This window comes from Diaphorobacter sp. ED-3 (assembly GCF_027625375.1).
Lineage (GTDB): Bacteria > Pseudomonadota > Gammaproteobacteria > Burkholderiales > Burkholderiaceae_C > Diaphorobacter > Diaphorobacter nitroreducens.
On sequence record NZ_CP115182.1, the window covers coordinates 2,064,138 to 2,121,149 of the forward strand.

Consider the following 57,012-nt stretch of genomic DNA (forward strand, 5'->3'; position numbering starts at 1 on the left):
ATTTCCACAGGGTTCGACGCATACGAAAACCCACCCCCGGCCCGGTCCAGCGGTGGGTTTTTTCTCATCACCAGATACTGTTTTTGAACCATGAGCAAGCAATTTGACGTCATCGTGATCGGCGCAGGCCCTGGCGGCTATATCGCCGCCATCCGCGCCGCCCAGTTGGGCATGAATGTGGCCTGTATCGACGAGTGGAAGAACGCCGCTGGCGGCGCTGCACCCGGCGGTACCTGCACCAACGTGGGCTGCATTCCCTCCAAGGCGCTGCTGCAGTCGTCCGAGCATTTCGAACATGCCAACCTGCACTTTGCCGACCACGGAATCACCACCACGGGCGTGAAGATGGACGTGGCCAAGATGATTGCCCGTAAGGACAACGTCGTGAAGCAGAACAACGACGGCATCCTGTACCTGTTCAAGAAGAACAAGGTGACCTTCTTCCACGGCCGCGGCTCCTTCGTGAAGGCGGTGGACGGCGGCTATGAAATCAAGGTCACCGGCAAGGCCGAAGAAACGCTGACCGCCAAGCAGGTCATCGTGGCCACCGGATCCAACGCACGTGCGCTGCCCGGTGCGGCCTTCGACGAAGAGCAGATCCTGTCCAACGACGGCGCGCTCGCCATCGGCAGCGTGCCGAAGAAGCTGGGCGTGATCGGCTCCGGCGTGATCGGCCTGGAAATGGGCAGCGTGTGGCGCCGCCTGGGTGCCGACGTGACCATTCTGGAAGGCCTGCCCACGTTCCTGGGCGCGGTGGACGAGCAGATCGCCAAGGAGGCCAAAAAGGCCTTCGACAAGCAAGGCCTGAAGATCGAGCTGGGCGTGAAGATTGGCGAAGTCAAGGCTGGCAAGAAGGGCGTGAGCATCGCCTACACCAACGCCAAGGGCGAGGCCCAGGCGTTGGAAGTGGACAAGCTGATCGTCTCCATCGGCCGCGTGCCCAACACCACCGGCCTGAACGCCGAAGGGGTGGGCCTGAAGCTGGATGAGCGCGGCGCCGTGGTGGTCGACGGCGACTGCAAGACCAACCTGCCCGGCGTGTGGGCGGTGGGCGACGTGGTGCGCGGCCCCATGCTGGCGCACAAGGCCGAGGAAGAGGGCGTGGCCGTGGCCGAGCGCATGGCTGGCCAGCATGGCCATGTCAACTTCAACACCATCCCCTGGGTCATCTACACCAGCCCCGAGATCGCCTGGGTCGGACGCACCGAGCAGCAGCTCAAGGCCGACGGCGTGAAGTACAAGGCGGGCACCTTCCCGTTCCTGGCCAATGGCCGCGCGCGCGCGCTGGGCGACACCACCGGCATGGTGAAGTTCCTGGCCGACGCCGCCACGGACGAAATCCTGGGCGTGCACATCGTCGGTCCGATGGCTTCCGAACTGATCGCCGAAGCCGTCGTCGCCATGGAGTTCAAGGCATCGAGCGAAGACATTGCGCGCATCTGCCATGCCCACCCCTCGCTGTCCGAAGCCACCAAGGAAGCGGCGCTGGCCGTGGACAAGCGCACCCTCAATTTTTGATAATTTGAGGCAAAAATAGCTGCCAGCGCTTGTGTGGCAAGCGCTGGCAGCTATTGTTTTTGAAGCATAGGGATAACATGCGGGTGAACGTCAGGCAGGCGTACGCGGCCGAGCTGGCCGCCAAGGGCTTCAAGAGCGATCCGGCCCAGTTGCGGGCCGTGGATGCGTTGGAGCGTTGTGCCCAGGAATGGGGAGCGTACAAGCAGCGCCGCTCCAACACGCTGAAGAAGCTCATCAACCGGCCCCAGGTGCCGCGGGGCGTGTACATGTACGGCGGTGTGGGGCGGGGTAAGAGCTTCCTCATGGACTGCTTCTTCAACGCCGTACCCATCAAGCGCAAGGTGCGTCTGCACTTTCACGAATTCATGCGCGAAGTGCACCGTGAGTTGGCTGGCCTGCAGGGGACGCAGAACCCCCTGGATGTGCTGGGTGCGCGCATCGCCAAGCGCTATAAGCTGATCTGTTTTGACGAGTTCCACGTCGCGGACATCACCGACGCGATGATCCTGCACCGCCTGCTGGCGGCGCTGTTCGACAACGACGTGGGCTTTGTCACCACTTCCAACTTCAAGCCCGACGAACTGTACCCCGGCGGCCTGCACCGCGACCGCATCCTGCCCGCCATCGACCTGCTCAACGACCGCATGGAGGTGGTGAACGTGGACAACGGCACGGACTATCGGCGCCGTGCGCTGGAGCTGGTCGAGCTCTACCACACGCCTCTGGGCCCCGCGGCGGACGCGGCCATGCAGCACGCCTTCGAGCAGCTGGCCGAGGTGCGTGGCGAAGACCCGGTGCTGCACATCGAGGCGCGCGAGATCAAGGCCATCCGCCGTGCGGGCGGCGTGGTGTGGTTCGACTTCCGCGAGCTGTGCATGGGCCCGCGGTCGCAGAACGACTATCTGGAAATCGCCTCGCAGTTCCACACGGTGCTGCTGTCCAACGTGCCCTACATGCCTGTCAGCATGGCGTCGCCCGCGCGCCGGTTTACCTGGCTGGTGGACGTGCTCTACGATAGGCGCGTGAAACTCGTCGTCTCCGCCGCCGTGCCGCCCGAGCAGCTCTATACGGAAGGCCCCCTGGCGCATGAATTTCCACGCACCATTTCGCGCCTCAACGAGATGCAATCCAAGGAATTCCTGGCGCTTGAGCGGCGCGTCGTCGATACCGGACTGACCTGATGCCTGCACTGCCTTTCCGCTTTCTTGCCGCAGCCCTCCTGTGCATGGGGGGGGCAGCGCTGCCTCCCCTGGCGGCGTGGGCTGCCGACGCTCCTGTGACCGATGCAGCGCAGGCGCAGCGGCAGCGCCAGACCCAGCGTGAGCACATCCAGGCGCAGCGCCGGGAGATCGAGGCGCAGCGTGAGCGCGGCGAGGCGGCTTGCTACCAGCAATTTGCCGTGGAGGATTGCCTGCGTAGGGTGCGTGTACAGGCACGTGAGGCCGACAACGTGCTGCACCGCCAGGAAGTGCAGATCAACGATGCGGAGCGCCGGGAGAAGGCGGGGCAACGCCTGCAAGCAATCGAGGAGCGCAAGCAGGAGCAACGCCAGAAACTGGAAGCCGGGGAGCGTCCCGCCCCGATGCGGGTGGCGCCCCGCAACGCGCCGCAGAAGCCCCGCGAGCAGGAGGCGCGCGACCGTGCGCAGCAGCAGAGCCGCCGCGCGGCCGAGCATGCGGCCGATGTGCAACGCCGTGAGCAAACGCAGCCCCAGCGCATCCAGGATTCCCGCGCCCGCTACGAGGCCAAGCAGCAGAAAGCGCGTGAGCGCCGCGAACGCCTTGAGCGCCAGCAAGCCGAGGCGGCCGGCCGCAAGCCGTCGCCGGCATTGCCGCCGCCGGCCCCGGCCGCGAGCAGCGACCGTTGAGTGCCCTTTAGGGCCCGGTGGACGCCACGGCCCATGCGGGGCCGTCTTCCACGCGCGTTTTAGGTGGCGGGTGTGAGTTGCGCCAAGCGTGGAGGCTTCTTTTCCTCTACCAGAGTTTCGATCTTCACGATGGCGAGCGACAGGTTGTCGCCGCCTCCGCGTGCGCGCGAGCGCGCCTTGTCGATGAGGAACTCGGTGGCCTCGCGCGGCGTCAGCGAATCCAGGACCGATGCCAGTTCCGCAGGTGAGAAGTAGTGCCACACGCCGTCGCTGCAAGCCAACAGCACGTCGCCCGGCTGCATCTGCGGAATCAGGTGGGTGGTGATGGGAGGGTCGCTCTCGGTGCCCAGACAGCCGACGAGGATGTTGGAGTGGGGGTGGGTGTTGGCCTCGGCTTCCGTGATCTCGCCACGGTCCACGAGCGCCTGCACATAGGAGTGGTCGCTGGTGCGGAACACCAGCCGCCCCCCTTGGAAGTGGTAGATGCGCGAGTCCCCTGCGTGGGCCCAGTGGCAATCGCCGCGTGGGTTGATCACGAATGCCGCGATGGTGCTGTGTGGCTCCTGTTCCGCGGAAATCGCGGTGAGGCGGATCACGATGTGCGCCTCCTCCACGATGTGCTTGAGCAGGGCGGCGGCGTCGTCCGTTTCTGGCGAATAGCGTTCAAACAACTGGCGCGCGGTGAGCATCACCTGGTCGGACGCCTTGCGCCCTCCGCTGCGGCCACCCATGCCATCGGCCACCACGCCCAGTACGCATCCATTGAAACGCGGGTGCGACAGCAGGGCGACCTGGTCTTGCTGGTACTCGCGGTCACCCTTGTGGATGCCGGTCGACGCAATGAGGCGGAACGCTTTGGTCATGGGATTGGAGCGGAGGACGAAAGGCCGCCTCGCGGTCGCGAAAGCGGGGGAGCCGCCTATTATGATCAACTCCCGGGCCTTGTCATCGCTGGTGCGTCTGCTTGTGTTTTTAGAGCATCACGGCTGGTGCATGGCCATTCCTTTCTGACACTTCTTTTGGCCCGCGGCGCATGTCCTTGAGCGATCTCGTCCTCCCGGTGTTTGCGCCCGACGGACCCCTGGCGCGTGTGCGGCCTGATCTGCGTTCCCGCCCGGGGCAGGCGGCCATGGCCCTCGCTGTGGCGCAGGCCATCAACGCCCGGGAGTCACTGGTGGTGGAAGCGGGAACGGGGATTGGCAAGACCTTTGCCTATCTGGTTCCCGCACTGCTGAGCGGCGAGCGTGTGCTCATTTCCACGGCCACCAAGACGCTGCAGGACCAACTGTTGACGCGCGACCTGCCGCTGCTGCAGCAGGCGCTGGCGCTCCCGCTACGCGTAGCGGCCCTCAAAGGCCGGGCCAATTACCTTTGCCTTTACCGACTGGAGCAGGCGCGTCGCAACGGGGAGGGGCATGACGAAGCAGTCGCCCACGATCTGGCGTGTGTCGAGCGATGGGCCCAGTCCACGCGCAGCGGAGACCTGGCGGAGGTCCCCGGTCTGGATGAATACTCAGCCGCCTGGAGGCAGGTCACTTCGACGGTGGACAACTGCCTGGGTTCCGGATGCCCGCGGTTGCGCCAATGCCATGTCTACCGCGCACGGCACGACGCGCAGGCGGCAGATGTGCTCATCATCAACCACCACCTGTTCTTTGCGGACCTCGGTGCGCAGGGGGCGGGGGCCGCGCAACTGCTACCGGACACCCGGGTCGTGGTGTTCGATGAAGCCCACCGGTTGGCCGAGACCGCGGCCCAGTTCCTGGGCACACATGTCAGCACCAGCCAGCTGCTGCAACTTGGGCAGGATGTGGTGGCGGCTGGGGCGCGGCATGCGCGCGGCGCTGCGGATTGGCAGGGGTTGCTCCAGCACCTGCGCCAGTGCGCGCACGCGCTGCGCCTGGCGGTCGCTCCGGGCGAAGATGCCGATGCAGCCGGCTCCCGCATCGCCTGGACGGGCCTCACACCCGAGGCCTTGGATCCGTCTGCCTGGGACGGTGCGCTGGAGGGGGCGGTGGCGGCACTCCGCGCGGTGCTGGCCGCACTGGACGGCGTGGCGCAGCACGCTCCCGATCTGGCCCACCTGCACAGCCGGACGGTCGCGTTGCTGGAGCGTGTACTGCATTTCTGTTCCGAGGCGGACGCTGGCACGGTGCGCTGGATTGAATCTGCAGGCGCGTTGCGCATGGTGGAAACACCCCTGGATGTGGCCGGCGCCCTGCGCACGCTGTGGAAGGGAAAGCCCCCCACGCAGGGCGCCTGGGACGAGAGCGACGAACCGCCTGCCGCGTCCGCACCGCGTTCGTGGATCTATACCTCCGCCACGCTGGGTGATGGCAAGGACCTGCGCTGGTTCACCGATGCCTGTGGATTGGAGGGCGCTCGTACCCTGCAGGTGCCTAGCCCCTTCGACTACGCGCGGCAGGCGGCGCTGTATGTGCCGCCCGCACTCCCGCTGCCTTCCGACGCGGGGCACAGCGTTCAGCTTGCGCGCTGGGTGGGTGATGCCGTAGCAAGGCTTGGCGGGCATACGCTAGTGTTGACCACCAGTCTGCGGGCGCTTGCGGTGATTGCGGATGAGCTATGCCGCCGTTTCGCGCCCGGCGGCGGCATCGAGGTGCTGGCGCAGGGACATGCCTCACGGTCGCGCATGGTGGAGCGCTTTCGTGCCCAGCTTGACGCGAGCGGCCGGCCGGCGGGCCATGTGCTCGTGGGGGCGGCGTCGTTCTGGGAGGGGATCGACGTCCCGGGCGAGGCCCTGCAGATGGTGGTGATCGACAAGCTGCCATTCCCCGCTCCGAGTGACCCGTGGGAGCAGGCGCAGGCACGGCGGCTGGCGGACCAGGGTGGCAACGTGTTCCGCAGACACGCCCTGCCATCGGCGGCAGTGGCGCTCAAGCAGGGGGCCGGCCGGATGATCCGCAACGAGAACGACCACGGCATACTGGTCATCGCCGACACACGCCTGCTGCACAAGGGCTATGGCAAGCCTCTGCTGCGGGCATTGCCCCCCATGCGGAGGCTGCATACGCAGGAAGAGTTCGGCGCGGCGCTGGATGCCCTTACCAGAACTTCCACCAGGGGTTCGCCTTCGCCTTGAATCCCGTCTGCGGCAGGCTGCTCTGAGGATAGGTCGCATCCATCACGCGGCGGGTGTCGTCACGCAGTTGCGTGAGCCCCAGCGCGTCGTACGACCGAACCAGGATGTACAGAGCCTCTTCCGTCGCTGGAACGTCCTTGTAGTCGGCAATGGCACTCTGCGCGCGACTCACGGCGGCCACGTATGCGCCGCGTTCATAGTAGTAGCGCGCCACGTGTACTTCGTACTGCGCCAGCGAGTTGACGATGTAGGTCATGCGCTGGCGCGCGTCGGGCGTGTAGCGCGACTCGGGGAAGCGGGTCACCAGTTCGCGGAAGGACTCGAACGAGTCCTTGGCGGCCTTCTGGTCGCGCTCCGACAGGTCCTGGCGCGAGAGCCACGAGAACAGGCCCAGGTTGTCGTTGAAGTTCACCAAGCCTTTGAGGTACAGCGCATAGTCGTACGCTGGGCTGGCGGGGTGCAGTTTCATGAAGCGGTCCAGCGTGGCAATAGCCTGCGCCTTCTCGCCGCCCTTGTATTGCGCGTAGGCCTTTTCCAACTGGGCCTGTTGTGCCAACGGCGTGCCGGCGGCGCGTCCTTCCAGCTTTTCCAGCAGCGGCACGGCTTTGTCGTAAGAGCCGCCATTGAGCTCGTCGCGTGCTTCCGAATAAATCTTGTCGGTACTCCAGCCAGCGGTCTTGTCTTCAGGCGTGCTGGAGCAGGCAGCCAGCAGGCCGGCGGCGAGCAGGGCAGAAATCAAAGGCAGGGGAAAACGCGGCATGGCGGCAGCTCTTGTACTAAGGGTGTGCGACGGCGGCGGCACCTCCATGGAACTGCCGCATGGCGCCATTGTAAGGATGCTGCGCGCGGGGCCCTGAGCAAGCATGGGACATGCCCGCGTTCCTACAATGCCGCATGTTTGTCCACTTGCGCTTGCACACTGAATTTTCCGTCGTGGACGGAACCACCCGTATCGATGAGGTCGTCAAGGCGGCGGCGAAAGACGGCCAGCCCGCCCTGGCGATCACGGACCTGAACAACCTGTTCGGCGCGATCAAGTTCTACAAGGAAGGCCGGGGCAAGGGCGTCAAGCCCATCCTGGGCGCCGAAATCTACCTGGAGGGCGAAGCGGCAGGCGCACCCTCGCGCATGGTGCTGCTGGTGCAGAACCGCACCGGGTATCTGAACCTCTCCGAACTGCTGGCCCGCGCGTGGACGCGCAACATCGTCAGGAACCAGGCGCTGTGCACCTGGGAGTGGCTGCAGGAATTGGGCGACGGCCTGATTGCGCTCGCTGGAGCGCAGGCCGGTCCCGTGGGGCAGGCGCTCATGAAGGGCGATGACGCCGGAGCTGCGCAGCTGGCGCTGCGTCTGGCGGGCATCTTCCCGCACCGCTTCTACCTGGAGGTTCAGCGCGCCGGACGCCCTGACGACGAAGCCCATGTCACCGCCGCGGTGCAGCTTGCCGCGCGCCTGGCCCTGCCGGTGGTAGCCACCCACCCGGTGCAGTTCGCAACGCCGGACGATTACGAGGCGCACGAGGCGCGTGTGTGCATCGCCGAGGGCGAGATCTTGGCGAATCCGCGGCGCGTGCGCCGTTTCACGCGCGAGCAGTATTTCAAGAGCAGTGCCGAGATGGAAGCGCTGTTCGCCGACGTACCCAGCGCCCTCGCCAACACCGTTGAGGTGGCCAAGCGCTGTAATGTGTCGCTGGTGCTGGGCAAGCCGCAACTGCCGAACTTCCCCATTCCGGGCGGCATGACGATGGAGCAGTACTTCCGCCACGCGTCCCATGAGGGCCTGGAGGAGCGGCTGCTGCACCTGTACCCGGACACCGCCGAGCGCGACCGCCAGCGCCCCCGCTACCAGGAGCGGCTGGAGTTCGAACTGGGCACGATCCTGAAGATGGGCTTTCCCGGCTACTTCCTCATCGTGGGTGACTTCATCCAGTGGGCCAAGAAGAACGGCTGCCCGGTGGGCCCCGGGCGCGGCTCGGGTGCGGGCTCGCTCGTGGCCTACGCGCTCAAGATCACGGATCTGGATCCGCTGCAATACAACCTGCTGTTCGAGCGCTTCCTGAACCCCGAACGGGTGTCCATGCCCGACTTCGACATCGATTTTTGCCAGGCCAACCGCGACCGGGTGATCGACTATGTGAAGGACAAGTACGGCAAGGAGGCCGTGAGCCAGATCGCCACCTTCGGCACGATGGCGGCCAAGGCTGCCATCCGCGACGTGGGGCGGGTGATGGACATGAGCTACACGTTCTGTGACGGTATCTCGAAGCTGGTGCCCGGCAAACCCGGCCAGACCTATACGCTGGCCTACCCGCCAGAGCCCAAGAAGGAGGGGGACAAGAACAACTACGCCCTGGAGTTGGAACCCATCCTGTACGAGCGCGTGCGCAAGGAGGAAGACGTGCGCACCATCATCGAGATGGCGCAAAAACTCGAAGGGATGACGCGCAATATTGGCATGCACGCCGGCGGCGTGCTGATCGCGCCGGGCAAGCTGACCGATTTCTGCCCGCTGTACCAGCAGCCAGGCAGCGAATCGGCGGTGAGCCAGTACGACAAGGACGACGTGGAGGCCATCGGCCTGGTGAAATTCGACTTCCTGGGCTTGGCGACGCTGACCATCCTGGAAATCGCGCGTGAGTTCATCATGCAGCGCCACAAAGGGCAGGAAAACTTCGCGTTCGAGAACATTCCCCTGGACGATGCTGCGACCTACAAACTGTTCTCGGACGGCAAGACAGAAGCCGTGTTCCAGTTTGAAAGCCGGGGCATGCAAGGCATGCTCAAGGAAGCGCGCCCAAGCAGGCTGGAAGACCTGATCGCCTTGAATGCCCTGTACCGGCCCGGCCCCATGGACCTGATTCCCAGCTTCGTGAACCGCAAGCACGGCAAGGAGGTGGTGGAGTACCCGCATCCGCTGGTGGAGCCCGTGCTGGCCGAGACCTACGGCATCATGGTCTACCAGGAGCAGGTGATGCAGACGGCGCAGGTGCTGGGTGGTTACTCGCTCGGCGGCGCCGACATGCTGCGCCGCGCCATGGGCAAGAAAAAGGCCGAGGAAATGGCCGAGCACCGTGCCATTTTCCGCAAGGGTGCAGCCGAAAAGGGTATCAGTCAGGACAAGGCCGACGAGGTCTTCGACCTGATGGAAAAGTTTGCGGGTTACGGCTTCAACAAGTCGCACGCCGCCGCCTATTCGCTGCTGGCCTACCACACCGGGTGGCTCAAGGTGCACTACACGGCGGAGTTTTACTGCGCCAATATGACCGTGGAAATGGACGACACCGACAAGCTCAAGGTGCTCTATGAAGACGCGGTCAAACATTTCGGCATGACCTTCGAGCCGCCGGACATCAACCGCGGCAATTACCGCTTCGAGCCGGTGACGGACAAGGTCATCCGCTATGGCCTGGGCGCCGTCAAGGGCACGGGACAGCAGGCGATCGAGGCCATCATCGCCGCCCGCGAAGGGCAGGGCGTGGGCCCACAGGGCGCAACCCGGGGGCCTTTCAAGAGCTTGTTTGACTTTTGCGTACGCGTGGACCGCACGCGCGTCAACAAGCGCACGGTGGAGGCGCTCATCAAGGCGGGCGCCTTCGATGCCCTGCAGCTCAACCGTGCCGCGCTCGTGGCATCCCTCGACCGGGCGTTCGAGTTTGCCAATGCGCAGATCGCCAACGCCAACCAAGGCGGGCTGTTCGACATGATGGGCGATGACGCCATCGGCTCCAGCACGCAGGAGCCTGATTTGGTGGATGTGATGCCCTGGGGCATCAAGGAACGGCTGATGCAGGAGAAGACCGCGGTGGGCTTCTACCTCTCGGGCCACTTGTTCGACGAAGTGCACCAGGAAGTGCGCCGCTTCGTGCGCACCGCTATCGACGAACTGGTAGACAGCCGCGAGACGCAGGTGGTCGCCGGCATCGTGAGCGACTACCGCGTCATCAACGGGCAGCGAGGCAGGCTGGCGTTGTTCAAGCTGGACGACAAGTCTGGCGTCATCGAGGCTTCCGCCGACGAAGGGCTGATCAATGCGAACGCCGGCCTGCTCAAGGACGATGAATTCGTAGTGGTGAGTGGTCGGCTGCAGTTGGACCACTTCAGCGGAGGCCTGCGCATGAAGGTGCAGCAGGTCTGGGATTTGGCGGGTGCGCGGGCACGCTATGGGCGCTATCTGCAGGTGTGCCTGGGGCAGCAGTTGCCAGACATCGGGGCGCTGGTGCGTGACTATCCTCCGCAACGGGAGGAGACCGAACACGGCGAGGTGCTTGCCCATGGCCTGCGCGTGCGCATGCAGTTGCGCTGCACAGCGGCGGCTGGCGCGGCCACGGCCGAGGTGCAGTTGGGAGAGGCCAGCCGGTTCTTTCCCAGCGATGCCGCGCTGGCCGCGTGGAGCGCTCAGGTGGGCAGCGGTGCTGTGAACGTGGTCTATGAGTAGGGCTGTGATCAGCGCTTGAAAAAAGCCCGCGCGGCACCATGTGAGGTCTGCTCAGGTGCCGCATCGGCCTCGCTAGAATGAAATTCATGGCAACCACCCCCCCAATCCCCGCGCCGGTGCCGGCTCCCACCCCTCCGTCCTGGGACGAGGGTGGTTCGGTCGTGCTGGAGCGGCGTACGCAGAAGACCCAGCCGCCCCAGATGTACCAGGTGGTCATGCTCAACGACGACTACACCCCCATGGAATTCGTCGTCGTCGTGTTGCAGGAGTTTTTCAACAAGGACCGCGAGGCCGCCACGCAGATCATGCTGAAGATCCATCTGGACGGCAAAGGCGTGTGCGGTGTGTACACGCGCGATGTCGCCGCTACCAAGGTGGACCAGGTGCTGGAAGCGGCGCACAAGGCAGGCCACCCCCTGCAATGTTTGAGTGAGCCCGTTGAATAAGGGGGCATTGCTCCCAATCTACAGTCATCCCTAACACGCAAGCACAAAGGAGTTCTCACATGATTGCCCAGGAACTGGAAGTCAGCTTGCACATGGCCTTTGTCGAGGCACGCCAGCAACGCCACGAGTTCATCACCGTGGAACACCTGCTGCTGGCACTGCTCGATAACCCCAGCGCGGCCGAGGTGCTGCGTTCATGCGCTGCCAACATCGACGATCTGCGCGCATCGCTGACCAACTTCATCAAGGACAACACCCCGCAGGTCGCCGGTACCGACGAGGTGGACACACAACCCACGCTGGGCTTCCAGCGGGTGATTCAACGCGCCATCATGCACGTGCAGTCCACGGGCAACGGCAAGAAGGAGGTCACGGGCGCCAACGTGCTTGTGGCCATCTTCGGCGAAAAGGACTCCCATGCCGTGTACTACCTGCACCAGCAGGGCGTGACGCGCCTGGACGTGGTGAACTACATCGCCCACGGCATCAAGAAGGGCGAGCCGCCGGAGCCCGCCAAGGCCGAGGGCCAGGCCGACGGGGAAGAGGGCGCGCAAGGCGAGCGCAGTGAAAAGGCGTCGCCCCTGGAGCAATACACCCAGAACCTGAACCAGGCGGCCAAGGACGGCAAGATCGACCCCCTGATCGGCCGCAACTACGAGGTCGAGCGCACCATCCAGGTCCTGTGCCGCCGCCGCAAAAACAACCCGCTGCTGGTGGGTGAGGCCGGCGTGGGCAAGACCGCGATTGCCGAGGGCCTGGCCTGGCGCATCACGCAGAACGACGTGCCCGAGATCCTGGCCGAGGCCACGGTGTATTCGCTGGACATGGGCGCGCTGCTGGCGGGCACCAAATACCGCGGCGACTTCGAGCAGCGCCTCAAGGGCGTCTTGAAGAGCCTGAAAGACAAGCCCAACGCCATCCTGTTCATCGACGAGATCCACACGCTGATCGGTGCGGGCGCGGCGTCGGGCGGGACACTGGATGCGTCCAACCTGCTGAAGCCTGCGCTGTCCAGCGGGCAGCTCAAGTGCATCGGTGCGACTACCTTCACCGAATACCGCGGCATCTTCGAAAAGGACGCGGCGCTGTCGCGGCGCTTCCAGAAGGTGGACGTGGTCGAGCCAACGGTACAGGAGACCATCGACATCCTCAAGGGACTCAAGAGCCGCTTCGAGGAGCACCACAGCGTGAAGTACGCCGCCGGCGCCTTGCAGGCTGCGGCCGAGCTGAGTGCCAAGTACATCAATGACCGCCACCTGCCCGACAAGGCCATCGACGTGATCGACGAGGCTGGCGCCGCGCAGCGCATCCTGACGCCGTCCAAGCGCAAAAAGACCATCGGCAAGGCCGAGATCGAGGAGATCGTGGCAAAGATCGCCCGCATCCCGCCTGCCAACGTGTCCAATGACGACCGCGGCAAGCTGCAGACGCTTGAGCGCGACCTCAAGAGCGTGGTTTTCGGCCAGGACAAAGCGCTGGAGGTGCTCGCCGCCGCCGTCAAGATGGCACGCTCGGGACTGGGTAAGGCGGACAAGCCGATCGGCTCCTTCCTGTTCTCGGGCCCCACAGGCGTGGGCAAAACCGAGGCCGCCAAGCAGCTCGCCTACATCATGGGCGTGGACCTGATCCGCTTCGACATGTCGGAGTACATGGAGCGCCACGCCGTGAGCCGTCTCATCGGTGCGCCTCCGGGCTACGTGGGCTTCGACCAGGGTGGTTTGCTGACCGAGGCCATCACCAAGAAGCCGCACGCCGTGCTGCTGCTCGACGAAATCGAGAAGGCACACCCGGACATCTTCAACGTGCTGCTGCAGGTCATGGACCACGGCACGTTGACGGACAACAACGGGCGCAAGGCCGACTTCCGCAACGTCATCATCATCATGACGACGAACGCGGGCGCCGAGACCATGAACAAGGCCGCTATCGGCTTCACGAATCCGCGCCAGGCGGGCGACGAGATGGGCGACATCAAGCGCCTGTTCACGCCCGAGTTCCGCAACCGCCTGGATGCCATCGTGAGCTTCAAGCCGCTGGATGAGCAGATCATCCTGCGCGTGGTGGACAAGTTCCTGCTGCAGCTCGAGCAGCAGCTCGCCGAGAAGAAGGTGGAAGTTACCTTTACCGACGCGCTGCGCAAGCACTTGGCCAAGAAGGGCTTTGATCCGCTCATGGGCGCGCGCCCCATGCAGCGCTTGATCCAAGACACCATCCGCAAGGCGCTGGCCGACGAGTTGCTTTTCGGTCGCCTGACCGAAGGCGGGCGTCTGACGGTGGACATCGAGGTCAAGACGGACGACAAGGGCGTGGAGACTTCCGAGGTGCTGCTGGACATCCAGCCGGTGCCCAAGAAGGAGCGCGGAGCCAAGTCCGAACCGGCCGAACCCGAAGAAGCCACCGCCGACTGATTCCGGCACCGCCGCGTTTCAACAAACCCGCAGCCCGCGCTGCGGGTTTTTTTATGGGTGCTCGCCATGCTTATGAGCAAAAGCGGCTCTGACGCCCATCCACCAAGCGAGAGCAGCTATCGATAAGAGAGCGAATTGCAGGGGGTGGTCGTGCGAATGAGAACCCGGGATGCTCCAGAAGGGCATTCGTGCCTTGCGCACAGTGTGTTTGTCGATAAGATAGTAATAAGTTACTTTCTTTAGGTGGCTGCATGAGTGAACTGCCCAAGTACCTGCCCGCCGACGAACGGCGCATCGCCACGGTGGAGGCCGTGGTCGATCTGGCGGCCCAGCAGAACCCCAGCGACATCACCACCACCGCCATTGCCCAGCATATGGGCGTGACGCAGGGGGCACTGTTTCGGCATTTCGCGTCCAAGGACGCCATCCTGCAAGCGGTGATGTCGTGGGTGGCACAGCGTCTCATGGCGCGCGTGGACGCGGCCGCGGATGGGGCGGCCTCTCCCCTGGCGGCGCTGGAGGCGGTGTTCATGGCGCACATCCATTTCGTGTGCGAGCGGCCCGGTGGGCCACGCCTCATCTTTGGGGAGCTCCAACGCCCCGGCCAAACCCTGCCCAAGCAGATGGTGCAGACCCTGATCACGGCCTACGGCGAGCGCCTGCGCGGGCTGCTGGAGGCCGGCAAAGCCGCGGGAGAGCTGGACCCGCAACTGGATGCGCAGGCCGCTGCCGTGCTGTTCATCGGCACCGTGCAGGGGCTGGTGATGCAGTCGCTGCTCGCGGGTGACGTGCAGCGCATGCGCCGCGATGCGCAGGGCGTGTTTGCCATTTACCGCCGCGGCATCGGAAGAGCGTTATGAAGTTTCCCCGTCTGCGGCGCCGCACGCTGGCGATGATCGCCGTCATTGCGCCGCTGGTGGCGCTGTTCGTCTATGTCGCTCTGCGTTCGGGGCCGCTGGCGCCCGTGGCGGTCACGCTGGGCAGCGTGCAGTCGCGTGCCATTGCCCCGGCACTCTCAGGCATTGGCACGGTGCAGGCGCGTTATCTGTACAAGATCGGTCCCACCTTCGCCGGGCGCGTGCAGCGCCTGGACGTTCAGGTGGGCGACAGGGTGGAGGCCGGGCAGGTGCTGGGCGAAATGGACCCGGTGGACCTGGACGACCGCCTGCGCGCACAGCAGGCGGCCATCAAGAGCGCCGAAGCCGCGCTGCGCCAGGCAGAGGCTAGGCAGAGCTATGCGCAGACCCAGCACCAGCGCTACAGGCAACTGGTGGCGGTGCGCGGCACCAGCGAGGAAAGCTACGCCACCAAGCAGCAGGAACTGGCCGTGGCAGACGCCGCGCTCGCCGCTGCCCGCGAGGATGCGAGCCGTCAGCGCGCTGACTTGCAGGCATTGCGCGCGCAGCGTGGCAACCTGCGGCTGGTGGCGCCCGTGGCAGGCATGGTGGCTGCGCGCGATGCCGACCCTGGCACGACCGTGGTGGCGGGGCAGGCCGTGGTGAAGCTCATCGACCCGGCCAGCCTGTGGATCGACACGCGCTTTGACCAGATCACCGCCCAAGGATTGGCGGCCCCGGCTGCCGGCCGAGGTGGTGCTGCGCTCGCGCCGCGGGGACAACCTGGTCGGCAGCGTGCTGCGCGTCGAGCCCCTGGCGGACGCGGTGACAGAGGAGACGCTGGCCAAGATCGTCTTCGATGCACCGGTTACACCGCTGCCCCCCGTCGGTGAACTGGCCGAGGTCACCGTGCGCCTGCCGGCACTGCCCGAAGCGCCCACCATCTCCAATGCGGCCATCCGCTTCGTGGACGGGCAGCGCGGCGTGTGGAAGCTGGTCGGTGGCAAGCCGCAGTTTGCGCAGGTACGCCTGGGCCGTGCGGACCTCGACGGCCATGTGCAGGTGCTGGACGGGCTGGCCGTGGGCGACTCCATCGTGGTGTACAGCGAGAGGGCGCTCACGGCGCGCAGCCGCGTGCACGTGGTCGAGCGCATTGCCGGGGTGGCGCCTTGATCAGCCTGGCAGGGCGCGACATTCTGCATGCCTGGGGAAAGTTCGTCTTCACAGGCATCGGCCTGGGCCTGCTGATCGGCGTGACGCTGACCATGGCGGGCGTCTACCGCGGCATGGTGGACGACGGCAAGGTGCTGCTGGACAACAGCGGCGCCGACCTGTGGGTGGTGCAGAAAGACACGCTGGGCCCCTACGCGGAATCCTCCAGCGTGCCCGACGACCTGTGGCGCGGCATCCGCGCCATGCCGGGCGTGGCGCAGGCCGCGAACATCACCTACCTGACCATGCAAGTGGGCCATGGCGACAAGGATGTGCGCTCCATGGTGGTGGGCATCACCGCGAGCGGCCCAGGCGCGCCCGGCTGGCCGCCGCAGTTGGTGGCGGGGCGCCAGATCACGCGCGGCCATTACGAGGCCGTCGCCGACGTGGCGGCCGGCGTGCGTCTGGGCGATGTGCTGAAGATTCGGCGCAACCACTACACGGTGGTGGGCCTCACGCGGCGCATGGTCTCGTCCAGCGGCGACCCGATGGTGTTCATACCGTTGAAAGATGCGCAGGAGGCGCAGTTTCTCAAGGACAACGACGCCATCCTCATGCAGCGCCGCCGCACCGAGGCCAACCCGGCCTTCAACCGCCCCGGCGTTCCCGACCTGTTGGATGCGGTGGTGGCCTCGCAAACCAGCAACAGCTATGTGAATGCCGTGCTGGTGCGCATGCAGCCGGGCTTCACATCCCAGGAGGTGGCCGAGCCCATCCGCCGCTGGAAGCGGCTCACGGTGTACGACCGGGCGCAGATGGAAGGCATCCTCGTGGGCAAGCTCATCGCCACATCGGCCAAGCAGATCGGCATGTTCCTGGTGATCCTGGCGCTGGTCAGTGCGGCCATCGTGGCTTTTCTCATCTACACGCTGACGATGGACAAGATCCGCGAGATTGCCGTGCTCAAGCTCATCGGCACGCGCAACCGCACCATCGCCTGGATGATCCTGCAGCAGGCGCTGGTGCTCGGCGTGATCGGCTTCGTCGTCGGCAAGATCACGGCCACCTTTGCCGCGCCGCTGTTTCCCAAATATGTGCTGCTGGTGCCGTTCGATACGGTGGCGGGGTTCATCGCGGTGCTGGCGATCTGCGTGCTCTCCAGCGTGGTGGCCATCCGCATGGCGCTGCGGGTCGATCCGGCCGAGGCGATAGGGTGAGGACGCAGCAATGAGCAGGAAAGGGATCCACATCGAGCGCCTGACCAAGCGCTACGGCTCCGGCGACACGGCGTTCCTCGCCCTCAAGGACGTGAACATGCACGTGGCACCGGGTGAGGTGGTGGGCCTGATCGGCCCGTCCGGCTCGGGCAAGAGCACGCTGCTCAAGTGCCTGGGCGCGGTGATCGACCCCACGTCGGGCCGCATGACGCTGGGCGATACGGTGATCTATGACGACGGCTGGCAAGTACCCGACCTGCGCGCGCTGCGCCGCGACCAGATCGGCTTCGTGTTCCAGGCGCCGTACCTGATCCAGTTTCTGGATGCCACCGACAACGTGGCGCTGCTGCCCATGCTGGCAGGCGTGCCCAACGACGAGGCGCGCCGCCGCGCACTGGAGTTGCTCACGGCCCTGGACGTGCAGCACCGCGCCACGGCCATGCCATCGCAACTGTCGGGCGGGGAGCAGCAGCGTGTGGCCATCGCCCGCGGCTTGGTCAACCGCCCGCCGGTGATCCTGGCCGACGAGCCCACGGCGCCGCTGGATTCGCAACGTGCCATGGCGGTGATCCGCATCCTGAACGACATGGCGCGGCGCCTGGAGACGGCCATCATCGTCGTCACGCACGACGAGAAGATCATCCCCACCTTCAAGCGCATCTACCACATACGCGACGGCGTGACCCACGAGGAGGCGGGCGAGGGTCGCGGCTTCGAGTGAAGCGGCGATCTTGATGAAATCAGGCTCTAGTGCCCATGCAGCAAGCGCTAGTAGCTATCAAAAAAGGAGTAAAACAACGCGGTGACGCCGGCTCAGGGCGTCAGCAGTCGCTGCAATAGTTCGCGCGTGGCATAGCCATCGGCGGGCAAGCCCACACTTTGCTGGTAGCGGCGCACCCCGGCGCGCGTGGCGGGCCCTGCCACGCCGTCGGGCGTGCCGGTGTCCAGGCCGCGCGCGTTCAGCGCCTCCTGCAGCGCGCGTACTTCGCTGCGCGACAGAGGCTGCAGTTCGCGCGGCCAGGCGGATGCCAGGCCCGCGCCGCCGTCGATCTGCCGTGCCAGCAGGCCCACGGCCAGGGCGTAGTTCACCGAGTTGTTGTAGCGCAGCAGCGCGCGGAAGTTGGGCCCGACCAGGATGGCGGGACCACGCGCGCCTGCCGGGGTAAGGACGGAGGCGTCCTGCAGCGGCGGCAGTTCTGCGCCATCCACCCCGCGCACCCCTTCAGCGGCCCAGTCGCTGCTGGCCTGGCGCACGCTCAGTTCGGCGCGTGCGTAGTCGAAGCCGGGCGGCAGCAGCACTTCGGCGCCCCACGGCTCACCGCTCTTCCAGCCCGAACGGGACAGGAAGTTGGCCGTGGACGCCACCACGTCGGGCACGCTGCCCCAGATGTCGCGCCGCCCGTCCCCGTCGGCATCCACCGCATGGGCAAGGAACACCGAGGGCAGAAACTGCGTGTGCCCCATGGCCCCGGCCCAGGAGCCGATGAGCGCGTCGGCCGCGATGTCGCCCTGGTCCACGATGCGCAACGCGGCCAGCAGCTCGCGCTGGGCCCATGCGCTGCGGCGCCCGTCGTAGGCGAGGGTGGCCAGCGCATCCACGGTGCGGAAGCTGCCGAAGTTGCGGCCATAGTTGCTCTCCATGCCCCAGATGGCCGTGACCACGCTGGCGGGCACGCCGTAGCGCTGCGCTGCCGCGTCCAGCGCGTCGGCGTACTGGCGGCGCTGCTCGCGTCCCTGCGCAATACGCTGGGGTGACACGGCGCTGTCCAGGTAGGCCCAGGGCGGGCGGGTGAATTCGGGCTGGGCGCGGTCCAGTTCCACCACGCGCGGTTGCCACTGCACCTGGCCCAGGGTGGCGGCCACGGTCTGCGGGCGGATGCCGGCGGCCAGCGCCTCGCGTGCAAAGGCGCTCACCCAGGCGTGGAAGCCGGCCAGCGTGGTTGCGGTGGTGTCGGGCGCCGCCGGCGCGACCGGCGTGCTCGCCGGTTCCACGGTGGATGCTGCCGGGGCAGGCGCCGGGGTGGTGGGCGCTGCGGGCGAGGGCAGTTGGGGGATAACCGGCGCGGGCGCAGGGGCGCTGGGTGCAGCGGATGGAGCCGCTACGGCGGGGGTCGCTGGCGGAGCGGAGGCGCACCCCGCCAGTGCTGCCAGGCCCAGTGCGGAGGCGGCGGCGCGGCGCCGGGTGAGGGTGTCGGGCATGAAGAGAAAACGCATGCGGCCATTGTGCCGGCCTGCCATGCATACTTCGCCCTGGCACTGTTTCCGGCTGCAACTTCTTCCTCATGCACACTTTTCTCTGGCACGACTACGAAACCTTTGGCGCCAACACGCGCCGCGACCGCCCCGCACAGTTTGCCGCCGTCCGCACCGATGCCGAGCTCAACGAGATCGGCGAGCCGCTGATGATCTATTGCCGCCCGGCCAACGACTATCTGCCGGATCCGCAGTCGTGCCTGATCACCGGCATCACGCCCCAGCTGTGCCTGGAAAAGGGTTTGCCCGAGCGCGAATTCGCCGCCCGCATCGAGGCCGAGATGGCGCTGCCCGGCACCATTGGCGTGGGCTACAACACCATCCGTTTCGACGACGAGATCACGCGCTTCATGTTCTGGCGCAATCTCATGGACCCGTATGCGCGCGAGTGGCAGAACCAGTGCGGCCGCTGGGACCTGCTGGATGTGGTGCGCCTGACCTACGCGCTGCGCCCCGAGGGCATCGCGTGGCCCGAGGTGGACGGCAAGCCCAGCTTCCGCCTGGAGCATCTGTCCAAGGCCAACGGCCTGGCGCACGAGGCCGCGCACGACGCGCTGTCGGACGTGCGCGCGACCATCGCACTGGCGCGGCTCATCCGTTCACACAACCCCCGGCTGTTCGACTTCGCGCTGTCCCTGCACAAGAAGGACCGCGTGGCGGCTGAGCTGCGCCTGCCCACCACGGCGCAGGAGGCACGGCCGTTCCTGCACGTCTCGGGCATGTTCCCTGCCGAACGCGGCTGCCTGGCCGTGATGTGGCCGCTGGCCAGCCACCCGACCAACAAGAATGAGCTGCTGGCCTGGGATCTGGCGCAAGACCCTTCCGAGCTGGCCCGGCTGTCCGCTGACGAGATCCGCACGCGCCTGTTCACGCGCGCGGCCGACCTGCCCGAAGGCGTGACGCGCCTGCCGCTCAAGAGCGTGCATCTGAACAAGTCGCCGATGGTGGTGGGTAACCTCAATACACTCACGCCGGCCATGGCGCAGCGCTGGGGCATCGACCTGCCACAGGCCGCGCTGCATGCCGCCGCGGCGCGCGCGTTGCCCGACCTGACAGCCGTGTGGGCCCAGGTGTTCCAGCGCCCTGCGGAGGGGCCGCTGGATGTGGACCAGGACCTGTACGGGGGCTTCGTGGGCAATGAGGACCGCCGCCGCCTGAACCGTCTGCGCGCATTGCCCGGCGAAGAGCTGGCGCACGAGCGCCTGGGTTTTGACGACGCGCGCCTGGCCGAGCTGGTCTGGCGCTACCGTGCGCGCAACTTCCCGCACACGCTCTCGCCCGAGGAGCAGGAGCGCTGGGAGGCGCACCGCGTCGCGATGCTGGTGGAGGGCGAGGGCGGCGGGCTGACGTTCGACGCGCTGTTCGAGCGCCTGGACACGCTGGGTGCCGAGGCCGATGACGAACGCACCGAGGCCATCCTCGGCGCGGTGTACGACTACGCCGAGAGCATCGCGCCCGGCATGGACTGAGGGGCTGTGATGCAAGCTGCCGCCAACGTTGATGCGCTGCTTGACTTCGTGCGCCGCCATCCGCGCCTGTTCGTCATCACGGGCGCGGGCTGCAGTACGGAGGTGGGCATTCCCGACTACCGCGACCACAACGGTGAATGGAAGCGCCCCCAGCCCGTCACCTTCCAGGCCTTCATGGGCGATGAAGCCACGCGCCGGCGCTACTGGGCGCGCAGCCTGCTGGGCTGGCGGGTGATGGGCCGCGCCCAGCCCGGTTCTGCGCACCGTGCGCTGGCTGCGCTGGAAGCGGCGGGCCGTATCGAACTGCTGTTGACCCAGAACGTGGACGGCCTGCACAGCGCAGCGGGCAGCCAGCGCACGCTGGACCTGCACGGGCGCATCGACACCGTGCTGTGCATGGACTGCGGCATGCGTGCGCCGCGTGCGGCGTTGCAACACGAACTGGAGCGGCGCAACCCTGGATGGGTGGCGCTGCAGGCCGGCGCCGCGCCCGATGGGGACGCCGATCTGGAGGGGCTTGATTTCGGCGGCTTCGATGTGCCTTCCTGCGCACATTGCGGCAACGGCCTGCTCAAGCCCGACGTGGTGTTCTTTGGCGAGAGCGTGCCGCGCGAGCGTGTGGAGGCCGCGCGCGCGGCGCTGGCACGCTCGCACGCGGTGCTCGTCGTGGGCTCGTCGCTCATGGTGTATTCGGGCTTTCGGTTCGTGCAGGCGGCGGTCGATGCCGGCCTGCCCGTGGCAGCGGTCAACCAGGGGCGTACACGGGCCGACGGGCTGCTGGCGCTCAAGCTGGAGCAGGACGCAGGCACTGCCCTGCAGGCGTTGGCCCACGCGTGGGCGCAGCCCCATGCCAGCGTGCCCGCCGCGGTTGCTGGGCTCGTCAGCGGCCGTTGATGCTATCGTGCGGTCCCAAAGCGCCGCCTGGCCGCGTGCCGTGCAGCGCATAGCTTGCATAGGAGACACCATGCACCGCACCGCAACGCCCGGCGCGCATCCTTCCGCGGGTGCCGCGCTGGCGCTGACCACGGCAGGCGTCGTCGCCCAGGCCCACGCCCGCTCGCAGTCGTTCGGGCTGCAGCCCCATGAGCAGGCCGACCTGCACCTGCTGGACCGCCAGACCCTGGCCTGGACCGTGGCACGCAACGAGGCCCTGTGCGCCCATGCGCGCCCCGTCATGGAAACCCTGGCGCAGCAGCTGCGCGGCACGCAGAGCATGGTGATGCTGACCGACGCGCAGGGGGTGATCCTGCATGCCGAGGGCGATGATGCCTTCCTGGATCGCGCCAGCCGCGTGGCCCTGCAGCCCGGTGCGGGCTGGTCGGAGCGCAGCAAGGGCACCAACGCCATTGGTACGGCGTTGGCCCTGGGCGATGCGGTGCAGATCAACGGGCGCCAGCATTACCTGGAAGCCAACCAGTTCCTCACCTGTTCATGCGCTCCCATCCTGGATCCGCAGGGGCAGATCCTCGGCGCGCTGGACGTGAGCGGCGACCGCCGCGGCCACAGCGCCCACACGCTGGCGCTGGTGCGCATGTCCGCCGCGATGGTGGAGAACCACCTCTTCGGCAAGGTGTACGAGGATGCCGTGCGCCTGCGCTTTCATGCGCGCGCCGAGTTCCTGGGCACGCTCATGGAAGGGCTGGCGGCGTTCACCCCGCAGGGGCGCTTTCTGGCGGCCAACCGCAGCGCGCAGTTCCAGCTGGGGTTGTCGGGACCGGCGCTGGCGGCACACACCTTCACCTCGCTGTTCGGCCTGTCGATGGGCGCGCTGCTGGAGCATGCGCGCCGCTCGGTGCCCACGCTGCTGGCGCTGCAACTGCCGGCAGGCGTGTCGGTGCACGCACAGGTGGAGTTTGCGCCACGCGGCGGCGTCACGCTGCCGGTGTGCCCGGACGTCCCGGCCGCGGCTCCGCCGCCGCGCGCGCGGCCTGCTGCGGCCCCGGGCCTGTCCAGCCTGCGCTACCTGGACACGGGCGATGCCCAGCTGGCGCAGGTGATCGAACGCGTCACGCGGCTGCTGGGGCGTGGCGTGCCCACGATGATCCTGGGTGAGACGGGCACCGGCAAGGAGTTGCTGGCGCGTGCCATCCATAACGACGGCCCGCGCGCGCGGGGGCCCTTCGTGGCGGTGAACTGCGCGTCCATTCCCGAGTCGCTGATCGAGGCCGAGCTGTTCGGCTACGAAGAGGGCGCCTTCACCGGCGCGCGGCGCAAGGGCAGCGTGGGCAAGATCGTGCAGGCGCACGGCGGCACGCTGTTCCTGGACGAGATTGGCGACATGCCGCTGGCCATGCAGGCACGGCTGCTGCGCGTGCTGCAGGAGCGCAGCGTGGCGCCTCTGGGCAGCACGCGGCAGATCGAGGTGGACGTGAACGTGGTCTGCGCCACGCACCGCAACCTGCGCGCCATGATGGCCGACGGCCAGTTCCGTGACGACCTGTACTACCGACTGAACGGCCTGGTGGTGCGACTGCCTGCGCTGCGCGAGCGCACGGACCTGGCGGTGATCGTGCAGCGGTTGCTGCGCGCCCAGCATGACTCTCCCGCCGCAGACAGCCCCATACCGGTGGCGCCCGAGGTGATGGCGCTGTTCGCCGCCCACGCCTGGCCGGGCAACCTGCGCCAGCTGTCCAACGTGCTGCGCACGGCGGCGCTGTTGGCCGAGGGCGCGGACGCGATCACGTGCGCGCACCTGCCGGAGGACTTCCTGGAGGAATGCGAGGCGCTGGCGCAGCAGGGCCGCGTGGTGGCGCAGGCGTTCTCTCAGCCGGCGGTGCCGCCAGCGGACGGCGCGCGTGCCGCGGCCCCGGCCCCGGCCAGCGTGCGGCCGCTGGGCGATGTGGCGGCCCATGCGCTGCAGCAGGCACTGGATGCGCACGCGGGCAATGTCTCCGCCGCCGCGCGCGCGCTGGGCGTGTCGCGCAACACGGTGTACCGCTACCTGCGCGCGCAGTCGTGTCGCTCCTGAAAAAGGAGCGATTTGCGCTGGTTGGGCGGGAGATTCAGCCGAAATTGACCTGAAAAACGCCGCCGATACAGCGCGAGCAGCTATTAAATAAAGAGCAACTCTAGAACCGCGTCACTGGCCGCCCGTTGGCGGCGGCCCCAGCGCTTCGATGGCGGCCCATTCCTCGTCGGTGTACAGCCGTGAGCGCGTGAGAAAGCGCATGCCCGTGGGCCCTTCGAGCGAGAACATGCCCCCGCCGCCCGGTACCGCATCGATGAGGAGGTGCGTGTGCTCCCAGTACGCGAACTGCGAGCGGCTCATGTAGAACGGCTGCCCGGCGATCTCACCCAGCAGCACGTCGGCATCGCCCAGCAGGAACTCCCCGCGGGCAAAGCACATGGGCGCGCTGCCGTCGCAGCAGCCGCCCGACTGGTGGAACATCAGCGGGCCGTGCTGGGCCACCAGGCGCTTGATGAGCGCCGTGGCCTCGGGTGTGGCCGACACGCGGGTGGCGGGCGGCGCTGGCGTGGTCATGGCGTTGCCTGTGCTGCGGTGTCAGGCCGCCATGTCCAGCACCACGCGGCCCTGGATCTGGCCCTTGTGCATGCGCGCGAACACGTCGTTGATGTTCTCCAGCTTCTCGGTGCGCACCGTGGCCTTCACCTGGCCGCGCGCGGCGAAGTCCAGCGACTCCTGCAGGTCCAGCCGCGTGCCGACGATGGAGCCGCGCACGGTCACGCCGCGCAGCACCATGTCGAAGATGGGCAGCGGAAAGTTGCCCGGCGGCAACCCGTTGAGCGACACCGTGCCGCCGCGCCGCACCATGCCCAGCGCCTGCTCGAAGGCCTTGGGCGACACGGCCGTGACCAGCGCGCCGTGCGCACCGCCGATCTCCTTTTGCAGGAAGGCGGCCGGGTCGGTGTCGCGCGCGTTCACCGTCACGCTGGCGCCCAGCTGGCGGGCCAGCGCGAGCTTGTCGTCGTCCACGTCCACCGCAGCCACATTCAGCCCCATGGCGCGGGCGTACTGCACGGCCATGTGGCCCAGGCCGCCAATGCCGGAAATCGCCACCCAGTCGCCGGGCTTGGTGTCGGTCACCTTCAGGCCTTTGTACACGGTCACGCCGGCGCACAGCACGGGGGCGATGTCCACGAAGCCCAGGTCTTTCGGCAGGCGGCCCACGTAGTTGGGGTCGGCCAGCGCGTAGTCGGCAAAACCGCCGTTGACCGAATACCCCGTGTTGCTCTGCGACTCGCACAGCGTCTCCCAACCGCCCAGGCAGTGCGTGCAACGGCCGCAGGCCGAGTGCAGCCAGGGCACGCCCACGCGGTCGCCTTCCTTCACATGCTTGACGTTGGCGCCCACGGCGGCGACGAAGCCCACGCCCTCGTGCCCCGGGATGAAGGGCGGATTGGGCTTGACGGGCCAGTCGCCCTCGGCGGCGTGCAGGTCGGTGTGGCACACGCCCGAGGCCTCGATCTTCACCAGGATCTGGTCGGCGGCGGGGGTGGGCACGGGCACCTCTTCGATCGTCAGCGGCTTGCCGAACTCGCGGACCACGGCGGCTTTCATTGTCTTGGCTGGCATGGGATAAACCTCCTTCTCTGTGCAAATGAACGCAAGGGGAGCCCCCGTGCACCAGCCGCCCCTGCTGGGACGGCCAGTGGGGGCGCTGTATGGGCTTAGAAGAAGCCCAGCGGCTGCTGGGTGTAGCTCACCAGCAGGTTCTTGGTCTGCTGGTAGTGGTCCAGCATCATCTTGTGGTTCTCACGGCCGATGCCCGACTGCTTGTAGCCGCCAAACGCGGCGTGCGCGGGGTAGAGGTGGTAGCAGTTGGTCCACACGCGCCCCGCCTGGATGCCCTTGCCCATGCGGAAGGCGCGCGCGCCATCACGGCTCCACACGCCCGCGCCCAGGCCGTAGAGCGTGTCGTTGGCGATCTCCAGCGCCTCTTCTTCGGTCTTGAAGGTGGTCACCGAGACCACGGGCCCGAAGATTTCTTCCTGGAAGATGCGCATCTTGTTGTGGCCCTTGAACACCGTGGGCTGCACGTAGTAGCCGCCGGCCAGGTCGCCGCCCAGCGCGGTGTTGCGCGCGCCGCCGATGAGGCACTGGGCGCCTTCCTGCTTGCCCAGGTCCAGGTAAGAAAGGATCTTTTCCAGTTGCTCCTGCGAGGCCTGGGCACCGATCATGGTGTTCTTGTCCAGCGGGTGGCCCTGCTTTATGGCGGCCACGCGCTTGAGCGCGCGCTCCATGAAGCGCTCGTAGATCGATTCCTGGATCAACGCGCGGCTGGGGCACGTGCAGACCTCGCCCTGGTTCAGCGCGAACATCGCAAAGCCTTCCAGCGCCTTGTCGAAGAAGCCGTCGTCGGCGGACATCACGTCCTCGAAGAAAATGTTGGGGCTCTTGCCGCCCAGCTCCAGCGTCACGGGGATGATGTTCTGGCTGGCGTACTGCATGATGAGCCGGCCGGTGGTGGTCTCGCCGGTGAAGGCTATTTTTGCGATGCGGTTGCTGGAGGCCAGCGGCTTGCCAGCCTCCAGGCCAAAGCCGTTGACCACGTTGACTACGCCCGGCGGCAGCAGGTCGCCAATGATCTCCATCAGTACCAGGATGGAGGCGGGCGTCTGCTCCGCGGGTTTCAGCACTACGCAGTTGCCCGCAGCTAGCGCGGGGGCGAGCTTCCACACCGCCATCAGGATGGGGAAGTTCCAGGGAATGATCTGCCCGACCACGCCCAGCGGCTCATGGAAGTGGTAGGCAATGGTGTCGGCGTCGATCTCGCTGATGCCGCCTTCCTGCGCGCGCACGGCGCCGGCGAAGTAGCGGAAGTGGTCGATGGCCAGCGGAATGTCGGCCGCCATGGTCTCGCGCAGCGGCTTGCCGTTGTCGATGGTCTCGGCCACGGCGATCTGCAGCAGGTTGGCCTCCATGCGGTCGGCGATCCGGTTCAGGATGTTGGCGCGCTCAGTGGTCGAGGTGCGGCCCCACGCGGCCTTGGCTTTGTGCGCAGCGTCCAGTGCGGCGTCGATGTCCTTGCTGTTGGAGCGTGGCACGGCCGTGAACTTCTGGCCGTTGATGGGCGAGATGTTCTCGAAGTACTGCCCGTCCACGGGCGCCACCCACTGCCCGCCTATGTAGTTGCCGTACTGCTGCTTGTAGGGGTTGGCGATGCCAAGGCTGGCGATTTCGGCCATGTTCATGTGGTGTCTCCTGAGTGCTTGTGAAGGAATGCCGCCGATGCGGCGGCGGCAGTGCCTCAGTGCAAGCGCCGTGCCAGAACGGCTCCAGAGGGAAGGGGCGGTGGGGCGTGCCGCGGCTGTGCCGCAGCGGCGCAGCCGTGTGCCATAACGCAACAGTGCGCCGGCCCATGACGGAACACCCGTTGAAGGTGCAGTCGTGCTGAAGGGCTCAGGGTGCTATGTTTTACATAGCTTCTCGCGCTGTATTCAAGGGCGTTGCAGGCACTTTTTGCCTGAATCGCCGCTGCGGGTCACTCGGCACCGGGCGTAACGCTTGCCGGGCCGTTGGCGGGCGGGGTGGGCTTGAGACGCGGCAGGGCCGCCAGATGCTGCGCGGCCTTGTGGGCCTGCTCCACGGCGCGGCGCAGGTCGCCCAGCAGTCCCGTCCACTCGTGCACGGCCGTCACTTCCAGCAAGCCCTGGGCACCCGCGCGCAGCACGGCGGCCTTGGCGGCTTCGTACGCCGCGTCGAAGACGGCGTGAGCGGTGTTCACCTGGTCCAGGTCGTGGGCCTTGGGATCAGCGGCGGCAAAAAAATCCAGCGCCGCGGTGAAGGCCAGGGGCAGCGCGGCCAGGGGGTGGCCTTCGGGCGTGGTGGGCGGCACCGTTGCGGGGTGCGTGACGCGTAGCGCCTGCTGGCCCACCTGGTGCATGACACGCGCCAGCGTGTCGTAGTAGCCCGCAATGCGCAGCAGCTCGGGCATCTGGTCGGCCACGTCGCGCGACAGCGGCTGGCGGCTCACGTCGCTCACAAACGCGCCCACCTGCTGCTGCAGCTGCTCCAGCGCCTGCAACTGGCGCGTGAGCTGGCTCGTGGCCTGTGCGCCCGCCGGTTGCCAGGGCAGGGCGACGGGCGCCATGCGGGTGGCATCCGACGCCAGCTGCAGTGCCATGTGGCCTACGCGCGCCATCTCGCGGCGCAGCGCCTGCAGGGCCAGCGCGGGCACGGCGGCCACGTTGTGGTCCAGGAACTGCGCGCGTGCCACGTCCTCGTCGGCCGAGCGAAAGCGCGCCAGCAGAAAGCGCGCGAGCGGCCCTGACAGCGGCCACATGAGCAGCACGCCCAGCAGGTTGAACGCGGTGTGGAAGATCACGAGCTGCGTCACTGCGTCGCCCTCACCCGTGAGCCATACGCCCAGGTGGTGGATGGCGGCGAGCAGGGGCGACAGCAGCGCCAGGGCCGCCGCGGCCGTCACCACGTTGAACAGCACGTGTGCCGCCGCCAGGCGCCGCGCGTTGGACGTGGCGTGGATGGCGGCCAGGATGCCCGTGAGCGTGGTGCCCACGTTGGCGCCGATGACCACGCCCGCGCCCACTTCCACCGCCAGCGAGCCGCCCGCCACGGCCGTGAGCACCACCGCCAGCGTGGCCGACGAGGCCTGCAGCACCACCGTCATGCCCAGGCCGATGAGCACTGCCAGCGCCAGGCCCGGCAGGTCGCTGGACAGCGGTGGCAGCGCCTGCGGATCCAGCCCGGTGAAGCCCTGGCGCAGCAGTTCGATACCCAGGAACAGCACGCCGAACCCCGCCACCGCCTGGCCCAGCGCCCCGCGCCGCGTGCCGCTGCCGGTGATTTGCAGCGCCATGCCGATGCCGATGAACGGAAGGGCGAAGGCATCGGCCTTCACCGCAAAGCCTAGCCACGCGACGAGCCAGCCGGTGACCGATGAACCCAGATTGGAGCCGAACACCACCCACAGCGCGGAGCTGAAGCCCAGCAACCCCGCATTGACGAAACCGATGGCCGCCACCGTCATGGCGGTGGACGATTGCACCAGCGCCGTGAGTGCCACCCCTGTCACCAGCCCGTGCAGCGGCGTGCGCGTCCAGGCGGCCAGGATGCGCTCCAGCGCGCGCCCGGCCGCCAGCTTGAGCCCGTCGGTCAGCATGGTCATGCCCAGCAGGAACAGGCCGATGCCGCCCAGCAGGGTGCCGGCGGCAATCAGGGGAGTGGCGGTGGCGGTCAAGGCGGCGGCGCGGGGGCTTTGTTGGGGGGTGGACCGGTAGGTGCGTGCCGACGGGACGGTGCGGCAGAGGCGCTTTTATTTTGATAGCTGCTCGCGCTTGCTACAAGCGCGCTGGGGCTATTTTAGGTCATTGATCGGTAGGGTGGAGCGCTTTGCGGGCGGCGCGGTGCACGGCGTGCGCTGTCAGTCGTCCGCCCGCGTGCAGTCTGTGGCGGCTGCCGCCTACAGGGGCGCGGGGCCGCGCAGCAGACAATACGCGCCGGACACGACTTCGAGAAGCGATGCAAGGGGACAACGCCATGGGCAACAGCGGGCCGCAGGAGCCGACCGATTCCAGGCCGGCCAGGGATGCGGGGGCGGCGCGCGGCGCCACCGCTTCGGGCTATCCGCCGCAGCGCACCGTGCACACCGCCACGGCCTTGGACGCCACGGTGCCCAGCCTGCGGTTCATGATCGGCCTGGTGATCGCGGCGCTGGTGGTCGCGGGCCTGTATTTCGGCCGTACGCTGCTGGTGCCGCTGGCATTGGCGTTCCTGCTGAGCTTCGTGCTGGAGCCGCTGGTGGCGCAGCTCAAGCGCATGGGCCTGCCGCGCCTGCCCTCGGTCATCGCGGTGGTGATGGCCATGCTGATGGTGCTGGGCGTGGGGGCGCTGTTCGTGGGTAACGAGGCGCGCGAGCTGAGCGCGCAGCTGCCCTCCTACCAAAGCACCATCCGCAAGAAGCTGCGCAGCCTGCGCCAGGAGTTGCGCGCGCCCGGCATGTTCGATGGCGCCAAGCGCACCTTCGACATCGTGCAGCGCGAGGTGGAGGCGGCCGCTCCCGCCTTGTCGGGTGCCGCGCGCGCGCCGGCGGTGCAAAAGGTGCAGGTGCAGCCGCCCGTGCTGTCGCCCGCCAACCAGCTCATGGCCGCGCTCTCGGCGGTCAGTGGGCCGCTCACCCAGGCGGGCCTGGTGCTGGTGTTCGTGATCTTCATCCTGCTGGACCGTGTAGACCTGCGCGACCGCCTGCTGCGCCTGTGGGGGGGCAATCTGCACCGCGCCACCGATGCCATGGACGAGGCGGGCGACCGCATCACGCGCTACCTGACCATGCAGTTGCTGGTCAACGTGACCTACGGCATTCCCATGGCGGCGGGCCTGTGGCTCATCGGCGTGCCCGGTGCCGTGCTGTGGGGGTCGCTGGCCGCGGTGATGCGCTTCGTGCCCTACCTGGGGCCGTTCATTGCCGCGGCGTTTCCGCTCACCCTCGCTTTCGCGGTGGACCCGGGCTGGGACCTGGTGCTGTGGACGATCGGCCTCATCGTGCTGCTGGAACTGGTGAGCAACAACGTCATCGAGCCCTGGCTGTATGGGTCCAGCACCGGGCTGTCGGCGCTGTCGCTCATCGTGGCGGCCACCTTCTGGGCGGCGCTGTGGGGGCCGGTGGGGCTCATCATGTCCACGCCGCTCACCGTGTGCCTGCTGGTGATCGGCCGGTATCTGCCGCAGTTGGCCTTCCTGGAGGTGCTGCTGGGCAGCCGGCCGGTGCTGGACGAGCCCACGCGCATCTACCAGCGACTGCTGGCGGGCGACGCGGCGGAGGCCATCGAGTTGAGCACCACCCGCATCGAGGCCCTGAAGGGCGCCGTGCCCGCTTTCTACGGCCAGGTGGGCGTGCCCGTGCTGCGCATGGCCGTGGGCGACCATGCGCAGGTGGCCACGCCCGAGCACCGCCTGCGCCTGGTCGAAGGCATGGACGCGCTGCTGGACGAGCTGGAGGAGCAGTACCCGGTGCCCGACGCCGCTGCGCAGGAGCCGGTGGTGTGCCTGGGCGGCAAGTGGGAGGTGGATCTGTTCGCGGCGCGCATGCTGGCGCATGCGCTGTCGCTGCAGCATTGCCCGGCGCTGGCGCGCGTGGAGGGCGCCATGAGCGCCGAACATCTGGATGGCCTGGACCTGGACGCCGTGCGCGTGGTCTGCGTGGTGTGGCTCGCGCCCGAGCCCACCGCCGCCGCGCGGCACCTGTGCCGCAGGCTCAAGCGCCGCTGGCCGCATGTGCACATCGTGCTGGCGCTGTGGGGTGGGGTGCAGTCCCAGCCGCAGGACGAGCTGAGTGCCCAACTGGGCGCCGACGCGCTGGCGCTGTCGCTGGAGGAAACCCTGGCCCAGGTGGCGCAGCTGCAGGGCGCCAGCGTGGAAGGCGCCTACACCCCCGCGCCCATTCCCGCGCACGACGAGGCGCGCCTGCGCGCCCTGCAGGCCAGCGGCGTGCTGGACAGCCCCGCGCTGCAGCAGCTGTGCCAGCACACGGCCCAGCGCGCGGCCGACATCTTCGACGTACCGTTGGCGATGGTGTCGCTGGTGGATCGCGAGCGGCAGGTCACGCTGTGTGCGCACGGCCCGTTGTCGGCCGGCGGGGGGCAGGCCTGCTCGGCGGGCCAGGGCCTGCCGCGCGGCCTGTCGCTGTGCGGGCATGTGGTGGCGCGGCAGCGGTCGCTGGTGGTGCTCGACATTGCGCGGGATGCGCGCTTTGCCGGCAATCCGGCGCTGCGCGAGCAGGGTCTGCGCTTTTACGCGGGCGTTCCGCTGCGCGACGCGGCGGGCCATGCGCTGGGCACGCTGTGCCTGATGGACACCGCGCCGCGCGCGTTCGATGAGCGGGAAAAGCGGTTGCTGCAGGCCATGGCCAATGACCTCATGGCCGGCTGGCGCGACGCCCAGGCCGCGGGCGGCCCGGCGCTACCCGCGGGCCAGGCCGCGCCATCGGCCACGGTGGGTCAGGTGGTGCCGCAGTAGCCGACGTTGTCCGAAATCGTCCGAAATGGTCTGAAGTAGGAGCGACCGGCGCGGCCAGGGCCGGGGCAGGCCCTGTCTCCAGCGCGTTACTTGGTGCCGAAGATGCGGTCGCCCGCATCGCCCAGGCCGGGCAGTATGTAACCGTGGTCGTTGAGTTCGCGGTCGATAGCGGCGGTGTAGATGGGCACGTCGGGGTGGGCCTTTTGCAGCGTGGCCACGCCCTCGGGTGCAGCCAGCAGGCACACGAACTTGATCGAGCGCGGCTGCAGTTGCTTGAGGCGCGCGACGGCCGCGGCGGCGGAATTGCCGGTGGCCAGCATCGGGTCCACGACGATGATGTCGCGCTCGGCCATCTCCGAGGGCATCTTGAAGTAGTACTCGACCGGCTGCAGCGTGTCCGGGTCGCGGTACAGGCCGATGTGGCCGATGCGCGCGCCCGGCACCACGTTGAGCATGCCGTCCAGGAAGCCGTTGCCCGCGCGCAGGATGGACACGAGCACGAGCTTCTTGCCGTCGATGACCTTGCCGGTCATGGTCTCCAGCGGGGTTTCGATCTGGATGTCCTGCAGCGGCATGTCGCGCGTGACTTCGTAAGCCATCAGGGTGGACAGCTCGCCCAGCAGGCGGCGGAAGCTGTTGGTGCTGGCGTCCTTCTTGCGCATCAGGGTCAGCTTGTGCTGTACCAGGGGGTGGTCGATGACGTGGACGTTGCTCATGGGCTGGTGCCTCTTATTGGGATAGAAAAAATGATCGGAGCCGGAATTTTGCACTCTGGCGCCAAGCCCCTGCGCGCGGGCAGCGCCGACGCACCGCCGGCCAGAGGCCCATCCGCCTCAGGTCAATCTGCCGACGCCGCGGTCAGCAGTTGCGCGTAGCGGGTCATGTCCACGTTGCCGCCGCTGATGACGACGCCCACGCGCTTGCCCCGCAGCCGCACGCCGCCATGGCACGCGCCCGCCAGTCCCAGCGCGCCCGTGGGCTCGACCACGATCTTCATGCGTTCGGCAAAGAAGTGCATCGCGCTCATGAGCTGCGCATCGGTGGCGGTCACGATGTCAGAAACGCCGGCGTGAATGAGGGGGAAGGTGAGCGCGCCCAGTGCCTGCGTCTGTGCACCGTCGGCAATCGTCTGCGGTGTGTCGATGCGCACCACGTGGCCTGCGTTGAGGGACTGCTGTCCGTCGTTGCCGGTCTCGGGCTCCACGCCGACCACCTTGCACTGCGGCGCCAGTTCGCGGGCTGCCAGCAGGCAGCCCGACAGCAGGCCGCCGCCGCCCAGCGGCACGAACAGGTAGTCCAGGTGCGGCACGTCCTCGAACAGCTCCTTGGCCACCGTGCCCTGGCCGGCGATCACGTGGGCGTGGTCGAAGGGCGGAATCAGCGTCATGCCGCGCTCGGTGGCCAGGCGGCGGCTGATGGCCTCGCGGTCTTCGGTGAAGCGGTTGTAGGTGACCACCTCGGCGCCGTAGCCGCGCGTGGCGGCTATCTTTGCAAGCGGCGCATCCTCCGGCATGACGATGACTGCGGGAATCTCCAGCAGCCGCGCCGACAGCGCGATGGCCTGCGCATGGTTGCCCGACGAGAACGCGATCACTCCGCGCTGGCGCTGCGCCTCGCTGAACTGCACCAGTGCGTTGAACGCGCCGCGGAACTTGAACGCGCCCATGCGCTGCAGGTTTTCGCACTTGAAGAACACCTGCGCTCCGAGCAGCGCATCCAACGTGCTGGAACTCAGCACCGGCGTGCGGTGTGCCATGCCCTTGAGGCGATGGGCCGCTTCGGCAACGTCGTCGTAGGTGGGCAGCGGAGGGCGCGGCAGGTGCATGGCTGTGGGCGAACGCTGGTGAATGGAAACGCGGCGCGGTGCCGCGCCGCAGGCGGGTTGCCGCATCATAGCCCGACACCCGGCGGTATATGCCTCGATTGGCCTGCAACGCCCTTGCAGCAAGCGCACCCAGCTATCAACTTTGAAACCGGGGCCGCGCGGCGCGTGCGTCAGCCGAGTTCGCTGAAGCGCTTGAGCGGCGCCAGCGCCGGGAAGTCGCCCGCGCGCTTGGCCTGCATGGCGGAGACGGCCTCGCCCACGTGGCGGTTGCTCCAGATGGCGCCCTGCAGCCAGCCCATCTGGCGCAGGCTGTCGTGCACGCCGTGGTCGCGCGCATAGCGCACGGCCTGCTTGGTGCCCCAGACGGCCACCGGCGGCTTGGTGGCAATCTCGTTCGCGCAGGCCAGGGCGCCGGCCACCAGCGTTTCGTGCGAGTCGAACAGCTGCGTGACCAGTCCGCATTCCAGCGCGCGCTCGGCCGGCAGGCGGCGGCCGGTGTAGGCCAGCTCGTTCAGCAGGCCCAGCGGCATGAGCTTGGGCAGGCGCTGCAGGCTGCCCACGTCGGCCACCATGCCGATGTTGATCTCCTGGATGCAGAAGAAGGCATCGCGCGTGGCATAGCGGATGCAGGCGGCCGCCACCATGTCCAGCGCGCCACCGATGCAGCCGCCGTGGATGGCCGCGATCACGGGGATGCGCAGCTCTTCGATGCGCGTGAAGGTGGCCTGCATGTCCGTCAGCTGGTCGAACACGGCGGCGCGCCCCTCGGGGCTGCGGTCGTCCAGCGTGATCGCGCCGCCGAAGGTCTCCAGCGCCATGCCCGCGCTGAAGTGCTTGCCCGTGCTGCTGATGACCAGCGCGCGCGCCTCGCCGCCGCGGTGCAGGTTGGCCAGCACGGTGTCCAGCTCGCGCCAGAACTGCGGGTGCATGGTGTTCATGGCCTCGGGGCGGTTCAGCACCAAGTGGGCCACATGGTCGGTGACGGTGAGGGTGAAGCAGGTGAGGGTGTTCATGGCGCGACTGTAGGAGTGGCCGGCGGGCCGGGGCGTCGCTTGCGCGACGGTGCGGCGGTCATCGGGTGCAGAGCGAAATCGGCCTGCAGCGCTTGTAGGGCAAGCGCGGGCAGCTATTTGATGCATAGCAAAGAAGCGCCATCTCGCGCGGCGCCACCGGCAGGCGCCCCTCTGTCGCGGTCCAGCCGGTCTGGCGGCGAGGTATACACTTTGCCGCTGCGGCGCAGGCCGCATTTTTTGTTGGCTCCAAGCAAAGGATTCGCAGCCATGGGCGCGCAATGGAAGGCAAAGGGCAAGGCGCTGGTCGCCGATGCCAAGGGCAGGCTTTTTGGGAAGCTGGTCAAGGAAATCATCGTCGCCGCGCGCGCGGGGGCCGACCCTGCCGGCAATTCGCGCCTGCGCCTGGCCATCGAGGCGGCGCGCAAGGCGTCCATGCCCAAGGACACGCTGGAGCGTGCCATCAAGAAGGGTTCGGGCGTGGCGGGCGACGCGGTGAACTACGAGCGCGTGATCTACGAGGGCTTTGCCCCGCACCAGGTGCCGGTGATGGTGGAATGCCTGACCGACAACGTGAACCGCACGGCGCCCGAGATGCGCGTGTGCTTTCGCAAGGGGCAGATGAGTGCCGTGGCCTGGGACTTCGACCACGTGGGCATGATCGAGGGCGAGCCCGAGCAAGCCGGCGCCGATGCGGAACTGGCCGCCATCGAGGCCGGTGCCCAGGACTTCGAGCCCGGCGAGGAAGAAGGTCAGACCCTGTTCCTGACCGACCCTTCGGATCTGGACGCGGTGGCCAAGGCATTGCCGGGCTTCGGCTTCAAGGTGCTGTCGGTCAAGCTGGGCTACAAGGCCAAGAACCCGGTGAGCATGGCCAGCCTTTCGCCCGAGGCGCAGGAGGAAGTGCAGGCCTTCCTGGCGGGCATCGAAAACAACGACGACGTGCAGAACGTGTTCGTGGGGCTCGTGGACTGATGCACGCGATGCACCGTGCCGCCAAGGCCCCCGTCCACCCACGAAAAAGCCGCTGAACAGCGGCTTTTTTTCATGGCGCCTCGGTGCTTGGTTAGCGGCGCACGGTGCCGGCGTCCTGGCCGAAGAGGATCTTCTTGGCTGCCTCGTCCACCGTGGGCGCGGTATTGATGGTCTGTGCCAGCGCGTAGGCGCGGCCGGTGGCGGGCCGCGCCTGGATGCGCTCGAACCAGGCCCGCAGGTGCGGGAAATCCGCCAGGTCCTGGCGTTGCCTCTCATGCGGCACGATCCAGGGGTAGCAGGCCATGTCGGCAATGGAATAGTCCCCTGCAATGTAGTCGCGCCCGTCGGCCAGGTGCTTGTCCAGCACACCGTACAGGCGCGCGGTTTCCTTCACGTAGCGTTCAATGGCGTAGGGCACCGGCTCAGGCGCGTACTGCGTGAAGTGGTGGTTCTGCCCGGCCATGGGCCCCAGGCCGCCCATCTGCCAGAACAGCCACTGCAGCGCCTCGTTGCGCCCGCGCAGGTCCTGCGGGATGAACCGGCCGGTCTTGTCGGCCAGGTACAGCAGGATGGCGCCGGACTCGAACACCGACAGCGGCGCGCCGCCATCCGCGGGCGCCTGGTCCACGATGGCGGGGATGCGGTTGTTGGGCGCGATGCGCAGAAAGTCCGGCGCGAACTGCTCGCCCCGGCCGATGTTCACCGGGTGCACGCGGTAGGGCAGGCCGCTTTCTTCCAGGAAGAGGGTGATCTTGTGGCCGTTGGGCGTGGTCCAGTAGTACAGGTCGATCATCGGATGCTCCTTAAATAATAGCTGTTAGCGCTTGATAGATGGGCGCTGGAGCTGAATTTGGCTTGGAACGCCTCAACGCTTCCTACCGCCGAAGATGCCGCCCAGCACGCCGCGCAGTATTTCCTTGCCCAGGCTGGTGCCCATGGTGCGTACGGCCGACTTGGCCATGGTCTGCACCAGGCCGTCGCGCTTGCCGCCGCGCGGCCCGGTGCTGCCGAACAGCACATCGTTCAGGCCGCCCATGAGGCCGCTGTCGCCCTGCGCCGTGCCGTTGCCGGGGGCGCTGGGGGCGGTGCTGGCAGCCTGCTCGGCGCGGCCGCGCAGCTTCTCGTAGGCAGATTCGCGGTCCACGGCCTGCTCGTAGGTGCCCGCGACGAGCGATCCGCCGATGAGTGCGCGGCGTTGCACGTCGGTGATGGGGCCGATCTGGCTGCCGGGCGGCAGCACGTACACGCGCTCGGTTTCGCTGGGGCGGCCCTTGGCGTCGAGGAAGCTCACCAGCGCCTCGCCCACGGCCAGCTCGGTGATGGCGGCCTCGATGTCCAGGCCCGCCTTGGGGCGCATGGTGGTGGCCGTGGCCTTCACGGCCTTCTGGTCGCGTGGGGTGAAGGCGCGCAGCGCGTGCTGCACGCGGTTGCCCAGCTGGGCCAGCACGCTGTCGGGGATGTCCAGCGGGTTCTGGGTGACGAAATACACGCCGACCCCTTTGGAACGCACCAGGCGCACCACCAGTTCGATACGCTCCACGAGCACCTTGGGCGCCTCGTTGAACAGCAGGTGGGCTTCGTCGAAGAAGAACACCAGCTTGGGCTTTTCGGGGTCGCCGATCTCGGGCAGTTGTTCGAACAGCTCCGACAGCATCCACAGAAGGAACGTGGCGTACAGGCGCGGCGAATTCATGAGCTTGTCGGCCGCCAGGATGTTGACCACGCCGCGCCCGTCCACGGTCTGCATGAAGTCCTGGATGTTGAGCATGGGCTCGCCAAAGAACTGGTCGCCGCCCTGCGTCTCGATCTGCAGCAGCCCGCGCTGGATGGCGCCCACGCTGGCCGTGGAGATGTTGCCGTACTCGGTGGTGAAGTCCTTGGCGTTGTCGCCCACGTAGGTGAGCATGGCGCGCAGGTCCTTCAGGTCCAGCAGCAGCAGGCCGTTGTCGTCCGCGATCTTGAACACCAAGTTCAGCACGCCCAGCTGTGTTTCGTTCAGGTTCAGCATGCGCCCCAGCAAGAGCGGCCCCATGTCCGAGATGGTGGCGCGCACGGGGTGGCCCTGCGTGCCGAACACGTCCCACAGCGTGGTGGGGCAGGCCGTGGGCTCGGGCGCGGCCAAGCCGCGGTCGGCCAGCGTCTTGCCCAGCTTCTCGCCAATGCTGCCCTTCTGGCTGATGCCGGTGAGATCGCCCTTCACGTCGGCCATGAACACCGGCACGCCGATGCGCGAGAACTGCTCGGCCAGCGTTTGCAGCGTCACGGTCTTGCCGGTGCCGGTGGCGCCGGTGATCAGGCCGTGCCGGTTGGCCAGGCCCGGCAGCAGGTGGCATTGCGTGGAATCACGCTGTGCAATCAGGAGAGGTTCGGACATGGCGGTAGTGATGGGGTGAGTCAAAAGTAAAATCGCGGCCGCAAGATTAAATCAATCAAAGGACGCTGCAGTGGCAGGACACAGTAAATGGGCCAACATCCAGCACCGCAAGGGGCGCCAGGATGAAAAGCGCGGAAAGATCTGGACCCGCATCATTCGTGAAATCACCGTCGCGGCGCGCACGGGCGGCGGCGACCCCTCGGCCAACCCGCGTCTGCGCCTGGCCATCGACAAGGCCAAGGCCGCCAACATGCCGGCCGACCGCATCAAGTACAACATCGACAAGGCCTCGGGCACGCTGGAAGGCGTGAGCTACGAGGAAATCCGCTACGAGGGCTACGGCATCGGCGGCGCCGCGATCATCGTGGACACCATGACCGACAACCGCGTGCGCACCGTGGCCGAAGTGCGCCACGCCTTCAGCAAGTACGGCGGCAACATGGGCACGGAAGGCTCCGTGGCCTTTCAGTTCAAGAACGTGGGCCAGATCATCTTCGCCCCCGGCACCAGCGAGGACAAGGTCATGGAAGTGGCCCTGGAGGCGGGCGCCGAGGACGTGATCACCGATGATGAGGGCGCCATCGAGGTGCTGACCGCGCCCGGCGATTTCGAGGCGGTGCGCGATGCGCTGGGGGCTGCGGGCCTTCAGCCGGAGGTGGCCGAGGTCACCATGCGCCCCGAGAACACCATCGCCCTGGAGGGCGACGATGTCGCGCGCATGCAAAAGCTCCTGGACATGATCGAAGACCTCGACGATGTGCAAGAGGTCTACCACAACGCAGAGCTCTAGGAACTTGAGCACCGACACCCTATGAAAATCCTAGTCATTGGCGGCGGCGGCCGGGAACACGCACTGGCCTGGAAGCTGAGCCAGTCCCCCAAGACCTCCAAGGTGTACGTGGCGCCCGGCAACGGCGGCACGGCGCTGTCGCCAAAGTATGAGAACGTGCCCATCAGCGACGTGACGGCCCTGCGCGAGTGGGCGCAGGCGCAGAAGATCGCGCTCACCGTGGTCGGCCCCGAGGCACCGCTGGCCGCTGGCGTGGTGGACGAGTTCCGTACCCACGGCCTGCGCATCTTCGGCCCCACGCAGGCTGCCGCGCAACTGGAAAGCTCCAAGGCCTTCTCCAAGGCTTTCATGAAGCGCCACGGCATCCCCACTGCCGAGTATGAGACCTTCACCGACCCGCAGGCCGCGCATGCCTACGTGGACCGTCTGGGCGCACCCATCGTCATCAAGGCCGACGGCCTGGCGGCGGGCAAGGGCGTAGTGGTAGCCATGACGCTGCAGGAGGCCCACGACGCCGTGGACTTCATGCTGGTGGACAACAAGTACGGCGTCGCCCACAACGAAGGCGGCGCCCGCGTGGTGATCGAGCAGTTCCTCGAAGGTGAGGAAGCCTCGTTCATCGTGCTGTGCGACGGCAAGAACGTTCTGGCGCTGGCCACCAGCCAGGACCACAAGCGCCTGAAGGATGGCGACCAAGGCCCCAACACCGGTGGCATGGGCGCGTATTCGCCTGCGCCGGTGGTCACGGCCGATGTGCATGCGCGCGCCATGCGCGAGGTGATCCTGCCCACCATCCGTGGCATGGAAAAAGACGGCATCCCCTACACGGGCTTTCTGTATGCCGGCCTGATGATCGACGCGACGGGCCATCCCAAAACGCTGGAGTTCAACTGCCGCATGGGCGACCCCGAGACACAGCCCATCCTCATGCGCCTCAAAAGCGACCTGGTGGAGGTGCTGGGGGCGGCCGTGGACGGCAAGCTCGACCAGGTGGAACTGCAGTGGGATCGCCGCACGGCGCTGGGCGTGGTGATGGCTGCCCAGGGCTATCCCGAGAACCCGCGCAAGGGCGATGCCATCACCGGCCTGCCGCAGGACGCGGACGACGCCATGGTCTTCCACGCCGGCACACAGCTCGTGGATGGCGTGGTGCGTACCAGTGGCGGGCGTGTGCTGTGCGTGACGGCGCTGGCCGACAGCGTCAAGCAGGCACAGCAGCGTGTGTATGACGTGGCGCGCGGCATTCACTTCGACGGCGCGCAGTACCGTCACGACATTGGCCACCGCGCGGTGAAGGCCAACGGATGACCACACAAAAACCCACCTTCAACACGGCGGACACCGTGGCTCGCGTGCGCGGCTATCTGGAGGGCCTGCAGGCGCGCATCACCAGCGCGCTGGAGGACATCGAGGGGCCGCAAAGCCACGGCGGGGCGCGCTTTCGGTCCGATGCCTGGCGGCGCGAAAGCGGGTCTGCACTGCAGGGCGACGGCATCACGCGCATCCTGGAAGGTGGGCGCGTGTTCGAGCGCGCGGGCTGCGGCTTCTCGCATGTGAGCGGGCCGCGTCTGCCGCCCTCGGCCACGCAGCACCGGCCGGAGCTGGCGGGTGCGCCGTTCGAGGCCATGGGCGTGTCGCTGGTGTTTCACCCGCGCAACCCCTATGTGCCCACGGTGCACATGAACGTGCGCATGATCGCAGCCGGCACAGGTGCGGCTGGCACAGGTGCGGCAGGTCAGGCAGGCCAGGGCCCCATCTGCTGGTTCGGCGGCGGCATGGACCTCACGCCGTACTACGGTTTCGACGACGATGCGGTGCACTTTCACCGTGCCTGCCGCGATGCGCTCGCGCCCTTCGGCGAAGGCCTGTACCCGCGCTTCAAGACCTGGTGCGACGAGTACTTCTACCTTAAACACCGCAATGAGCAGCGCGGCGTGGGCGGCATCTTCTTTGACGACTTCGCGGAGCTGGGCTTCGAGCAGAGCCTGGCCATGACGCAGAGCGTGGGCGATGCCTTCCTGGGCGCCTACCTGCCCATCGTGCAGCGGCGCATGCACATGGGCCATGGCGAGCGCGAACGCGAGTTCCAGCTCTACCGGCGTGGCCGCTATGTGGAGTTCAACCTGGTGTGGGACCGCGGCACGCACTTCGGCCTGCAGTCGGGCGGGCGCACGGAATCCATCCTGCTGTCCATGCCGCCGCTGGCGGCCTGGTCCTACCAGCGCGAGCCGCAGCCGGGTTCGCCCGAGGCGCTGTTGACCGAGCGCTTTCTTCAGCGCCGCGACTGGATCTGAGTGTGTGAGCGCGGGTAACTATAATTTCAATAGCTGCCTGCGCTTGACCATCAAGCGCCAGACCCGTTTTTGATATCTGAAACATGCCCTGACAACCGCTCCGCGCCCCCCTTGGCCGTGGCGGTGCTTGCAGGCTATATTGATTCCATTCCTTCACTGAAGACCACCTGATGACCACTTCCAGCAAATCGGAAACCGCCGCCAAGAAAGACGTCACCAAGCTCCAGCGCGCCATCGTCGATGGCCTGGAAGACGTCAAGGCGCAAGACATCCAGGTCTTCAACACCGAGCATCTCTCGCCGCTGTTCGAGCGCGTGGTCGTCGCCACCGGCAGCTCCAACCGCCAGACCAAGGCGCTGGCCGCCAGCGTGCGCGACGCCGTGCGCAAGGCCGGGTTCCCCAAGCCGCGCAGCGAGGGCGAGGACAACGGCGAATGGATCATCGTGGACTGCGGCCAGGCCGTGGTGCATGTCATGCAGCCCGCCATCCGCCAGTACTACCGGCTGGAGGAGATCTGGGGCGAGAAGCCCGTGCGCCTGAAGCTGGGCGCTGCCAAGCCGCGCAAGATCATGGCCTCGGAAGGCGACGACGAGGCGCCCGCGCGCAAGCCGGCTGCCAAGAAGGCAGCAGCCAAGCCCGCCACGAAGTCCGCAGCTGGCCAGAAGCCGGCCAAGGCGGCAGCTCCCGCAGCGGCCAAACCGGCAGCGAAATCCGCAGTGAAGCCCGCATCCAAGCCCGCTGGCAAGCTCGCGAGCAAGGCACAGAAGGCACCGGTCAAGGCCGCATCCCAACCCGCAGCGAAGAAGAGCACGGCAAAGCCCGTGGCGGAGAAGAAGCCAGCTGTCAAGAACGCGGTGAAGACCGTCGTGGTGAACAAGCCTGTGGCCAAGAAGGCGCCCGCCAAGGCCGCCGCTACCACCACGGCACGCAAGCCGGCCGCCAAATCCACCGGCAAGGCTGTCGCGAAGAAGGCCCCCGCACGCAAGAAGGCCTGAGCCTTGCGCTGACCCATGAAGCTGCTGATCGTGGCCGTGGGCCAGCGGGTTCCCGACTGGGCGCAGACGGCCTATGACGACTATGCCAAGCGATTCCCGCCCGAGCTGAAGGTCGAGCTCAAGGCCGTCAAGACCGAGCCGCGCGGCTCCAAGACGCTGGAGACGCTCTATGCTGCCGAGCGCGAGCGTATCGAAGCGGCCATCCCGCGTGGCACCCGTGTGGTGGTGCTGGACGAGCGCGGCACGGGCCTCACCACCAAGGCCCTGGCCCAGCGGCTGAAGGACTGGCAGCTCGGGGGGGACGACGTGGCCCTGGTCATCGGCGGCCCCGACGGCCTAGACCCGGCCTTTCGCCAGGCGGCGCACGAGCGCATCCGCCTGTCCGACCTGACCCTGCCGCATGCCATGGTGCGCGTGTTGCTCATCGAGCAGCTCTACCGTGCCTGGTCGGTGAATGCCGGGCACCCGTACCATCGCGAATAACTTCAGATTTGATAGCTGCTCGCGCTTTCTGGTCGGGCGCTGGAGGCCCATTTGACTCAAGAACACCGCTTCATCTACTTGGCCTCTCAGAGCCCGCGGCGCCGCCAGTTGCTGGAGCAGTTGGGGGTGTGCCATGAGCTGCTGCTGCCCAACGCGGCGGGGGACGAGGCCGAGGATGCCGAGGCCATTGAAGCCGTGCTGCCTGGTGAGGCGCCCACGACCTATGTCGAGCGGGTGACGGGGCTCAAGCTGGACGCTGCCGTGGCGCGCCATGCGCGGCGCGGGCTGTCGCCAGCGCCCATTCTGTGCTCCGACACCACCGTGGCCCTGGGTCGCACCATCTACGGCAAGCCCGAGGATGCGCACGACGCGGTGCGTATGTTGGGGGAGTTGGCGGGGCATGAACACCGCGTATTGACGGCCGTCGCGCTGCAGGTGGGTCCCCGACGCCTCACGGCGCTGTCAGTCTCGCGCGTGCGCTTTGTGCCCATGTCGCGGGCGCAGATCGAGGACTACGTGGCTACGGGCGAGCCGCTGGGCAAGGCGGGCGCCTATGCGATCCAGGGGCGCGCCGCCGCCTATGTGGAGCACCTGTCGGGCAGTTACTCCGGCATCATGGGCCTGCCCATGTATGAGACGGCGCGCCTGCTGCGCGCGGCGGGCGTGCTGGCCGTCTAGGCGCAGCCTGTCAGGCCCGGAGCCTGGTTACATCGGGTATTTGGCCAGGCGCGCCGTATCCGGGATGTGGATGTCGCGCTTGTCGATGTGGATCAGGCCGGCGGCCTCTAGGTCGTGCAGTACGCGAGAGAAATACTCGGGCGTGATCGACAGCCGCGAAGCGATGGTGGCCTTGCTCACCGGCAGCGAGATGCTGCGCGCGCTGGCTGGCGGCGCGGGAGCAACGGACTGCAGTGCCGCGCGGGCCGGGCATTGCGGAGGCACAGGTGCGGCAGGGGGATGAGGCGCGTCCTCGGGCAGGGCGTGCAGCAGGTAGCCGATCACGCGCTGCGCGCCGTTGTGCAGCGTATAGGTCTGCACGTCATGCACCAGGCCGTGCAGTCGGCGCGAGATGCCGGCGAGCATGCGCATGGCAAAGCGCGGCTCGTTCTCGATCTCGCGCACCACGGCCGCCTTGCCTACAGAGAGCAGCAGGGTATCGGTCAGGGCCTGGGCGTTCACGATATAGGGACGATCAGTAAACATCAGCGCCTCGGCGAAGCTGATGCCGGGGCCGGCAAGCTCGATCACCTTCTCCTGCCCCGCTGGCGACAGTGCAAACAGCTTCACCTGCCCCATTACGGTGACGTGGAATTCCTCGCAGGGCATGCCAACGCTGAACACCATCTCGCCGCGCGCATAGCGGCGTAGCCGGCAACCCGTGCCCAGGCGTTCCAGCTCCTGGGGTGCCATTTCCTGGAACAGGGGCAGCGCCGCAAGGTAGCGCGGTATGTCGAAGTGCGCGATGTCCATGTGCGCATTACAGGGGAGACCCCTAGGTTTTGACTTGATCTATCTCAAATCGTTCAGTGCGATGTGCCCTCACTGCGGGTGATCTTGTTCCAGACGTTGTATTTCCCCACGGGCTTTTTCATGGGCAGGCGCTTGACTTCCTTGAAGGTGGCGGCGTCGTAGACCACCAGGGCGCCGTCCATTTCCCAGACACTGGCGAGGGCGTAGCGGCCATCGCGGGTGAACTCGATGTGCGCCAGCGTCTTGCCGGGCTCGCGCACCTGGGCCACCGGCTGCAGCGTGCGCTTGTCGATGATGGTCAGAGTGTCCTTGGCCGTGGGGCTCATCATGGAGTCGGTCCAGGCGTAGGGCGTGTCCTCATGGCTGCGCATGAAGAAACCCGGGCCGGGCGTGGCGATGGTGCGTACCGTCTTCCAGGTCTGCATGTCGATGACGTCCACGGCCCCGCCGCCCAGGTTGGGGCTGGCCAGCACAGTGGTGTCGCCCCAGGCGAAGGTGATGCCCGAGCCCAGGTGCGGCATGCCGGCGATGGGCAGATCGGCCACCTTGCGCCGGATGTCCAGGTTTACGACCTGCGCGCTTGCGCGTTCGTCGGCGCCACTGCGCGGGCGCGTGGCGCCGAGTACGTGGCGGTAGGACTGGTCGAAGAAGAAGTCGTCCAGCGGCTCGCTCAGGGGGGTGCGCCGCACGCCCAGGTAGCCGGGCCTGGCGATGGCCTCTCCCATCTTGTAGTCGTGCACCAGACCATCGTAGATGGGGGCCGCGTTCCGGTCGTACGAGATTTCCCAGAGCTCGGGGATGTCCTTGAGCGCCACCACAAAGCTCTTGCGCGGCGTGGCGTCGTACACGGCCGAAACGCGTGAACTCGCCTTGCCGTCGAGCGTGGCTGCGGCGTATGTCTGCACGAGGTTCAGATCCGCATCGAACAGCGCCAGCGTGTGGGGCAGGTAGTTGGCGGCCATCACCCAGCGCCCGTCGCCGCTCACGGCCACGTTGCGCATGTTCAGGCCCGCGCGCACCTCGGCCACCACGCGCAGGCGCCACAGGTCGTATTTGGTGATCCAGCCGTCGCGCGAACCGAAGAACACGTAGCGCCCGTCCGGCGTGAACTTGGGACCGCCATGCAGCGCATAGCGGCTGGCAAAGCGCGTGATGACCTCGAAGCGGTCGCCGTCGAGCAGCGAGACATGGTGGTCGCCTCCTTCCACGACGAGGAAGAGGTTCATCGGGTCTGCGTTCCACTTCGGCTTGGCGGGCTCATCGTCGGGCACGGGCGTGAACGTGCGTGACGCCCGGATATCGTCCTCGCCCCAGCGCGGCGCGGGCACCACGGGGGTACGTACCCACGCGGCCAGGGCGCGAATCTCCGCGTCGCCCAACTGCTCGGAGAACCCGGGCATCTGGGTGGCGGGGCGCCCTTGCTGGATGACGCGCAACACCTCGGCGGGGCGCACGCGCTCCAGGCTCTCGGGCAGCAGCGCGGGGCCCATGATGCCGGTGCGCTGCGCGCCGTGGCATACAGCGCAGTGCTGCTGGTACAGGGCGGGGGCGTTGGGCTGGAGGGCTTCGGTGGTTTGGGCGTGCAGGCCCGCGAGCCAGAACAGACCCAAGGCCGCCAGATAACGGCTCGGCCCAGACCAGCGGCTGCCGCGCAAGGGCCGCTTCGCCGCGGCGGTATCCACCTTTTTCGCGATAGCGCAGAGAAGGGGGAAGCGGTGTAGCCGCTCAGGGAAAGGTGTTTCTAGTTTACGCATGGGCAATCTCGATCGTGCGACGGCGCTCATGCTTGGCAGGGGATTCGAAGGGCGTGCTGGATGCGCCCACTTCGGCATCGGTGAGGTAGCAGCCGGGGTCCTCGAACCAGGGGTTGCCCGTGAGCTGCTGTGCGCGCACGCGGGTGTTGCCATTGCAGATCGTGAGGTACTGGCAACCGGCGCAGCGGCCCTGGACAGGGCGCGGGTGCTGCTTGAGCCCCGCCATGAGCGGGTCGCTGGTGTCGTTCCAGATCTGCGAGAAGGGCCGTTCGCGCACGCTGCCCAGGTCGTGGTGCCACCACATGGTGTCGGGGTGCACATGGCCCAGGTTGTCGATATTGGCCACCATCTGGCCGCTGGCATTGCCGCCCCAGGCCAGCAGGCGCTGGCGCAAGGCGCCTTCCCATTGCGGCAGGTGCTCGCGTGCCCATTGCAGCAAATAGGGGCCGTCGGCATCGTTGTTGCCGCTCACGTAGTCGTCCAGGCTGCCGGCCTGGGCATCGGCCCAGGCGTGGTTGAACAGCAGGTCCATGGCCTGGCGTGTGGCCTGGTGGTGCGCGTCCTTGTCGCGGTGGATGTTGCCACGCCCCGCGTAGTTCAGGTGCGAGAAGTAGAACTTGTTGGCGCCCTCGTCCTTCATGAGCTGCAGCAGCGCGGGCAGATCGTGTGCATTCAGCGCTGTCATGGTGAAGCGCAGGCCCACCTTGACGTTGTGCGTGGCCAGGTGGCGGATGGCGGCCAGGCTGCGGTCGAACGCACCGTCCAGACGGCGGAACTTGTCGTGCGTGGGCTTCAGGCCATCCAGGCTGATGCCCACGTAGTCGAAGCCCGCGCCAGCGATGCGCGCGGCCATGGGTGCGTCGATCAGCGTGCCGTTGGTCGAAAGGCCGGTATAGAAGCCCAGGTCACGCGCGCGCGCCGCGATCTCGAAGAGGTCGGGGCGCAGCAGTGGCTCGCCGCCCGAGAGGATGAGCGCAGGCACGCCGAAGGCCTTGAGGTCGTCCATGACGGTGTATACCTCTTGCAACGACAGCTCTCCAGCGTAGTCGTGGTCGGCCGAGAGCGCGTAGCAGTGCTTGCAGGTGAGGTTGCAGCGCCGGATCAGGTTCCAGATGACCACGGGGCCGCGCGCGTGCCGTTCGCGTGAAGTGGGGTAGGTTCCGGTGGCTTGGGCCTGGGCGAGTTCACGCAGGTACTGGCTGATGCGAAACATGGTCAGTCTTCCTTGAGGCGCAGGCCGGTCTTCTTGAGGATGGCCGTGGAGTACAGGATGTCGTGGGCGCGGCAGGCATCGCCCAGCAGGCCGGCAATCTGCTCGGCCTGTTGCTCGACATGCGCGCGGCTGGGGCCATGCAGCATGGCAAACAGGTTGTAGGGCCAGTGGGGCAGGTGGCGCGGGCGGCGGTAGCAGTGGCTCACGCCCGGCAGCGCGGCGACTTGGCGGCCCAGCGCGGCGACCTGGGTATCGTCCACGTCCCACACGCTCATGCCGTTGGCCGTGTAGCCCAGGCGGTAATGGTTGGGCACCGCGCCGATGCGGCGCACCAGGCCCTCGTCGATCATCCGGGCCAGGCGCTCGCGCACCTGCTCGCCAGGCACGCCCAGCATGGCGCCCACGGCTTCGTAGGGGCGCGCCACCAGCGGCAGCCCGCCCTGCGTGGCGGCGATCAGCGCACGGTCGAAGGCATCAAGCGCCATGGTGTTCTCCGGTGGACTGCGCCGGCAGGGGCGGCAGGCGCAACTCCACGAAATACTCTTCTTCCTTGGGAAAGGCGTAGACCGGCAGGCCAGTCGCGTCTTCGATGCGTACCAGGGTCTCGCGCGCCAGCGCGGGGGACTCGGCCGCCACCACGAACCACATGTTCAGCGCATGCTCGCGGCGGTAGTTGTGCGCCACCTCGGTGAAGGCATTGACGGCAGCGCACACGGCGTCAAAACGATCCTCGGGCACAGCCATGGCCGCGAGGACGAATTGGCCGCCTGCGCGTTCGATCTGGAACAGCGGGCCGAAGCGCGTGAGCACACCCTGGGCGAGCAGGCGGTGCAGGCGTTCGATGACCTGCTCTTCGGTCCAGCCGATGTCGGCGGCGACGGCGGCGAAAGGGTGGTCCACCAGCGGAAAGCCGCCGTGCAGGTGGTCGATCAGCCGAGCGTCTTCAGGGGAGAGCATCGACGGCCTCCTGCATGGGTTCGGGAATGGCATGGGGCGCATGGTGGGCAAACCGCCGCGCACCCGTCTGTTTGAAGCGCCGCAGCGAAAACAGCACGGCGCTGGGGCAAGTGGCCAGGCCCGCCTGGGCCACGGCCTGCGCCAGTTGGGTATGCACCGCTGCGCGGTCGCGCCCATGCACCATGCAGTACAGGTTGTAGCGCCAGTCCGGCGTGCGCGCACGGCGGTACGCCAGCGTTACGCCGTGCGCATGGGCCAGGGCCAGGCCGTGGGTGTCCACGTGGTCGTCCGGCACGTCGAACACGGCCATGGCATTCGCTGTGTAGCCCAGTTCATGGTGACGCACCACCACGCCGAAGCGGCTGAGCAGCCCTTCGTCCTGCCAGCGGGCAATGGTGGCCAGCACGGCGGGCGTGCTGCTGTGGAGCTGGTGGGCCCATACGTCATAGGGCCGCTCGGTCAGCGGCAGGCCCTGCTCGGCCAGCGCGGCCAGGGGCCAGTCTTCGGGTGCCAGGGGGGTGCGTGCGCGGCCCGTGGGGCCCGTGGTGCCGACGCCGTCCCCCACGCCTGCGGACGTCCTCTCCAGGTCGAAGGCGGTGTCGATGCGGTAGGGGCGCAGCATGGGCAGGCGCTGCACGGGCAGGCCGGTGGTGTGCTCGATGGACTGGAGCAGGCGCTCCACCTGGTCCGCGTCATGGCCGGTGGCCACGAACCACAGGTTGGTGGTGTGCTCGCGCTCGTAGTTGTGGTTGACGCCTGGGTGGGCCGACACCGTGGCGGCCACGTCGTCGAGCCGCTCGGGCGGCACGGCCATGGCCGCCAGCAGGGAGGCGCCCCCCGCGCCCGGCGCGAACACCGCGCCGATGCGGCTGAGCGCGCCCGCCTGCCACAACCGTGCGTAGCCGCTGAGCACGGCCTCGGCATCCATCCCCAGGCTGTGGCCGATGGCCGCGAAGGGTTCGGCGCACAGGGGGAAGCCGCGCTGCCAGTGGTTGAGCAGCGCGAGGTGGGTTGCGTTCTGGCTGCTCGGCATGGCTTAGAACCCCATGCGCTGTGCGCGGGCAGTGAAGAAGATGCCGCTGGGGGCGTCCACGTCCAGCCTGGCTTGGGACTGCAAGGTGTGCGTGTCGTAGACCTGAACGCGGTTGTCGTCACGGCAGCTGATCCAGACCGATTCGCCGCGCGGCGTGAATTCCATGTGCAGCACGGCCTTGCCGGGCTCCAGCGTCTGCACCACGCGCTGGCTCGGAGTGTCGATGACCTGCACGCGGTTGTAGTCTGGCACAGAGAAGTTGACCCACACCTGACGTCCGTCGGGCCGCGCCATCACGAACACCGGCTGGCCCGCGACCGGAATGCGGCCGACCTCGGCCCAGGTGGCGGTGTCGACCACCAGCACCTCATGGCGGCCAATGGCCGGCAGATAGGCATGGCCTCCCGCGATGGCCCAGCCGCGCAGATGGGGCATTTTGTACACCGGCAGCGGTTGCTGGCCGCGGCCGTAGCCTGCGAGGATGCGGCGCACGCGCGGCGGGTTGTCCCAGAGGTCCACCATGGCCAGGCCGTCTTCACCGAACAGGCCGGCGATGTAGTGGCGTCCGTTGGGCGAGACCAGCGCGTCGTAGGGCTGGCGGCCGATGTTGGGGATGGTGGTGACCTGCGGCTTTCGGGGGTTGGAGCAGTCGGCGATGCAGATGGCGTTCGCGTCGAACAGGCTGTAGATGAACCGGCGCTGCGGCAGGTCGGCCAGGCCGACGACGCGCGAGCGTTCGCCGCTGGCCGTGTGGGCGGGAAGGTCGGCCAGCAACTCAAGGGTGGCGGCGTCGAAGACCTTGACGCCGCCGGGCGTGTAGTTCTGCGCCACGACCAGGCTGCCGTCGGCGCTGATGGCGCCACCGATGGAGTTGCCGGCCTGCATCACGCGGCCCGTGATGTGCTGGGTGAGCAGGTCTACCTGGGTCAGGCCGCCGTCGCGGCCGAAGACGTAGGCAAAGCGCTCATCACGCGAGAACACCACCGAGGCGTGCGACAGGTCGCCCAGGCCGGTAACGCGGCCCACGGCTTCGCGCCGGCTGGTGTTGATCAGGGTGAGTGCGCCCTTGGCGCGCTCGATGACCACGCCCAGATCGCCCGTGCCCTGCAGCGTGGCTGCAGGAGCGGCGGATGTGGAGGTGGTGGAAGAGGGAGCCGCACAGCCCGTGGCAATCAGGGGTGCACTGGCGGTAAGGGAGAGCAGGGCACGCCGTTTCATGGGGCGGACCTCCTGTTTTCTTCGGGGAACCCATTGGCCAGCTGTTCGGCGATCCACAGGGCCTCGCTTCCCTGCAGCATGGCGCTCCAGGGCGGCATGGGTGTACCGGGGATGCCGTGGGTGATGACGGCAGCCAAATACTCGGGCGGCTTGCCGGCCAGGGCCTCGCGGGTGAGCGCGGGACCCAGGCCGCCCGTCAGGCGCATGCCATGGCACGAACCGCAGTCCTGCCGCACCATGCGCACGAGCTGGGCGGCTCGGTCAGGGTCGGGCGTGCCCTGTGCGCCGGCCGCCGAAGCGGCCAATGCCAGGGCCAGGGACAGGAACGCGGTGCGTGACATGGCTGGCCTTCGAAGTGCGTCAATAGACGTCGTGCTGGGTGTTGTACACGTTGAAGTGGCCGGTCGGCGTGATCAGGCGCGGGTCCTTGATCACGGACTTCAGCTTGAGCGTCTTGTCGTCCACGACGACCAGCGCACTTTGCTTGTCCTTGGCCGACCACACGGCGAACCACACTTCGTCACCTGCCTTGTTGTACTCAGGCTGGGTCACGCGCTTGGCGCCGCCGTCATCGGGCAGACCTGCCCATTCGGCGATCGGCAGCGTGACGTAGCCCTTGTCCAGGTTGTTGATGTCAAACACCACCACGGCTTGCGAAACCTTGGGATCAGGATTCAGCGGTGCGTCGGACCACAGGTGCTTGGACTTGGGATGGGTCTTGATGAACAGCGCTCCGCCGCCCGGGCCCTTGAGCTTGGCCACTTCCTTGAAGGCGTATTGCTTGTTCTTCTGCGGGTCGGTGCCGATCAGCGAGATGGTCTCGTCGCCCAGGTGACCCGTGGCCCACACCGGACCGTACTTGGGGTGCGTGAAGTTGGCGCCGCGGCCGGGGTGGGGGATCTTGCCCACTTCGGTCAGACCGGCCAGCTTGCCGTCCTTGGCGTCGATCGCAGCAATCTTGTTGCTGTTGTTGGCAGCCACCATGAAGTAGCGCTTGGATGCATCCCAGCCACCGTCATGCAGGAAGGGAGCCGAGCCGATCTCGGTGGTCTTCAGCGCATTCAGGTTGGAGTAGTCCACCATCATCGTCTTGCCGGTTTCCTTCACGTTCACCAGGAACTCGGGCTTGTAGTGCGATGCCACGATGGAAGCCACGCGCGGCTCGGGGTGGTATTCCTGCGTGCCGACGACCATGCCGCGGGTAGACACGATCTTCAGGGGCTCCAGGGTGTTGCCGTCCATGATGGTGTACTGGGGAGGCCAGTATGCACCGGCGATCGCCAGCTTGTCCTCATAGCCCTTGAACTTGGAGGTGTCCACCGAGCGTGCTTCCAGGCCCACGCGGATTTCAGCCACGTTGTCGGGCTTTTCCATCCACAGGTCGATCATGTTGATCTTGGCATCGCGGCCGATCACGAACAGATAACGCCCCGAAGCCGACATGCGCGAGATGTGCACCGCGTAGCCGGTCTTGACGATGTTGATGATCTGCTTGGTGTCGCCGTCGATCAGCGCCACTTCGCCCGTGTCGCGCAGCGTGGTGGAGAAGATGTTGTCCAAGTTGTACTTGTTCATCTTCTTCTTGGGACGCTGGTCTGGCGGCACGATGACCTTCCAGGTGTTCTTGGCGTCGGCCAGGCTCCACTCGGGCGGTGTGGGAGGGTCCTGCTGGATGTAGCGGGCCATCAGGTCCACGGTCGCCTCGTCGAATTCGCCGGACGTCTGCCAGTTGGGCATGCCGGCAGGCGAGCCGTAGGCGATGAAGACCTTGAGGTAGTCCGTGCCCTTGGGCAGGGTCACGTCCGGTGTGAGCGGCTTGCCCGTGGCGCCCTTGCGCAGCACGCCGTGGCAGCCCGCGCAACGCTCGAAGTAAATCTGGCGTGCGCGGTCGAACTCGGCCTGCGTCATCTTGGGTGCCTTGGGGTTCGTGCTCTGGTACATGGGCACTTCCGCCAGCGGCGATCCGCCTGCCTGGTAGTTTTTCTCGGCCTCCGAGACTGGCTTGGCGTCCTGCGCCATAGCGGTGGCAGACACCAGGGTGGCGGCCGCTAATGCGACCAGCCTGGCGATCCTCTTTGCTGTCATTGTGGGTCCTCTGCGTCACGGATCAGCGCTTGGGTGGGCCCTGGCGGCTGCCAGGGCCACTCTCGCGAGGTCGCTGTCCATCCCCTCTTCATGCGAGTGGGAGTATCGTCGCAGCGGGTGTTGCCGCTGTCCTTGAACTGGTTCAAGGACGCAAACGGTGCAGCCTTTGAACAATGGAGCCACCCCATGATCCGCAAAGGAGAGGCCCATATGAGCTTCATTGAAGATGCGCGCTGGTTCACCGTGGCACCCGCAGCAGGAGAGTCCGGACAGCCCCCGAAGCCTGGACACGTGACGCTGGTGGGCGCAGGCCCGGGCGACCCTGAGTTGCTCACGCTGCGCGCCGTCAAGGCCCTGCGCGGCGCGCGCCTGGTGCTCTACGACCACCTGGTCGGCAAGGAGGTGCTGCGCTACGTGGCTGAGGATGCCGACCTGATCTACGTGGGCAAGCAGTCCTCGCACCACACGCTGCCGCAGGAATCGATCATCGACCTCATGGTGCGCCTGGCGCGCAGCGGGCGCAGCCTGGTGCGTCTGAAAGGCGGCGATGGCTTCATCTTCGGCCGTGGCGGCGAAGAGGTGCAGGCGCTGGCCGAGGCCGGTATCGCGTTCGACGTGGTGCCGGGCATCACGGCCGCGCAGGGTGCGGGCGCCTGCGCCGGCATCCCGCTCACGCACCGCGACCACTCTGCGACCCTGGTGTTTGCCACCGGCCACCTGCGCGGCGACAACGAAGTGGCGCTGGACTGGGAGGCGCTGGCGCGCCCGCGCCAAACCGTGGTGATCTACATGGGTATGGGCACGCTGCCGATCATCTGCCGCGAACTGGTGCGCCACGGCCTGCCGGACAGCACGCCCGCAGCGCTGGTGGAGCAAGCCTCGCTGCCCGGGCAGCGCTGCATCACCGGCACGCTGCAGGACCTGCCCGCGCTGGCGCAGCAGCACCGCGTGCGTCCGCCGGCGCTCATCATCGTGGGCGACGTGGTGGCGCTGCAGCCGCAACTCATGCAGGGCATGCTGGCGACGGTGGTGTGACGGGCGCCGGCCGCCGGTAGGGCGGCGGGGAGCGCTGGTTCTGAGGCATCATGGGCGCCTCATCTGGCAAAAGCCCATGCAACAAGACATCCTCATCAACTGGTCGCCGCAGGAAACGCGCGTGGCCGTGGTCGAAAACGGCGCCGTGCAGGAACTGCACGTGGAGCGCACGCTGGAGCGGGGCCTGGTCGGCAACGTGTACCTGGGCAAGGTCTCGCGCGTGCTGCCGGGCATGCAATCGGCCTTCATCGACATCGGGCTGGAGCGTGCGGCCTTTCTGCATGTGGCGGACGTGTGGCACCGCCAGGAAGGCGGCGAGGCGCCGATGTTCGCGCGCAAGAACGAACCGCCCGTGCCCATCGAGAAGCAGGTCTTCGAGGGCCAGGCGCTCATGGTGCAGGTCATCAAGGACCCCATCGGCAGCAAGGGCGCACGCCTGTCCACGCAGATCAGCATCGCCGGGCGGCTGCTGGTCTTCCTGCCGCAGGACGACCACGTGGGCGTGTCGCAGAAGATTCCCCAGGCCGAGCGCGACGCCTTGCGCACGCGGTTGCAGAAGCTGGTGGATGACCAGGCATCGGGCAACGGCGGCGGCTTCATTCTGCGCACCAATGGTGAGGACGCCAGCAACGAAGAGCTGGCCGAAGACATCGCCTACCTGCGCAAGACCTGGGCAGGCATCCGGCAGGCAGCGCTGACGCATCCGCCCACCTCACTGCTGTACCAGGACCTGAGCCTGCTGCAGCGTGTGCTGCGCGACCTGGCGGGCGAGCAAACGCAGAGCATCCGCATCGATTCGCGCGAGCAGTTTGTGGCACTGAAGGCGTTCGGCAATGAATTCATGCCTGCGGCCGCCGCCAAGCTGCAGCTGTACAAGGGCGAGCGCCCCATCTTCGATCTGTATTCCATCGACGAGGAGATCGCCCTGGCGCTGGGCCGGCGCGTGCAGCTCAAGTCGGGCGGCTACCTCATCGTGGACCAGACCGAGGCGCTGACCACCATCGACGTGAACACCGGCGGCTACGTGGGCGCGCGCAACTTCGACGACACCATCTTCAAGACCAACCTGGAGGCGGCGGGCGCCATCGCGCGGCAACTGCGCCTGCGCAACCTGGGCGGCATCGTCATTGCCGACTTCATCGACATGCTGCGCGAGGACCACCAGGCCGCGGTGTTGGCGGAGTTCCGCAAGCAGCTCGCGCGCGACCGGGTCAAGACCATGGTGGGCGGTTTCTCGCAGCTGGGCCTGGTGGAGATGACGCGCAAGCGCACGCGCGAATCGCTGGCGCACATGCTGTGCGAGCCGTGCCCCACGTGCCAGGGCGCGGGCCAGGTGAAGACCGCGCGCAGTGTGTGTTACGACATCCTGCGCGAGGTGCTGCGCGAGGCGCGCCAGTTCAATCCGCGCGAGTTCCGCGTGGTGGCATCCCCGCGCGTGGTGGAGCTGTTCCTGGACGAGGAGAGCCAGCACCTGGCGGGTCTGTCGGACTTCATTGGCAAGCCGATCTCCCTGCAGGCCGAAAGCGCCATGGGCCAGGCGCAGTACGACATTGTGCTGCTGTGAGTTTTTTAACGTGCAATGATGTTTTATTTTTTCTAAAAAATATATTTAAAATCAATAGCTTGTAAATTATTTCATCCAGTGTCGTGCATTTTGATGCACTACTACCATCAAGCCCAAAATGTGTAGCTGCATGTGTAGCTAGGTGAGTAGCTGAATAAGAGGGATAGATGGCTGCAACACGTATGTGTTGATTTCCACCGAATTCTGACCCACCCCCGGTGGGTCAGTTCTGGGTGGAAACACACCAACTTGGATGAGCTGGGCGACAAGGCCACGGTGATTGATGCCTTCTTCCAATATGCCCAGGCTGAGCAGCAGCGTGAAGCGCAGGCGTTGATTGATGAGGAGAAGCTGAATGTGGAAGCTGCCAAACGCTACATCACCAATTCCTTGAAACGTGAATTGTGGCAGCTCATGCCGCCCTATCCTGGCGAGGCACCCGCGACGGCGGTGGATCTGCAGGCGCTGTACCGGTCGCTGGGCGTGTACCGCGCGCCGCAGGCGGCTGCACCGGCCCCGCAGGCCGATGCCGAGTCCGCAGGCGCAGGCGCAGGCGAAGGCGCGGCGCAGGCGCTGCAGGCCTGGTCGCAGGACTTCGTGGCGGGACTGGGCACGCCCGGCGGGCGCGGCAGCAACAACTGGGTGCTGGACGGCACGCGCACGGCCAGCGGCCGGCCGCTGCTGGCCAACGACCCGCACCTGGGCCTGGGCGCGCCGGCGCTGTGGTACTTCGCGCACCTGAAGGCGCCGCAGGGCAGGGCGTCCGACGGCACGCCCGTCGCGGCCATTGACGTGATCGGCGCCACCTTGCCGGGCCTGCCCTTCGTGGTGCTGGGCCGCACGGCCGAGGTGGCCTGGGGCTTCACCAACACCGCGCCCGATGTGCAAGACCTGTACATCGAGGCCATCCACCCCGACGACCCCTCGCGCTACCGCACGCCCGAGGGCTGGCAGGGCTTCGAGCAGCGCGAGCACGTGATCCGCGTGAAGGGCCGCCCCGACGTGCGCCACACTGTGCGCAGCACGCGCCATGGGCCGGTGATCAGCGATGCGCAGCCCGCGCTGCACGGCAGCGTGCTGGACCTGCGCCGGCATGTGATCGCGCTGCGGTGGAGCGCACTGGATGCCGACAATTACACCGTGCTGGCGGGCCTGCTGAGCAACCAGGCGCGCTCGGTGGAGGAGCTCTTCGCAGGCATGGCGCACTACCACTCGCCCATGCAAAGCGTGGTGGCGGCGGACGTGCATGGCGCGATCCGCTTCCAGGCCTTTGGGCGCGTGCCCCTGCGTGCGGCCGGCAACGAACTGCGCGGTGTGGCCCCCGCGCCGGGCTGGGAGGCGCGCTACGACTGGCAGGGCTGGCTGCCCCTGGCGCAGACGCCGCAGGACGACGGCGGCGCGCGCGGCTGGATCGCCACGGCCAACCAGCGCATCACGGCGCCGGGCTATCCGCACTTCCTGACGCAAGACTGGGCCTTGCCCTACCGCTACCAGCGCATAGAGCAGCAGCTGGAGGCACGGCGCCTGCACGACCTGCCGTCCCTGCGCGCGCTGCAGGGCGACACGGTGTCCCCCGCCGCGCTGCGCCTGTTGCCCCATTTGCTGGCGGCTCCGGTTTCGCAGCCGCTGGCGCGGCAGGCCCAGGCGCTGCTGCGCGGCTTTGACGGCGACATGCGCCCCGACCGCGCGGCGCCGCTCATCCTGTCGGTGTGGGCCGACGAGCTCACGCGCGCACTGGTCGTGCCCCGCGTGGGTGAGGAGCGCTTTGCCGCCACCTACGGCCGGCGGGACTTCCGTGCGGGCCTGGAAGGCATGCTGGAGCGCGGTGACACCTGGTGGTGCCCGCCCCACGGCTGCGCCGCACATGCCGGCGCGGCGCTGGAGCGTACCGTGCAGCGCCTGGCCGCGCGCTATGGCAACCAGCCCGAGCGCTGGGCGTGGGGCGCGGCGCATCCGGCGCTTTCCGTGCACAAGCCGCTGGGCAGCGTGCCCGTGCTGTCGCGCTGGTTCAACGTGGGCGTGCCCTCGGGGGGCGATGCGTACAGCGTCAACGTGGGCCAGTACAACGCTGCGCAGCCCGTGGAGCCCTTCGCCAGCCGGCACGCGGCCTCGCTGCGCGCGCTGTACGACCTGCAGGACCCGGAGCGTTCGCTGTTCATTTACCAGACGGGTCAGAGCGGGCTGGTGTTCTCGCCGCGCTACGCCGACATGGCCCAGGCCTGGGCCGGCGGCGGCTACCGCCCCCTGCAGCGCCAGCCGCGCCGCTACGTGCACCAGTTGCAGCTGCGCCCCTAGACACCGGGC

The 57,012-nt window shown here is 67.4% G+C and carries 46 protein-coding genes and 1 pseudogene (1 of these 47 cut by a window edge); 26 read left to right on the forward strand and 21 right to left on the reverse strand.

Annotated features, from left to right (window positions below):
- From odhB to PCQ86_RS10190, 4 genes are all read left to right on the forward strand, one after another.
- On the forward strand, window position 1 holds a 1-nt sliver of the coding sequence (odhB, locus tag PCQ86_RS10175) for a 2-oxoglutarate dehydrogenase complex dihydrolipoyllysine-residue succinyltransferase (RefSeq protein ID WP_270173631.1). The gene continues 1,253 nt to the left of window position 1, outside the view; only 1 of the gene's 1,254 nt is visible here; its start codon lies beyond the left edge, outside the window; its stop codon straddles the left edge of the window (only 1 of its three bases is visible, at window position 1).
- An 89-nt stretch (window positions 2-90) separates the two neighbouring features.
- Window positions 91-1,518: a dihydrolipoyl dehydrogenase gene (gene lpdA, locus PCQ86_RS10180; protein WP_270173632.1), complete on the forward strand. Its 1,428-nt coding sequence runs from the start codon at window positions 91-93 to the stop codon at window positions 1,516-1,518.
- Between the two features lie 83 nt (window positions 1,519-1,601).
- Window positions 1,602-2,699 (forward strand): cell division protein ZapE, encoded by a 1,098-nt coding sequence (gene zapE / locus PCQ86_RS10185; protein ID WP_270175436.1) that lies wholly within the window; start codon window positions 1,602-1,604, stop codon window positions 2,697-2,699.
- A complete protein-coding gene (locus tag PCQ86_RS10190) occupies window positions 2,699-3,385 on the forward strand; it encodes a hypothetical protein (protein ID WP_270173633.1) in 687 nt (228 codons plus the stop codon). Before zapE ends, PCQ86_RS10190 begins: the two co-directional genes overlap by 1 nt.
- A gap of 59 nt (window positions 3,386-3,444) precedes the next feature.
- Here the strand turns inward: PCQ86_RS10190 and PCQ86_RS10195 are convergent, their stop codons facing one another.
- On the reverse strand, window positions 3,445-4,248 hold the full coding sequence (locus PCQ86_RS10195) for a PP2C family protein-serine/threonine phosphatase (RefSeq protein WP_011805090.1): 804 nt from the start codon (window positions 4,246-4,248) through the stop codon (window positions 3,445-3,447).
- A 170-nt stretch (window positions 4,249-4,418) separates the two neighbouring features.
- Here PCQ86_RS10195 and PCQ86_RS10200 point away from each other — a divergent pair, with 170 nt between their 5' ends.
- A complete protein-coding gene (locus tag PCQ86_RS10200; protein WP_270173634.1) occupies window positions 4,419-6,485 on the forward strand; it encodes an ATP-dependent DNA helicase in 2,067 nt (688 codons plus the stop codon).
- Here the strand turns inward: PCQ86_RS10200 and PCQ86_RS10205 are convergent.
- On the reverse strand, window positions 6,448-7,245 hold the full coding sequence (locus PCQ86_RS10205; RefSeq protein ID WP_270173635.1) for an outer membrane protein assembly factor BamD: 798 nt from the start codon (window positions 7,243-7,245) through the stop codon (window positions 6,448-6,450). The two genes, PCQ86_RS10200 and PCQ86_RS10205, sit on opposite strands and share 38 nt — an antisense overlap.
- A gap of 134 nt (window positions 7,246-7,379) precedes the next feature.
- Here PCQ86_RS10205 and dnaE point away from each other — a divergent pair, with 134 nt between their 5' ends.
- The 7 genes and pseudogenes from dnaE to PCQ86_RS10240 all read left to right on the forward strand — a co-directional run bounded on the left by dnaE (window position 7,380) and on the right by PCQ86_RS10240 (window position 17,699).
- The gene (dnaE, locus tag PCQ86_RS10210; RefSeq protein WP_270173636.1) at window positions 7,380-10,919 is read left to right on the forward strand and encodes a DNA polymerase III subunit alpha; all 3,540 of its coding nucleotides are present in this window, start codon (window positions 7,380-7,382) and stop codon (window positions 10,917-10,919) included.
- Between the two features lie 77 nt (window positions 10,920-10,996).
- Window positions 10,997-11,365, forward strand: a complete 369-nt coding sequence (gene clpS / locus PCQ86_RS10215; RefSeq protein WP_015913417.1) for an ATP-dependent Clp protease adapter ClpS — start codon at window positions 10,997-10,999, stop codon at window positions 11,363-11,365.
- A 59-nt stretch (window positions 11,366-11,424) separates the two neighbouring features.
- Window positions 11,425-13,773, forward strand: a complete 2,349-nt coding sequence (gene clpA / locus PCQ86_RS10220; protein WP_270173637.1) for an ATP-dependent Clp protease ATP-binding subunit ClpA — start codon at window positions 11,425-11,427, stop codon at window positions 13,771-13,773.
- Window positions 13,774-14,024: 251 nt separating this feature from the next.
- Entirely contained in the window at window positions 14,025-14,633 is a 609-nt protein-coding gene (locus tag PCQ86_RS10225) for a TetR/AcrR family transcriptional regulator (RefSeq protein ID WP_270173638.1), read from the forward strand.
- Window positions 14,630-15,782, forward strand: a pseudogene (locus PCQ86_RS10230) (efflux RND transporter periplasmic adaptor subunit). The gene PCQ86_RS10225 and the pseudogene PCQ86_RS10230 overlap by 4 nt, the downstream one beginning before the upstream one ends.
- Window positions 15,779-16,978 (forward strand): ABC transporter permease, encoded by a 1,200-nt coding sequence (locus tag PCQ86_RS10235; protein ID WP_047351218.1) that lies wholly within the window; start codon window positions 15,779-15,781, stop codon window positions 16,976-16,978. The pseudogene PCQ86_RS10230 and the gene PCQ86_RS10235 overlap by 4 nt, the downstream one beginning before the upstream one ends.
- A gap of 10 nt (window positions 16,979-16,988) precedes the next feature.
- Window positions 16,989-17,699 carry an ABC transporter ATP-binding protein gene (locus PCQ86_RS10240; RefSeq protein ID WP_015913233.1) on the forward strand — a complete coding sequence of 237 codons (711 nt, stop codon included), beginning with the start codon at window positions 16,989-16,991 and terminating at the stop codon, window positions 17,697-17,699.
- Window positions 17,700-17,791: 92 nt separating this feature from the next.
- Here the strand turns inward: PCQ86_RS10240 and PCQ86_RS10245 are convergent, their stop codons facing one another.
- Window positions 17,792-19,192: a lytic murein transglycosylase gene (locus tag PCQ86_RS10245; protein ID WP_270173639.1), complete on the reverse strand. Its 1,401-nt coding sequence runs from the start codon at window positions 19,190-19,192 to the stop codon at window positions 17,792-17,794.
- Window positions 19,193-19,260: 68 nt separating this feature from the next.
- On the opposite strand from PCQ86_RS10245, the gene sbcB reads away from it, so the two are divergent.
- From sbcB to PCQ86_RS10260, 3 genes are all read left to right on the forward strand, one after another.
- Window positions 19,261-20,700, forward strand: a complete 1,440-nt coding sequence (sbcB, locus tag PCQ86_RS10250) for an exodeoxyribonuclease I (RefSeq protein WP_270173640.1) — start codon at window positions 19,261-19,263, stop codon at window positions 20,698-20,700.
- Between the two features lie 9 nt (window positions 20,701-20,709).
- The gene (locus PCQ86_RS10255) at window positions 20,710-21,594 is read left to right on the forward strand and encodes an NAD-dependent protein deacetylase (RefSeq protein WP_270173641.1); all 885 of its coding nucleotides are present in this window, start codon (window positions 20,710-20,712) and stop codon (window positions 21,592-21,594) included.
- A 70-nt stretch (window positions 21,595-21,664) separates the two neighbouring features.
- Entirely contained in the window at window positions 21,665-23,668 is a 2,004-nt protein-coding gene (locus tag PCQ86_RS10260; RefSeq protein WP_270173642.1) for a sigma-54-dependent Fis family transcriptional regulator, read from the forward strand.
- Window positions 23,669-23,779: 111 nt separating this feature from the next.
- On the opposite strand, the gene PCQ86_RS10265 is transcribed toward PCQ86_RS10260, so the two are convergent.
- The 4 genes from PCQ86_RS10265 to PCQ86_RS10280 form a co-directional block, all read right to left on the reverse strand.
- Window positions 23,780-24,181 carry a DUF779 domain-containing protein gene (locus PCQ86_RS10265; protein WP_047351214.1) on the reverse strand — a complete coding sequence of 134 codons (402 nt, stop codon included), beginning with the start codon at window positions 24,179-24,181 and terminating at the stop codon, window positions 23,780-23,782.
- Window positions 24,182-24,202: 21 nt separating this feature from the next.
- Window positions 24,203-25,234, reverse strand: coding sequence for an alcohol dehydrogenase AdhP (gene adhP, locus PCQ86_RS10270; RefSeq protein WP_011805140.1), 1,032 nt, complete (start codon window positions 25,232-25,234; stop codon window positions 24,203-24,205).
- Window positions 25,235-25,329: 95 nt separating this feature from the next.
- Window positions 25,330-26,853, reverse strand: a complete 1,524-nt coding sequence (gene adh, locus PCQ86_RS10275; RefSeq protein ID WP_270173643.1) for an aldehyde dehydrogenase — start codon at window positions 26,851-26,853, stop codon at window positions 25,330-25,332.
- A gap of 290 nt (window positions 26,854-27,143) precedes the next feature.
- The gene (locus PCQ86_RS10280; RefSeq protein WP_270173644.1) at window positions 27,144-28,859 is read right to left on the reverse strand and encodes a Na/Pi cotransporter family protein; all 1,716 of its coding nucleotides are present in this window, start codon (window positions 28,857-28,859) and stop codon (window positions 27,144-27,146) included.
- Window positions 28,860-29,140: 281 nt separating this feature from the next.
- On the opposite strand from PCQ86_RS10280, the gene PCQ86_RS10285 reads away from it, so the two are divergent.
- Window positions 29,141-31,633, forward strand: a complete 2,493-nt coding sequence (locus tag PCQ86_RS10285; RefSeq protein WP_270173645.1) for an AI-2E family transporter — start codon at window positions 29,141-29,143, stop codon at window positions 31,631-31,633.
- Between the two features lie 86 nt (window positions 31,634-31,719).
- Here PCQ86_RS10285 and upp read toward each other — a convergent pair whose 3' ends face one another.
- The 3 genes from upp to PCQ86_RS10300 form a co-directional block, all read right to left on the reverse strand.
- A complete protein-coding gene (upp, locus tag PCQ86_RS10290) occupies window positions 31,720-32,349 on the reverse strand; it encodes a uracil phosphoribosyltransferase (protein ID WP_015913242.1) in 630 nt (209 codons plus the stop codon).
- A gap of 122 nt (window positions 32,350-32,471) precedes the next feature.
- Window positions 32,472-33,458, reverse strand: a complete 987-nt coding sequence (locus tag PCQ86_RS10295; protein ID WP_047351211.1) for a threo-3-hydroxy-L-aspartate ammonia-lyase — start codon at window positions 33,456-33,458, stop codon at window positions 32,472-32,474.
- Window positions 33,459-33,628: 170 nt separating this feature from the next.
- The gene (locus tag PCQ86_RS10300; protein ID WP_103738259.1) at window positions 33,629-34,471 is read right to left on the reverse strand and encodes an enoyl-CoA hydratase-related protein; all 843 of its coding nucleotides are present in this window, start codon (window positions 34,469-34,471) and stop codon (window positions 33,629-33,631) included.
- Between the two features lie 267 nt (window positions 34,472-34,738).
- Between PCQ86_RS10300 and PCQ86_RS10305 the strand changes: the two genes are divergently transcribed.
- Window positions 34,739-35,443, forward strand: coding sequence for a YebC/PmpR family DNA-binding transcriptional regulator (locus tag PCQ86_RS10305; protein ID WP_270173646.1), 705 nt, complete (start codon window positions 34,739-34,741; stop codon window positions 35,441-35,443).
- Window positions 35,444-35,534: 91 nt separating this feature from the next.
- Here PCQ86_RS10305 and PCQ86_RS10310 read toward each other — a convergent pair whose 3' ends face one another.
- Both PCQ86_RS10310 and PCQ86_RS10315 read right to left on the reverse strand, forming a co-directional pair.
- Entirely contained in the window at window positions 35,535-36,236 is a 702-nt protein-coding gene (locus tag PCQ86_RS10310) for a glutathione binding-like protein (RefSeq protein ID WP_270173647.1), read from the reverse strand.
- A 72-nt stretch (window positions 36,237-36,308) separates the two neighbouring features.
- Complete coding sequence (locus PCQ86_RS10315) at window positions 36,309-37,817, reverse strand: helicase HerA-like C-terminal domain-containing protein (protein ID WP_270173648.1); 1,509 nt, start codon at window positions 37,815-37,817, stop codon at window positions 36,309-36,311.
- A gap of 70 nt (window positions 37,818-37,887) precedes the next feature.
- Between PCQ86_RS10315 and PCQ86_RS10320 the strand changes: the two genes are divergently transcribed.
- The 6 genes from PCQ86_RS10320 to PCQ86_RS10345 all read left to right on the forward strand — a co-directional run bounded on the left by PCQ86_RS10320 (window position 37,888) and on the right by PCQ86_RS10345 (window position 43,057).
- Window positions 37,888-38,607, forward strand: coding sequence for a YebC/PmpR family DNA-binding transcriptional regulator (locus PCQ86_RS10320; RefSeq protein ID WP_011805149.1), 720 nt, complete (start codon window positions 37,888-37,890; stop codon window positions 38,605-38,607).
- A 21-nt stretch (window positions 38,608-38,628) separates the two neighbouring features.
- Complete coding sequence (gene purD / locus PCQ86_RS10325; protein WP_011805150.1) at window positions 38,629-39,915, forward strand: phosphoribosylamine--glycine ligase; 1,287 nt, start codon at window positions 38,629-38,631, stop codon at window positions 39,913-39,915.
- A complete protein-coding gene (gene hemF / locus PCQ86_RS10330; RefSeq protein ID WP_270173649.1) occupies window positions 39,912-40,901 on the forward strand; it encodes an oxygen-dependent coproporphyrinogen oxidase in 990 nt (329 codons plus the stop codon). Before purD ends, hemF begins: the two co-directional genes overlap by 4 nt.
- Window positions 40,902-41,071: 170 nt before the next feature.
- The gene (gene rsfS, locus PCQ86_RS10335; RefSeq protein ID WP_270173650.1) at window positions 41,072-41,896 is read left to right on the forward strand and encodes a ribosome silencing factor; all 825 of its coding nucleotides are present in this window, start codon (window positions 41,072-41,074) and stop codon (window positions 41,894-41,896) included.
- A gap of 15 nt (window positions 41,897-41,911) precedes the next feature.
- Window positions 41,912-42,379, forward strand: coding sequence for a 23S rRNA (pseudouridine(1915)-N(3))-methyltransferase RlmH (gene rlmH / locus PCQ86_RS10340; RefSeq protein WP_011805153.1), 468 nt, complete (start codon window positions 41,912-41,914; stop codon window positions 42,377-42,379).
- Window positions 42,380-42,430: 51 nt separating this feature from the next.
- Window positions 42,431-43,057 carry a Maf family protein gene (locus PCQ86_RS10345; protein WP_270173651.1) on the forward strand — a complete coding sequence of 209 codons (627 nt, stop codon included), beginning with the start codon at window positions 42,431-42,433 and terminating at the stop codon, window positions 43,055-43,057.
- 27 nt (window positions 43,058-43,084) lie between these two features.
- On the opposite strand, the gene PCQ86_RS10350 is transcribed toward PCQ86_RS10345, so the two are convergent.
- Genes PCQ86_RS10350 through PCQ86_RS10390 form a run of 9 tightly spaced genes read right to left on the reverse strand, consistent with a single transcriptional unit; the run spans window position 43,085 to window position 52,109 of the window.
- Window positions 43,085-43,849 (reverse strand): Crp/Fnr family transcriptional regulator, encoded by a 765-nt coding sequence (locus tag PCQ86_RS10350; protein WP_123675788.1) that lies wholly within the window; start codon window positions 43,847-43,849, stop codon window positions 43,085-43,087.
- 53 nt (window positions 43,850-43,902) lie between these two features.
- On the reverse strand, window positions 43,903-45,603 hold the full coding sequence (locus PCQ86_RS10355; protein WP_270173652.1) for a nitrite reductase: 1,701 nt from the start codon (window positions 45,601-45,603) through the stop codon (window positions 43,903-43,905).
- On the reverse strand, window positions 45,596-46,816 hold the full coding sequence (gene nirJ / locus PCQ86_RS10360; protein ID WP_270173653.1) for a heme d1 biosynthesis radical SAM protein NirJ: 1,221 nt from the start codon (window positions 46,814-46,816) through the stop codon (window positions 45,596-45,598). Before nirJ ends, PCQ86_RS10355 begins: the two co-directional genes overlap by 8 nt.
- Before the next feature lie 2 nt (window positions 46,817-46,818).
- Entirely contained in the window at window positions 46,819-47,301 is a 483-nt protein-coding gene (gene ahbB / locus PCQ86_RS10365; RefSeq protein ID WP_011805158.1) for a siroheme decarboxylase subunit beta, read from the reverse strand.
- Window positions 47,291-47,773, reverse strand: a complete 483-nt coding sequence (locus PCQ86_RS10370) for an Lrp/AsnC family transcriptional regulator (protein ID WP_270173654.1) — start codon at window positions 47,771-47,773, stop codon at window positions 47,291-47,293. Before PCQ86_RS10370 ends, ahbB (PCQ86_RS10365) begins: the two co-directional genes overlap by 11 nt.
- Window positions 47,760-48,806 (reverse strand): siroheme decarboxylase subunit beta, encoded by a 1,047-nt coding sequence (gene ahbB, locus PCQ86_RS10375; RefSeq protein ID WP_270173655.1) that lies wholly within the window; start codon window positions 48,804-48,806, stop codon window positions 47,760-47,762. The genes PCQ86_RS10370 and ahbB (PCQ86_RS10375) overlap by 14 nt, the downstream gene beginning before the upstream one ends.
- A gap of 3 nt (window positions 48,807-48,809) precedes the next feature.
- On the reverse strand, window positions 48,810-50,024 hold the full coding sequence (locus tag PCQ86_RS10380) for a cytochrome D1 domain-containing protein (RefSeq protein ID WP_015913258.1): 1,215 nt from the start codon (window positions 50,022-50,024) through the stop codon (window positions 48,810-48,812).
- Window positions 50,021-50,365 carry a c-type cytochrome gene (locus PCQ86_RS10385; protein ID WP_015913259.1) on the reverse strand — a complete coding sequence of 115 codons (345 nt, stop codon included), beginning with the start codon at window positions 50,363-50,365 and terminating at the stop codon, window positions 50,021-50,023. The genes PCQ86_RS10380 and PCQ86_RS10385 overlap by 4 nt, the downstream gene beginning before the upstream one ends.
- 19 nt (window positions 50,366-50,384) lie before the next feature.
- A complete protein-coding gene (locus PCQ86_RS10390) occupies window positions 50,385-52,109 on the reverse strand; it encodes a nitrite reductase (RefSeq protein ID WP_011805163.1) in 1,725 nt (574 codons plus the stop codon).
- 210 nt (window positions 52,110-52,319) lie between these two features.
- Here PCQ86_RS10390 and cobA point away from each other — a divergent pair, with 210 nt between their 5' ends.
- The 3 genes from cobA to PCQ86_RS10405 all read left to right on the forward strand — a co-directional run bounded on the left by cobA (window position 52,320) and on the right by PCQ86_RS10405 (window position 57,003).
- Window positions 52,320-53,144 (forward strand): uroporphyrinogen-III C-methyltransferase, encoded by an 825-nt coding sequence (cobA, locus tag PCQ86_RS10395; RefSeq protein ID WP_270173656.1) that lies wholly within the window; start codon window positions 52,320-52,322, stop codon window positions 53,142-53,144.
- 76 nt (window positions 53,145-53,220) lie between these two features.
- Complete coding sequence (gene rng, locus PCQ86_RS10400) at window positions 53,221-54,708, forward strand: ribonuclease G (protein ID WP_270173657.1); 1,488 nt, start codon at window positions 53,221-53,223, stop codon at window positions 54,706-54,708.
- A 249-nt stretch (window positions 54,709-54,957) separates the two neighbouring features.
- Entirely contained in the window at window positions 54,958-57,003 is a 2,046-nt protein-coding gene (locus PCQ86_RS10405) for a type I restriction endonuclease subunit R, EcoR124 family (protein ID WP_270173658.1), read from the forward strand.
- Window positions 57,004-57,012 lie beyond the last annotated feature (9 nt).

Excerpts from the sequence above, each read along its gene's own strand:
- PCQ86_RS10385 (WP_015913259.1), bottom strand. The coding sequence starts at position 50,365 with ATGTCACGCACCGCGTTCCTGTCCCTGGCCCTGGCATTGGCCGCTTCG.
- adh (WP_270173643.1), bottom strand. The coding sequence starts at position 26,853 with ATGAACATGGCCGAAATCGCCAGCCTTGGCATCGCCAACCCCTACAAG.
- lpdA (WP_270173632.1), top strand. The coding sequence starts at position 91 with ATGAGCAAGCAATTTGACGTCATCGTGATCGGCGCAGGCCCTGGCGGC.
- PCQ86_RS10240 (WP_015913233.1), top strand. The coding sequence starts at position 16,989 with ATGAGCAGGAAAGGGATCCACATCGAGCGCCTGACCAAGCGCTACGGC.
- PCQ86_RS10350 (WP_123675788.1), bottom strand. The coding sequence starts at position 43,849 with ATGGACATCGCGCACTTCGACATACCGCGCTACCTTGCGGCGCTGCCC.
- PCQ86_RS10245 (WP_270173639.1), bottom strand. The coding sequence starts at position 19,192 with ATGCGTTTTCTCTTCATGCCCGACACCCTCACCCGGCGCCGCGCCGCC.
- clpA (WP_270173637.1), top strand. The coding sequence starts at position 11,425 with ATGATTGCCCAGGAACTGGAAGTCAGCTTGCACATGGCCTTTGTCGAG.
- PCQ86_RS10200 (WP_270173634.1), top strand. The coding sequence starts at position 4,419 with ATGTCCTTGAGCGATCTCGTCCTCCCGGTGTTTGCGCCCGACGGACCC.
- upp (WP_015913242.1), bottom strand. The coding sequence starts at position 32,349 with ATGAGCAACGTCCACGTCATCGACCACCCCCTGGTACAGCACAAGCTG.
- purD (WP_011805150.1), top strand. The coding sequence starts at position 38,629 with ATGAAAATCCTAGTCATTGGCGGCGGCGGCCGGGAACACGCACTGGCC.
- PCQ86_RS10285 (WP_270173645.1), top strand. The coding sequence starts at position 29,141 with ATGCAAGGGGACAACGCCATGGGCAACAGCGGGCCGCAGGAGCCGACC.
- PCQ86_RS10390 (WP_011805163.1), bottom strand. The coding sequence starts at position 52,109 with ATGACAGCAAAGAGGATCGCCAGGCTGGTCGCATTAGCGGCCGCCACC.
- PCQ86_RS10370 (WP_270173654.1), bottom strand. The coding sequence starts at position 47,773 with ATGCTCTCCCCTGAAGACGCTCGGCTGATCGACCACCTGCACGGCGGC.
- adhP (WP_011805140.1), bottom strand. The coding sequence starts at position 25,234 with ATGCCAGCCAAGACAATGAAAGCCGCCGTGGTCCGCGAGTTCGGCAAG.
- PCQ86_RS10295 (WP_047351211.1), bottom strand. The coding sequence starts at position 33,458 with ATGCACCTGCCGCGCCCTCCGCTGCCCACCTACGACGACGTTGCCGAA.
- PCQ86_RS10310 (WP_270173647.1), bottom strand. The coding sequence starts at position 36,236 with ATGATCGACCTGTACTACTGGACCACGCCCAACGGCCACAAGATCACC.
- rsfS (WP_270173650.1), top strand. The coding sequence starts at position 41,072 with ATGACCACTTCCAGCAAATCGGAAACCGCCGCCAAGAAAGACGTCACC.
- PCQ86_RS10380 (WP_015913258.1), bottom strand. The coding sequence starts at position 50,024 with ATGAAACGGCGTGCCCTGCTCTCCCTTACCGCCAGTGCACCCCTGATT.
- rng (WP_270173657.1), top strand. The coding sequence starts at position 53,221 with ATGCAACAAGACATCCTCATCAACTGGTCGCCGCAGGAAACGCGCGTG.
- ahbB (WP_270173655.1), bottom strand. The coding sequence starts at position 48,806 with ATGCCGAGCAGCCAGAACGCAACCCACCTCGCGCTGCTCAACCACTGG.
- PCQ86_RS10300 (WP_103738259.1), bottom strand. The coding sequence starts at position 34,471 with ATGAACACCCTCACCTGCTTCACCCTCACCGTCACCGACCATGTGGCC.
- PCQ86_RS10305 (WP_270173646.1), top strand. The coding sequence starts at position 34,739 with ATGGGCGCGCAATGGAAGGCAAAGGGCAAGGCGCTGGTCGCCGATGCC.
- sbcB (WP_270173640.1), top strand. The coding sequence starts at position 19,261 with ATGCACACTTTTCTCTGGCACGACTACGAAACCTTTGGCGCCAACACG.
- PCQ86_RS10260 (WP_270173642.1), top strand. The coding sequence starts at position 21,665 with ATGCACCGCACCGCAACGCCCGGCGCGCATCCTTCCGCGGGTGCCGCG.
- PCQ86_RS10265 (WP_047351214.1), bottom strand. The coding sequence starts at position 24,181 with ATGACCACGCCAGCGCCGCCCGCCACCCGCGTGTCGGCCACACCCGAG.
- cobA (WP_270173656.1), top strand. The coding sequence starts at position 52,320 with ATGAGCTTCATTGAAGATGCGCGCTGGTTCACCGTGGCACCCGCAGCA.
- PCQ86_RS10205 (WP_270173635.1), bottom strand. The coding sequence starts at position 7,245 with ATGCCGCGTTTTCCCCTGCCTTTGATTTCTGCCCTGCTCGCCGCCGGC.
- hemF (WP_270173649.1), top strand. The coding sequence starts at position 39,912 with ATGACCACACAAAAACCCACCTTCAACACGGCGGACACCGTGGCTCGC.
- PCQ86_RS10225 (WP_270173638.1), top strand. The coding sequence starts at position 14,025 with ATGAGTGAACTGCCCAAGTACCTGCCCGCCGACGAACGGCGCATCGCC.
- nirJ (WP_270173653.1), bottom strand. The coding sequence starts at position 46,816 with ATGTTTCGCATCAGCCAGTACCTGCGTGAACTCGCCCAGGCCCAAGCC.
- dnaE (WP_270173636.1), top strand. The coding sequence starts at position 7,380 with ATGTTTGTCCACTTGCGCTTGCACACTGAATTTTCCGTCGTGGACGGA.
- rlmH (WP_011805153.1), top strand. The coding sequence starts at position 41,912 with ATGAAGCTGCTGATCGTGGCCGTGGGCCAGCGGGTTCCCGACTGGGCG.
- PCQ86_RS10195 (WP_011805090.1), bottom strand. The coding sequence starts at position 4,248 with ATGACCAAAGCGTTCCGCCTCATTGCGTCGACCGGCATCCACAAGGGT.
- PCQ86_RS10190 (WP_270173633.1), top strand. The coding sequence starts at position 2,699 with ATGCCTGCACTGCCTTTCCGCTTTCTTGCCGCAGCCCTCCTGTGCATG.
- ahbB (WP_011805158.1), bottom strand. The coding sequence starts at position 47,301 with ATGGCGCTTGATGCCTTCGACCGTGCGCTGATCGCCGCCACGCAGGGC.
- PCQ86_RS10255 (WP_270173641.1), top strand. The coding sequence starts at position 20,710 with ATGCAAGCTGCCGCCAACGTTGATGCGCTGCTTGACTTCGTGCGCCGC.
- PCQ86_RS10355 (WP_270173652.1), bottom strand. The coding sequence starts at position 45,603 with ATGCGTAAACTAGAAACACCTTTCCCTGAGCGGCTACACCGCTTCCCC.
- clpS (WP_015913417.1), top strand. The coding sequence starts at position 10,997 with ATGAAATTCATGGCAACCACCCCCCCAATCCCCGCGCCGGTGCCGGCT.
- PCQ86_RS10315 (WP_270173648.1), bottom strand. The coding sequence starts at position 37,817 with ATGTCCGAACCTCTCCTGATTGCACAGCGTGATTCCACGCAATGCCAC.